Here is a 56,467-nt window from a genome sequence, read left to right on the forward strand (position 1 = left end):
CTGCGCGCAGCGGCTCATGACGTAGTTTTCCTTCGGCCCAGGTTTGAACTTTGCTTGCCCTTCCAATGCAACGGGCTAAAGTCACGCCCAGCAAAGCTGACACGAAGCCCAATCGGGTTCCCGTGCCCGGCTCCGGGAACGGGGCCAGCCTGCCGACATGCGCGTCACCAAATTCTATCGCGGCACGGAAGAGGTGAAGACGTATGACCGCGCGGAGATTCTCATCGGCCGGCTCAGTCCGCTGAGCGCTCCCGACCTGGACTTGGGCGTCGATTCCACGATCTCGCGCAAGCACGCGCGCATCAAGCTCGAGAACGGCCAGTTCTGGGTTGAGGACCTCAAGAGCACCAACGGCACACTCGTCAACGGCGAGCCGATTCAAAAGGCCCTGCTCGCGCCCGGCTCCGTCATTCTACTCGGCGAAACCACCCTCAAACTCGAACTGGCCGGAGCGCCCACGCCCGCGCCCGCGCCCGCAAAACCCGTCGCGGCTTCACCACCCGCCCCCGCCGTCCCGTTACCGGCGAAGCCCGTTGCCGCGATGCCGAAGGCGCCGGAACTTCCGAAGCCCCTCGCGAAAGGCGGCACAGCGGCACCCGTTCCGGTTCCCGCGCCCGCGCCCGCGCCCGCGCCCGCCCCGATGCCCGCGCCTGCTCCGTCAACCATTCCGCCGCCGCCCGCGGTTTCACGAGTCGTTGCTCCACCACCCGCGCCCCCGGTTGCCCCGCCGCCCGCGCCCCTGGCCCCGGTGGTTGCGCCGGCCCCGGCCCCGATTCCTGCGGCTGCGCCATCGGTTCCAGTGCCGCCCGCGCCCGTTGCCCCGCCCGCGCCTTCGGCCGTCGCGCCCGCGGATCCCGCGGCCGCCGACTTTCGAAAGCGCCTCGCGTCCTTGTTCGAGCTCGCGCTTCAGTTCACGCCCGAGATGCGCATCGATGCGATTCTCCAAGACGTCCTGCAACGGCTTGTGCAACTCATGCCGGGCGGCCGCCGAGGCGCGCTCCTGATCCACGACCATGTGAAGGACAAGCTCGTGTTGCGCGCCACGGTGCCGGCCGCCGATGTGATCGTCAGCGAGAGCCTCGCGCGCCGCGTGATGAGCGAAGGCCACGGCTTCATCCTCCAGCGCAAGCTCGAGGGCGACGCGGGGCTCGACGCCGCGCTCGTGAAGGTCGAGACCGGCATGTATGCGCCGTTGCTGCTCCGCGAGCGCCCCATCGGCGCAGTGTATGTTGAGAACCCCGTCACCAAGCAGGCGTTTACCGAGGAGGACATGCAACTGCTCTTGATGGCCGCGCACTATGCCGCAGTCGTGATCCACAACCACCAGTTGCAGGAGCAACTCCACCACAACGCCACGCTCCTCGAACACATCGCGCCCAAGTTCCCGAAGCGCATCCAAGAGCGCCTGCTCGACCTGATGCGACTCGACAAGCTCCGGCCCTCGGGCCGCAGGAGCGAGGTCACCGTGCTCTACGCCGAGTTGCGGGGCTTCGCTTCGGACTCTGTGCAGATGGACCCGAAGGACGTGGTGGGGATGCTCAACGAATACTACCCGGCGATCCTCGATGCCGTGTTCCGCTACGAAGGGACGGTCGACCGGTTCTCAGGTGAGAAAATCATCGCCGTTTACGGCAGTCCCGAATCAGACGCGCAGCACTCGGAGAAGGCCGTGCTCGGCGCGCTCGCCATCGCGGGGGCCGTGAAGGAAGTCAATGCGCACCGCGGCACCCGGGGCGTTCAGACGTGGGAACTCACCATCGGGCTGCACACCGGCGACATGCTCTGCGGATTCACCGGAGTGCCGGGCCGGATGGTCTACACCCTCATTGGGGACGTGACGGACCGCGCGTTCAGCAACTGCCGCGGTGCGGGCCACGGCGAAGTCGTCATCTCCCCGGAGCTCTTCCAGAAGGTCTTCAAATACATCGAGGCCGAACGCATCAACGTCCCGAGCGGCAAGGCCGACGGCAACGAAGTCCCCGCCTACCGCGTCAAGGGCGAGAAGCTCTGATCGAGCCCGAAGCGCGGAGCCCCGAACCCGAATCTCCGGCCGCCGTTACTTCTTCTTCTTCACCGGCGGCGGAATTGTCGCCGCGACCTTTCCAATCTTGATGCTCACCGCGAGGAGCTTGTCCGCCTGCGTGAACGTGCTCACCGCCGCCTGCTCGCCGTTCTTGAGCGTGTCGAAGGTGGCCGGATTGCCGTCGCGTGTGATGATCGTCGTTGAGTCCACGCCCACCGTCTTGCCCGCGATGCTGAACGTCTTGTCAGCCTTGTTGACCGCGGTGATGGCACCGTTGAGCCCGCCTTCGCCCTTCTCGCCCTTCTTCTTCTGCGCGAGAGCGTCGGGTGGCGTGGAGAGCGCGAACCCAAGGAACAGCGCGAGGGCGGACGAGGAGGCGAGGAGTTTTTTCATGGGATGATTTCGAGTGGTTGATCGGAGAACCCGCGCAACCTCTGGCTGGTGCCACGTCGCGCCAACGCAGGCAGACGTGGACGACGACCCAGCGGTTACGAACCCCCACGGCGGTTTCGGAGTCCCGCGTCACCGCTCAAATTCGTTGCGCGCGACGGGGCGCTCCCTATCCTCGCGGCCCATGCAAGCGCCCGAAGCCTTTCAGCCACCCCCCCGGCTCCTCATGGGCCCCGGTCCAAGCCTGTGCGCCCCGTCCGTCCTGCGCGCGATGGCCGCGCCGCTCGTCGGCCACCTCGACCCCGCCTTCGTCAAGCTCATGGACGAGATCAAGGCGATGCTCCGCGCCGTGATGCTCACGTCCAACGAAACAACCATCCCCGTCAGCGGCACCGGCAGCGCGGGCATGGAGTTCTGCTTCGCGAACCTCATCGAACCCGGCGACGAAGTCCTCATCGGCGTCAACGGCGTCTTTGGCACGCGGATGTGCGATGTCGCCGCCCGCTGCGGCGCGAAAGTCTCCAAGGTCGAGGCCGAATGGGGCCGCATCATCGAGCCGTCGCAAGTCGCCGCCGCGCTCAGGCAGATGCCCCGGCCCAAGCTCGTCGCCATCGTCCACGCCGAGACCAGCACCGGCGCGCTCACGCCGGTCGAGGAAATCTCGAAGCTCGCGCACGGCGCGGGCGCGCTCTTCCTGCTCGACACGGTCACGTCGCTCGGTGGCTGCCCCGTGCGCGCGGACGACTGGCAGGTGGACGCGCTCTACAGCGGCACGCAAAAGTGCCTGAGCTGTCCGCCGGGCCTCTCGCCTGTGTCCTTCAGCCCGCGCGCGATGCAGGCCGCCGCGCAGCGCAAGACCAAGGCGCAAAGCTGGTATCTCGACGTGAACCTGCTCGCCAGCTACTGGGGGCAGGAGCGCGCGTATCACCATACGGCCCCCATCTCCATGAACTTTGCGCTGCACGAGGCGTTGCGGCTTGTGCTCATCGAGGGGATCGAAAACCGCTGGCGCCGGCACGAGCAGAATCACTTCCTGCTCAAACGCGGCCTCGCCTCGCTCGGGCTCGACCTCGCCTCGCAGCAAGGCCACCAACTCTGGCAGCTCAACGCCGTCCGCGTGCCCGAGGGCGTGGATGAACCCGACGTCCGCAGGCGCCTGCTCACCGAGTTCAACATCGAAGTCGGCGCGGGCCTCGGACCGCTCAAGGGAAAAATCTGGCGCGTGGGACTGATGGGCGAGACGAGCTCGCCGGAAAACGTGGGGACATTCCTCGCCGCGCTGGCGAAGTGCCTCGGCCGGTAGGCGGCCTACTTCGCGAATTCCACCACGCGGGTCTCGCGGATGACCGTGACTCGAATCTGGCCGGGATACTGAAGCTCGTCCTCGATCTTGCGGGTGATGTTGCGCGCGAGCGCCGCGGCTTGCAGGTCGTTCACGGTGTCGGGTTGCACCATCACGCGCAACTCGCGGCCCGCTTGAACGGCGAAGCACTTCTCCACGCCGGCGAACGAAAGCCCGATTTTCTCCAGGTTTTCCAGCCGCTTGAGATACGTCGTCATCGTCTCCGACCGCGCGCCGGGACGCGATGCGCTGATGGCGTCGGCCGCGCTCACGAGGATGCCCCACAGGCACGTGTGTGGAATCTCGTCGTGGTGCGACGCGACGCCGTTGACGACGTCCTCGCTCTCGCCGTGGCGGCGCACGAAGTCCGCGCCAATGATCGCGTGCGAGCCTTCAACCTCGTGGTTCATCGCCTTGCCGATGTCGTGCAGCAGGCCCGCGCGCCTGCCCGCAGTCGCGTCGAGGCCGAGTTCCGCGGCCATGAGCCCGACGAGGTGCGCGACTTCGACGGAGTGGTCGAGGATGTTCTGCGCGTAACTTTGGCGGAATCGCAGCCGGCCAAGCACTTTCACGATCTCCGGATGCATCGGCGGCAGCCCTGCGCGGAAGACGGCGTTCTCGCCGGCCTTCACGATCGTTTCGTCCATCTCGACGTTGACGCGCATGACGACTTCCTCGATGCGCGTGGGATGAATGCGGCCGTCAAGGATGAGCCTTTGCATTGCTTCGCGTGCGACCTCCCGGCGCACCGGGTCGAAGCTGGAAAGCACCACGGCGTTGGGCGTGTCGTCAATCAGCACGGTCACGCCCGTGGCGGCCTCGAACGCGCGGATGTTGCGGCCCTCGCGGCCGATGATGCGGCCTTTGATCTCGTCGCCCTCGAGCGCGATGGTCGCCGTGGTCGCCTCGAACGTGCTGTCCGCCGCGTAACGCTGGATGGCGATCGTGATGATGCGCGTGGCTTCGGCCTCGGCGCGCGACTGGGCGTCCTCGACGATGTGGCGCGTGAGATCGTTGGCATCCTGCAATGCCTCGAGCTCGACCTCCTTCATGAACTGCGCGCGCGCCTCGGCCGCGCTCAGGTGCGCGATGCGCTGGAGCTGTTCCTTGCGCTGGAGCGAGAGTTGCTCGGCCTCGATGCGCGCGCCCTCGAGCGCGGCTTCTTGCTTGCGGAAGATTTCACCCTGCTGCTCGACGGCCTTGGCTCGCTGGGTGAGCGCGAAGGATTCCTGGCTCAACTGCGATTCGCGCAGGGAGAGCCGCTGTTCGTCGGCGGTAACTTTCGAGAGCCGATCGGCAAAGCTGGCCTCGGCCTGGCGGCGGAAGCGCTGCATTTCCTCCTCGGCATCGAGGCGGGCCTTGCGGACGTGCGAGTCGGCTTCGCTGCGGGCCCTTTCGAGGAGGGCTTGTTCCTGAAGCTGGAGCGCCGCGCGGCGGTGGCTCTCCTTCCAGCGGAAGAACGCGTAGCCGAGGGCCAGCCCGGCCGCGAGCGCAACGCCGTGTTCCCAGGTGATTTGAGCCAGCAAAATCATGATCAAGCCCCGCGTCTGCCTGTCACCTCGTGCCAGCGCGTCGGCGTCAGCACGAAATCCACGCGCGCATCGTGTGGTTCCACGGGCACGGCCTCGACAATCTGGCAGTCGAACGCCACGCCCACGCGCACTCCCGAGGCCGCCGCCAGCAACCGGTCGAACACACCCTTGCCCCGGCCCAGCCGGTGGCCTCGAAGGTCGAAAGCTAGCCCGGGAACGAGCAGCAAGTCCAGTTGGTTCAACGCCACGGGCGGACACTCCGCGCGCGGCTCCCGGATGCCGTGCAAGCCGGCCACGAGGTCGCGCTCAAGATCGCGCACGAACCGCGGCGAGTAGTGAACGCCGTCGCACTCGTGACGGAGCAGGGCGAGCTGCTTGCCGGCGTCGAGCGCTGCGCCAGCGAGCGGCCAGATGTCCGGCTCCGACCGGAGCGGGGCGAAGAGCAGAAGCGACGTGGTGGATCGCCAGACGGCTTGTTGTTGAAGGCGCAATACGAGCGCGGTCGAAGCCCGCGCCCGTTCCCGTTGAGGAACTGCCGCCAGCGCTTCGCGGAGGCTCTCGCGCAACCCGCGCTTGTCCGATGAGACTTTCGCCTTCACACGGATCCGTCAGACGGGGCTTCCATCGGCGCGGATCCCGGCCTGCCTGCGAACGGGGCTGCGGTCATCGCGCGCCACTTTTCGACGCGCTCCTTGATCTTCTTCTCAACGCCCTGCTCGGTCGGCTCGTAGAAGCGGCGCGCTTCGCCGAGGTAATCCTGCGGCGCGAAGTGCTCCGGGTTGTCGTGCGAGTAGTCGTAGCCTTCGCCGTGGCCGAGGCGTTTCGCGCCTTTGTAGCTCGCATCGCGCAAGGGCGCGGGCACCGCGAGCGTGCGGCCGCTGCGAACGTCCTCGAGCGCGGCGTCGATCGCCTTCACGACGGAGTTGCTCTTGCTCGCCGTCGCAATGTAGAGCGTGGCCTCGGCGATCGGGATGCGCGCCTCGGGCCAGCCGACGAATTCCGCCGCGTGATGCGCCGCGTCCGCAAGCACCAGTGCCATCGGGTCGGCGAGGCCGACATCCTCCGCGGCGTGGATGAGGAGGCGGCGCGTGATGAAGCGCGGGTCTTCGCCGGCGTGAATCATCTTCGCCAGCCAGTAGAGCGCGGCGTCCGGGTCGCTGCCGCGCATGGACTTGATGAATGCGCTGATGGTGTCGTAGTGCGCGTCGCCGTCGCCGTCGTAGACGATGGCCTTCTTCTGGATGCACTGCTCGGCGACGGCGAGCGTGACGTGGATGAAGCCATCCGCCTGCGGCGCCGTGGTGAGCGCGGCGATCTCGAGGGAGTTGAGCGCCTTGCGCGCGTCGCCGTCGGAGACCTTCGCAAGGTGCTTCAACGCGTCGTCGTCCGCGCGAATCTTCACATGGCCCAGGCCGCGCTCAGGGTCCCCGAGCGCGCGACGCAGCAGCGCGAGGAGGTCGTCGCCGGTGAGCGGTTGCAGCTCGAAGATTTGCGAGCGCGAGACGAGCGGGGAGTTGACGAAGAAGAAGGGGTTGTGCGTGGTCGCCCCGATGAGCCGCACGACGCCGCTCTCGACATCGGGCAGCAGCACGTCCTGCTGCGCCTTGTTGAAGCGGTGGATTTCGTCGATGAAGAGGATGGTGGACTGGCCGGTGTTTTCGAGGCGGTTGCCCGCGCCGGCGAGCACGCGCCGCATGTCGGCGACGTTGGACTCGACGCCGCTGAGGCGCTCGAACTTGGAGCGCGTCTGCCGCGCGATGATTTGCGCGAGGGAGGTTTTGCCCGTGCCGGGCGGCCCGTAGAAGATGACCGACTGGATGCGGTCCGCCTCGATGGCCCGGCGAAGGAGCTGGCCCGGGGCGAGGATGTGCGACTGGCCGGCGAATTCGTCGAGCGAGCGCGGACGCATCCGCGCCGCGAGCGGCGCCTGGCCGGAGCTGCGCGGCGCTTCGGGCGCGGCGGACGGAGGTTCCGCAACAGGCCGGGCGCCCGAGAAGAGGTCGTCATTCCGCACGAGTGGAACGTATCAGCGGACTCGAACGCTCAAAACAAAAAAGCCCGCGAAAGCGCGGGCCATGAACGAAAAACCTGTCGATGGGAAAAGAAACCCCGCCATTGCCGTGGCTGAACAGTTCCTTTGAACTGCAGGTTGAAACAGTGGGACCGGCCGGTGGCTTGCGACGTCCAGCGAAGGCCTGTCGGCCACCATCGCGCCTATGCCCCGCTTCTTTGTTTATTACGGTTCAAGGACTTTGTTTCATCACACGAGCATGGCAGGGTCAAATCCATGTCGAGTCCGTTGCCAAGGAACGCCGCGGAACCGCCCACCGGTTCGCGCGCTTGCTGGGACGAGCGTCCTCCTCGATCCACGCGCCAGCGAGGAAAAAAGTTCCCGGGCGCGGAAATAAACTCTTGCCTCGACCGGGGTGCGACGATAGTTTGCCCGCTCTTTTTGGGAACCAACACGAGCCTATGAGACGCCCCCGAGGAAGCAAGACCCGCAAAGCGGTCGCCAAGCGATTCAAAGTCACGGGCACCGGCAAAGTGCTGCGCCGCCATGCGGGCATGCGTCACTTGCTCCAGCACAAGAGCTCCAAACGCCGCCGCCAGTTGGGCAAGGTGGCGCTGGTGAGCAAGTCGGACATGCGCCGAATCATCCGGAACCTCCCGTTCAGTCACTGACGAGCACCCTTTCCACCTCAACCTCACGCCCCACCCATGCGAGTTACCAATGCTGTTGCTTCCCGCGCGCGCCGGAAGCGTGTTCTCAAGGCCGCGAAGGGCTATCGCCTGAAGCGGAGCAAACTTTACCGCTACGCCTCGGACGCCGTTGATCACGCGCGGCAATACTCCTATCGCGACCGCCGCACCAAGAAGCGCACGTTCCGGTATCTTTGGCAGGTCCGCATCAATGCCGCGGCGCGCGCCGCCGGGATGACTTACAGCCGTTTCATCGAAGGCCTCAAGGCGGCCCAAGTCGAACTCGACCGCAAGGCGCTCGCCAACCTGGCAGCGACCGACAATGCGGCGTTTGCGGCGATCCTCAAAGTCGCCCAAGACGCGCTTCAAGCCAAACGTGCCGCCGGCCCGGCCGCTGCCACGCAGGCTGCGCCGGCTCAGGCCTGAGCACGTCACACGCTTTCGACCGCGAGCGGGCGCCCTGACCGGCCGCCCGTTTTTCTTTTCGTTCTGGATTCCAGATTCCCACTCCGGAATCCTCCCGCACATGTCCCTGCTGAACGACATCGAGCCGCTCAAGTCCGCCGCGCTCGCCGACCTCGCCGCGGCCGCGGACCTGCCCGCGCTTGAGCATGCCAAGGGCGCGTGGATCGGTCCCAACGGCAAGTTCACGGGATTGATGAAGCAACTCGGCTCGCTCCCGAAAGAGGAGAAGCCCGCCGCAGGCAAGGCCATCAACGCCGCAAAGATCGCACTGGAATCCGCGCTCGCAGCGCGCCGCGAGGCGCTCGAACTCAAGGCCGCGCTGCCGAAGGAGCCGACCGACTTCACCGCGCCGGGACGCCGCCGCACTGCCGGCAAGCTCCACCCGCTGACACAAACCACCGAGGACATCGTCCGCAGCTTCCGCAAGATCGGCTTCGTCGTCGCCGACGGACCGGAACTCGAGGACGAGCATCACTGTTTCGACGCGCTCAACACGCCTGCCGACCACCCCGCGCGCGACACGCAGGACACCTTTTACGTCGGCGCGGAGTCCAAGTCGAAGCTGCTGTTGCGAACTCACACAAGCTCCGTGCAAATCCGCGTGATGAAATCGCAGCCGCCGCCCGTGCGCATCATCGTGCCCGGCCGCGTTTATCGCCGCGACAACGCCGACGCCACGCACAACCCGACCTTCCAGCAAGTCGAGGGCCTTTACGTGGACCGCGGCGTCACCGCCGCCGACCTCAAGGGCACCGTCGAGTTTGTCTTCAAGGAACTGATGGGCCCGCAGACAAAGATTCGCTTCCGCCCGCACTACTTCAGCTACACCGAGCCGAGCTTCGAAATTGACTTCAGCAGCCCTCTCGTGAAAAAGCTCGGCAAGGACTGGCTCGAGATCGCCGGCTGCGGGATGGTCCACCCGCAAGTCTTCGAGAACGTCGGCTACGACCCCGAAGTCTGGACCGGCTGGGCCTTCGGCTTCGGCATCGAACGCATCGCCATGCTCCGCTACGGCATCACCGACATCCGCCTCTTCTACGAGAACGATGTGCGGTTCCTGCGGCAATTCTGAAAACTACATTTCCGTGCGACATGAAAGTCACCCTCAACTGGCTCAAGCAATACGTTGATTTCCACTGGTCGCCCGAGGAACTCGCGGAGCGGCTCACCATGCTCGGCCTCGAAGTCGAGGGCGTGCAGCGGTTCGACGGCGAGTTTGCGGGCGTCGTCGTCGCGCAGGTGCTCGCCAAGGACAAGGTCGCCGGCTCGGACAAGCTCTCCGTCAACCGAGTCCACGATGGCACCGGCGAGCGCACCATCATCTGCGGGGCACCAAACCACCAGCCGGGTGACAAGGTCGCGCTCATCCTGCCAAACTTTGCGTTGCCCTTGAAACCGGGCGAAAAGGAGCCGTTCGTCATCAAGGAGCGCAAGGTCTTCGGCGTCGTCAGTCAGGGCATGATGTGCTCGAAGAAGGAACTCGGCCTCGGTGAAGACGGCGACGGCATCATCATCTTGCCTTCGGATGCGAAGGTCGGTCAGCCCTTCGCCGAGCACCTCGGTCGCGCGGGCAGCGATGTGGCCTATGACCTCGAAGTCACGCCAAACCGGCCTGACCTGAACAGCGTCATCGGCATCGCGCGGGAGATTGCGGCGCTGACGGGGAATGCGCTGCGGCTGCCCGAAGTGGCCAGTGGTCAGTATCCATCGTCCAGCGGGAAGGCCGCCGAACAGATCACCGTGCGGCTTGAGGACGCCGAGCTTTGCCCGCGCTACGTCGCGCGGGTGATTCGCGGCGTAAAGGTGGGCCCGAGCCCGGACTGGCTTCGCGCCACACTCGAAAAAGTCGGCATCCGCAGCATCAGCAACGTCGTGGACGTGACCAACTACGTGATGCTGGAAACCGGCCAACCGCTGCACGCGTTTGACTGCCACCTCATCGCCAAGGGCGCGGCCGGCAAGCCCACCATCGTCGTGCGGCGCGCCGCGGCGGAGGAAAAGTTCAAGACGCTCGACAACCAGGAGCGCACGCTGACCCGCGACATGCTGCTCATCGCCGACGAGAAGAAGGGCATCGCGCTCGCCGGTATCATGGGTGGCGCGAACACGGAGATTCGCGACGACACGCGCGACGTGCTCATCGAGAGCGCCTACTTCTCGCCCACGAACATCCGGCGCACGAGCAAGGCGCTTGGCTTGCGCAGCGAGTCCAGCTACCGCTTCGAGCGCGGCTGTGACGTAGGCATCGCCGACTATGCGAGCCAGCGCGCGTGCCAGCTCATCCTGCAAACCGCCGGCGGCCAGCCCGCCGAGGGCTGCGTGGATGCGTATCCCGCGCCGGCTTCTCCGCGTGAAATCACCCTCCGCCACTCCAAGGTCAATGAGTTGCTCGGTCTCGCGCTCAAGCCGGAGGAGATCGAATACTACCTCGGCCAGCTCGGGCTCAAGTCCGCGCCGCGCAAGGCGCGTCCGATCGACGACCCGCGTCCGCCCGGGCCGCTCACCGTCCGCGTCCCGGCGTTTCGCGTTGATCTCAAGCGCGAGGCCGACCTCGTCGAGGAAGTCGCGCGGCTCCACGGGGTGGACAAGATTCCCTCCACGCCACCACGCGGCGCGGTCGGCGCGAATGCGTTCGACGCCGTGCACGACCAAATCGCCGAGGCGCGGCGAATCCTCTGCGCGCTCGGCCTCGACGAAGCGCAGGGGCAGACGCTCGTCGGAAATGCGGCAAGCGGAGTGCGGAGCGCGGAGTGCGTCGCCCTCACGAATCCATTGAGTTCTGACATGGACGTTCTGCGGCCGAGTCTGTTGCCGGGCTTGCTTGCAATCCTGCGGCACAATCTCTCCCGCAAGAACAACGACGTGGCGGTGTTCGAAGCAGGCCGCGTGTTCAAGCGGACGGATGGGAAACCGACGGAAGAACGCCGCGTCGCCATCGCGCTCACGGGCGCGCGGGCCGCGGCTTTTTGGAGCGGGGCGGAGCGCGACGCGAAGTTCGACATCCACGATCTCAAAGGCATCGTGGAGGAATTCCTCGATCAGTTTGGAGTTCGTCCGGTGCTGTTCATGAAGCGCGACGAGCCGACGGACCCGTTCCTCGAATCCGCCACGCTTGCGCTCGGCGACAAGCTGCCGCTCGGCGAACTCGGCCAGCTCTCGCCCGCGGTCGCCAGGCACCTCGACCTGCGCGACGCCGTGCTGCTCGCTGAGTTGAATCTCGACCAGTTGCTGGCGCGCCGGAACGCGGCGAAGTCATTCAAGCCGCTGCCGCTGCATCCGAGCGTCGAGCGCGACGTGGCGATGGTCGTGGCTGACGGCACGACACACGACGCCGTGCTCGCCGCGGTGCGGCAGGCGAAACCCGCCAACCTCGAGCGCGTCGAGTTGTTCGACGTGTTCCGAGGCAGGAACGTGCCCGACGGTCACAAGAGCGTGGCGTATGCCTTCACCTACCGTCACGGCGAGCGCACCCTGACTGACGCCGAGGTGAACGCCGCGCACGAGAAGGTTGTCGCGCAACTCAAGCAGTCGCTCGCGGCAACGGTGCGCGATGCGTAGCGCCGGTCAGGGTTCCAGCGGGAAATCCTTCGATTGAACCCCCGGCCACGCGGTTCCGCCGCGGGCAGGCGGAAGGACGAACCGCATTGCAAAGCGCGCCCCGAATTTCCGCACCGATTTCTCCGGTCCAAGCACAAACAGCGCGGTCGCCCACGCGTCGCTTTCCGTGCACGTTGGCGCGAGCACGGTGCACGAGGCGACACCCTCGACCGGCAGGCCCGTGCGCGGATTGACGATGTGCGAGTAGCGGCGGCCGTCCACCTCGAAGTAATTCTCGTAGTTCCCCGAGGTGGACAGGGCGCCCGAACGGAGGCGGATGAACGAGCGCTGGCCGTTCTTCGCCGGGTCTTCGATCTGGATTTCCCAATGATCCGCGCCAGGGGGAAGACCGGTCACTCTCAAATCACCGCCGGCCTTCACCATCGCGTTCGTGACGCCGGAAGCGCGCAGGCGACCGATGGCGCAATCCACGGCAAATCCCTTGGCGATGCCGCCGAGGTCGAGCGACATGCCCGCCCGGCTGAATCGCACGGCTCGGGAGGCGGGATCGAGTCGGAGGTGCGAGTGGCCGACGAGCGGCAGTGTGCGCGCGAGTTCGTTCGTCGTCGGAAGCCGGTATTCCTTCCAGATGAATCCCCACAATTGCGTGAGCGGGCGGACGGTGATGTCAAAGGCGCCGCCGGTTTCGCCGGCGATTTGTTGCGCGGTATTGAGCACGCGGAAGAGCGCGGGAGACACGGTCACGGTGGTTTGCGCAGCCCGCGCGTTGAGTTGCGATAGTTCGCTGTCCGCACGATGAACGCTCATCAGCGCGTCCACACGCGTGAACTCATCGAACGCTGCCGTGATCGCATCGCCGACCTGCGCGCGGTCTGCGCCAAAGGCCGTGATGGTGACGAAAGTGCCGAGCAGCGGCTGGCTTCGGCGGATGGGCGTCGTGGGCAGGTGAGGAGGTGGTGAGTCACTGGCGATGGCGGGCGATTGAGCCGCGCAAGAAAGTAGCGCGAAGACTTCAAAGAGCTGGGCGATGCGGGTGGTCACGGCTTCGACGGCGTTTCAGCGCGGGTGCGAGTCCCGGGCTCATTCAGCTTCGGCTTGAGCACGACCTCGAAAGTCGCCAGCACGCGGCGCACCCCTTCGGTCACGTTTCGGCACGAGATGGTCGCACCGCTGATGTTGTAGATGTCCTTGTAGAGCCGAAGCTGCGACTCGGCGGACTTGTGCTTGAACTGGCCACGCCACTTTGCGCTGCGGATCTCGCGTCCATGGCTCTCGCGATATTCGAGCAGTTCGACCTGCAGGACTTTGCCGTCGGGCGCGATGGCGACGGCGTAGTCAATCATCTCGTGCTTGCCGAGAACTTGATCGAGGAAGAGCACGCCGAGCAAATTGGTTCCGCTTCGAGCCACCAGACAGCGGTTGCCGGCGTTGCGCGGCTTCGCCCCGCACTTCTTCTCGATGGCCGCGGACTCCCCGGGGGTGAAGCGCACCGTGAGTTCTTCGAAACGGTCAGCGGCCGGGAACGCGAGCTTTCGAGCCTCGTCCACGGTCAGGTAGCGCTCGGCTTGGACACTCGCAGCGCTCACAAGGAACATGAACGACGCGGCGAGAAGCCGAACCGTTGGAGTGGTCTTCACGTTGGGCATGATCACCCGGTATTAGAACGAAAGCCCCGCGCCGATCTGGAAATAATCCTGCGCGTTGGCATCGGTCTTCGATGCGGTCGAGCCATTGAGGTTGTGGCGCCAGTCGAACTTGAGCACAAAGTTTGAATTCAAGAACCACGCGACGCCCGTGGTGACGAAGTCCTTGTTCGCGCGGCCGTTGTCCTCCTCGACGCCGGGCGTGGCGAGTCCGGTCTGCGTGACGATCGAGCTGTAGCGGACGAAGGGCACGATGTCGGCGTCTTGCAAACGGCCGTTGCGCCACGCTTCGGGCGAGAGGTGATACGCGGCTTCGAGATACCAGCCGAAGATTGCGTCGCCGACGTTGTCGGTTGTCGAGGTGTTGTTGTTCACCACGAGATTCTGCGGGCTGCCAATGTGCCAGTAGGCGAAGTCGCCGCGGAGTTCGAGGCCGGTCTTCGGCACGCGATACACAGCCTCGACGTCGAACAGGGCGAGCGTGGCGTTGGCCGCGGGTCCCTTGACTTGTGTGACGTAAAACGACGTGCTCGCGTCGAGTCCCGGCGGGCCGTGGTAACTCAGGCGGCCGGCGTAGGCGAGGCTGTTGACGTCCGCCCGGCGCGCGCGCGGCCGCGAATCGCGGACGCCGCCACGACCCGTGATGCCGGGCTCTGCAAAGCCCGCGGGGCGCGTCGCCGTCGCGGCCGAACTCGGTGTCGCGATCGAATCCTCAAGCCCCGCCGAGAGCGTGAGTTTGTAATCCAGCGAGTCGGTGAGCTTGCCGAACACGCTTACCGCCGGTTCGAACCACGTGCTCGGGATGATCTCGCGATACAGTTCCGGTCGCTCGGTCGAGTAGAATGTTGTCGGTTCGTGATGGAGGTTGATGCGACCGACGGGCACGAGGTCGATGCCGAGCGAGCGGATGTTGAAGCGTTCGTGAAGCAGCAGGTCCACGTAGAACTGCTCGATTTCGAATGCGCCGTCGAAGCGGTTGCGCCCGCCGTTCACGGTTTCGTCCACGCCGCCGTGCTCAAACTCGATCTCGGAGTGAAACGAGAGCCAGTCATTGATCCGGTAGCTCGGCGCGAGCACATATCGGTGCGCGTCGAATGCGTTCGCACCGGACTCGGGAAACCGATACTTCGACTCGCCGTAGAAGCCGATCTTAAGCCCGGTGGCAGATGGTTCCCGGTCGCCCGCGTGCCCTCCGGCTTTGTTCGTCGTGCGCGCCGACTTCAGGCGATCAACTTCTTCGCGCAACGCGGCCACTTGCTTCTGCAACTCGGCGATGATGCTGGCTGTGTCATTCGTCTGCGCCTGCGAACACTGACCGCCGAGGCCATCAAGCATCAGGGCCGTGCCGAGGGGGCCGAGGAATCGCGAAACAAGGTTCGTGTTCATTGTTCGGAAGAATTGTTGTTGAGAATCAATCTCAGGCGCGCGTTGAATTAGATGAGACTGAGTCTCAGTGCAAGGATAATTTGCAAAACCACTTGCCCGGCGGAATCGGTTCAGATTTCGAAGTCCGAACGGCGTGGGGCGGCGGCGCCCTTGGCGCGCCCCTTTTTGTTGAGGACGCGGACTTTCACTTCTTCGCTCAACACGAGCGAGTGCGGTGGAACGGACGACGTGAGGAACACGTTCGCGGCGATCGTGCTGCCCTCGCCGACGATGGTGTCACCACCCATGATCGTCGCCCCCGCGTAAATCGTGACATGGTCCTCCAGAGTCGGATGGCGCTTCTGCCCTCGCAGCGCCTGCCCGCCTGAGAGAGAGCGCGCCACAAGACCGACACCTTGATACATCTTCACATGGTTTCCGATCACGCTGGTTTCGCCCACGACGGTTCCAGTGCAGTGATCCACAAAGAAGTGAGTTCCGATGCGCGCGCCGGGGTGAAGGTCCATGCCCGTGCGCCCGTGAGCCCACTCGGTCATGATGCGCGGGATGAGCGGGACATGGCTGAGGAACAGTTGGTGGGCGAGCCTTTGCACGGCAATCGCCTCCACGAACGGATACGCCACGATCACCTCGTCCTTGCTCAGGGCCGCGGGGTCACCGTTGTATGCGGCTTCTGCGTCTGTCTGAAGGAGTTCACGCAAGGCCGGCAACTTGGCCAGGAACTCCACCGTCAGGCCGCGCGCCTCGGGCCGGAAGTCTCTTTTCTTCGACCCGGCGGGCGCGGCGTATTCGAGACTCTTGTAAATCTCGTCCTCGAGCCTGCCCAGCACGGAGTCCATCAACGCGGCCGTCTCGACTTTCAGCTCGTAACTGTGGAGCGGCTTCTCATCGAAGAATCCCGGGAAAAGCAACCGCACCAAATCCACCGTGATGCCGGTGATGGCCGTCTTGCTCGGCAAGTTTTTGCCGTCGAGATGGTTGATGCCCCCGATGCGCGCGTAAGACGCGAGCAACTGGTTCGTGAGTTGCGTGACGTTCACGGGCGCAGTATCAGGCACGGGTGGGTTCAACGCAAGGCACGCCGAGTCGAGTCGGAACAGCCGCGGGTTCGGCCGTCGCACCGCCTGTTTGATTTTGCCGGCACCGACATTCCGCTTGGCTTCGGTGCTCGCCTCGATTACCACGGACCCAGTTCATTGAATCACGGGCCTCGTGCCCGTTCCCACAGCCGGATGACAGGGAACCCCGTGAGAATCGGGGACGGTTTCGCCACTGTGAGGGGCTACAGATTCCCAAAGCCACCGCGTCAGCGCGGGAAGGCGGGAGCGAGGTCAAGCCCCGGAGTCAGGATACCGGTCCGGTCGTGCTCGTCCGTCCCGCTCGCGCGGGACACTTCTCCGACAAGAGAAGGATGAGGCCAGCCGGTCCGCGAGTGCGGTCCGGATTCGCAGAGTGATTTGCGCACGCCTTCATTCGCCTTTGCCGGGGTCTGGAGGCGTCTTCGTTTTCAGCCCCGCCTGGTCTCGCAACAACCCCCCGTCCGCTTCGCGCGGACTTTCAGGAGACCAGTCATGAAGAAACTGTATCGCGTTTCGAGTTCAACGTTCAGAGTTCCAGGTTCGGAGTTCGGGGTTCAAGGTCTGGCGCGACATGGCGCGCGGCTCGCGCTCGCGCTCGCAGCGACAAGTGCCTTCGCGCAAGAGCCCACCAATCCGCCGGCCCGCCTGCAGGAAGTCGTCGTCACCGCCACGCGCACGGCCGAGCCGGCGGACCGCGTCGCAGCATCGGTCTCCGTCGTGACGCGCGCGGAGGCCGACGCGCGAGGCATCACGACACTCGCGGACGCGCTCGACCTCATCAACGGCCTCGCCGTCGTGCGCACAGGCACGCCGGGCCAGACGACGACCGTGTTTTCGCGCGGCACGCAGGGCAAGCACACGTTGCTCACGATCGATGGCCGCCGCCAGACGCCGAACATCCTCGGCGGCTACGATTGGGCCAGCCTCACCCTCGACAACGTGGACCGCGTCGAAGTGATGCGCTCGCCCGTGTCGTCGCTTTACGGCGGCGAAGCAATCGGCGGTGTCGTGAATGCGCTCACGCGCAGCGGGCGCGGCCTTCGCGCACCCGAGCACGAAGTCGCGTTCGAGGCCGGAAGCTTCCGCACGTTCCGCGAAAGCCTCGCGACACGCGGCGCGACGGGGCCATGGGATTATGCGCTCAGCGCGTCGCGACAGGACTCGGATTACGACCGCGCGAACGATCGCTACCGACTCACCACGTTGCGCGGCTCGACCGGCTGGGAAGCGAACGACGCGGCGTATCTCGATTTGAAAGGCGCATTCCACCAGAGCGACGCGGGCAGCCCGGGCTCGACGACCTTCCCCGATCCCGGCGCGTTCCTCCGGCGTGAAGTCGTGAATCTCTCGCCCGGCATCGAGTGGAATCCGTCCGATTCCATCGAGGCGCGCCTCTACTACGGCTTCGAGCACCAGTATCAACGCTCGGTGTTCACGCTATTCGGCGGCTCCGACGACCAGCAACGAAACGTCTCACAACTCGTCGAAGGACAGTTGAACTGGACCGTCACCGACCGGTGGAAGCTCACGTTTGGCGCCGCGCTGCAAGACCTCACGTTCTCGCAAATCAACAACACGGGCGAGGAGGACATCCATCTCAACACGACGAGCTTCGGCCTTTACGCGCAGAGCCAGTGGAGTCCGCTGCCACGGGTCACGCTCGTGAATTCCGTGCGGCACGATCACTACTCCGATTATCCGGGCGCGACCACGTGGCGGCAGGCGATGTCCGCGCGTGTCCCCGGAACCGAGACGCGCGTGTTCGCCGCGGTGGCGCGCGCGTTCAGCCCGCCGGCGCAGGGCGACCTCTTTTTCCCCGGCGTCTTCGGCTACAACGTCACGTTGCAACCCGAGAGCAGCTTCGGATGGGAGGCGGGATTCGAGCAACCGCTCGCCGGCGGCCGACTCAAGCTCGGCGCGACATGGTTCCGGAATGAAATCGACAACCTCATCTCGTTCGACCCGACGCCGCGGCCGGGCGCGCCGTTCGGCGCGCCCGCGAACGTAGCCGGCGCTCTGACCGAAGGCGTCGAGGCGGGCGCATCGCTCAAGCCGTTCGACGGACTCGAAGCCCGCGCCAGCTACACGTATCTGACCGCCCGTGACCTCGCGACGACCTTGCGGCTTGTCCGGCGCCCGCGTCACACGGCCACGCTCGACGTGGCGGCTCGACCGATGAAGACACTCACCTTGAGCGCGGGCGCGCAACTCGTGAGCGGCCGCACCGACTTTTACACCGACCCATTTTTCACGACGACGCGCGAGCACGGGCAGGACTACGTCGTGGTTCGCGCCGCGGCGCGATACCAGTTTACGGAACAGGCGCAGCTTTGGATTCGGGCGGAAAACCTCACCGACGTGAAATACGAGCAGGCCGCGCAGTTCCCCGCTCCGCGACTCGGGATCTTCGGCGGGTTCAAGCTCAGCTTCTAAACCAGCGCCCCAACACTGCTGCGTCGCCTCGGTGCGGGTCACAGGCGTGCGAAGCTGGTCGCGCGAGAGGTCCACGCGGAAACGCGTGTCGCCCTCGCGCAGCGCCTTCACGTCAACGCGCCACGTCGCGACTTCTTTGCCCGCGAGGGACGGCAGCGCTGTCATGCGGATGAACTGGTCCTTCGAAGTCACGGGCGTCGCGCCTTCGCCTGGCATGAAGCCCTGATTCGCGGGCATCGCCGCGCCATCTGCCGAAGGCGGACGAACGGCGATTCAAGGCCGACAAAACTGCGTGGGAATTCTTCCGACGCCAGCCGCCCGCGCGTCTCCGGTTTCTTTGCGCTCACCACGAACCACGTCGCCACGCGCTGGCCGGGTGGCGGCTTGATCGCTTGATCTCCGACGCCCGCGACGGGCGCAGGCTCGGCCCGGCCGGGCGAAGTGATCGGGTCAGGTGCGGCCGTCAACCCAGCTTCCACCCCTTGCGATACTCTCGTTGGATGAAGCGCTGTGCCTCGGGCGCGTTCTTCGCGCGGAGGTTTGCGGCGTCCCACTCGATTTTCTTGCCCGCGCGGAAGGCGACGTTGCCGAGGTGGTTCGCCTCGGTGAGCCAGCCGGAATACTCGAAGTTCGCGTGCGGTTGCGTGCCGTTGCGGATGGCGGTGAGCCAGTCGTCGTAGTGGCTTTTCACGCGCGGGATGGTCGGCTCGGGCGGCTTGAAGCCCGCGAAATCCGCCTCCGGCAGCAGCAGATACTTGCCGTAATCGGATAGCAGCATTCCCTTGTCGCCGATGAACAGGTGGCCGCTGCCCCATTGCGGAATCTTCTTCTGCGTCCAGAGGTCGGGCTTGTTTTCGCCCTGATGCCACGTGAGCTTTACGGCGGGCATCTCGCCACGCGGGCCGTATTCGTAGGTGGCGGACATGGACGCCGGTGCGATCTCCACGTGCGGCGTCGGGCCGATCGCCTCGATGGTGAGCGGCGCCTTCAACTTGAGCGCCCAAAACGGCAGGTCGTTGAAGTGCGAGCCGAGGTCGCTCATCGTGCCGTTGCCAAAATCCCACCAGCGATACCACTTCGGCCCGGGAAAATAGACCTCGTGGAACGGCCGCTCGGGCGCGGGGCCGAGCCACAAATCCCAGTCGAGATGCGCGGGAACGGGCATCGCCTCCTTCGGCCGGTCGGTGACGAACACGATATCCTTGTTGCGGTCCGAGGCTTCCTTGCTCTGCAAACCCCACGCGCGCGACACCCACACGTGCGCCTCGCGGACCTTCCCGATGACGCCGGCCTGGATGATCTCAACCACGCGCCGGTAGTTCTCGCTCGAATGAATCTGGATTCCCATCTGCGTCGCCAGCTTCGGGCGCGCGGCGGCGGCCTCGCGGATTTTGCGCGCCTCCCAGATGTTGTAAGTGAGCGGTTTCTCGCAATAGACGTGTTTGTTCGCCTGCAAGGCCATCATCGCCGCGAAGGCGTGCGTGTGCTCGCACGTGCTGACCGTGACGGCGTCGAAGTCCTTCGCATGGTCGAAGACCTTGCGGAAGTCGGTGAACGCCGCGGCCTGCGGGTGCTTCATCTTCGCGGCGTCGATCGCGCGCTGGTTCACGTCGCAGACCGCGGCGATGTATTCGGATTTTTCGACGCCGCCCATGTTCGCGGCGCCGCGCCCGCCGCACGCGATGATGGCCATGGCGATCTTGCTGTTGGGATTCTGCATCCGCGCGATGGCGGGGAAGCCGAGCACCGCGCCGGTCGCGGCGAGCGCGGACTGCGCGAACCTGCGGCGGGAAACGGGACGCAACGGATGAGCGTATCGGGCTTTCATGCCCGCAGCATGGTCACGCGGCGCCGGGCGGTCAATGGCTGAGGACCGTGCGGCCGGTCACCAGTATCCGATGATGGTGGTCAGCGGCGCGGGGGGCGTGCCGCTCCACCGCACGTTGCGCGCGGCCATGACTTCCATCTTGCGCCAATGCGCGGAGCCGTCGGGGAGCGCGACGTTGCCGCCGGCAGTCTTGATCTGCTCGGGCTCGGGCGTGGACCCGGTGTTGCTGTTCACCGCACCGGTCGGACCGTGCGACGCTGAGCTGGAAACCGGTGTGGCCGTGCCTCTCTCGATGACATCGGCGGCGAGGACGTGGTGCTTGCCTTGATCCTGCGTGAACTTCGGGCTGTCCCACGGCGTGGTCGTGGGGCGGGCGTAAGTCGCGTCACGCGCCCGCGTATCGTTCTCGGTCGGATAACCCCACAGCACGTAATAGCCGATGCGCATGCCGGTGCCGGCCTGGAAGCGCATCCAGTCGCGCTTGTTCGGGCAAGCCATCGTGTTCGTGTCGAAGCCGCCGCGCAGGAACGCATTCGTGTAGATCGTCAGGTGCACGAACGTGGCGTGGAACGAATTGTCGTTGCGCGCACCGCTTGGGTAACGGTCGTTGTTGTCCCCGGCGTAAATATTGATGGCCAGCCCGATCTGCCGGAGGTTGTTGAGGCACGAGGCGCGCTTGGATTTTTCCTTCGCGCCCGCCATGGCGGGCAGCAACAAGCCAGCAAGGATCGCGATGATGGCGATGACGACGAGCAGTTCGATCAGGGTGAAGCCGGTGCGTGGCTGCGGTGCTGAACGTGTGTTCATTCCAGCGGATGTGGGTTCGACGGGAAGCTATCACGGCGCGACACGCGGGCAAGCTGTATTCTGCATTCCGGCGCGCCAATGCGCGGATGGCGGCGCGCTTGATTCCATCCGCGCGCGTGGCCCAAGCTGCGCGCATGACGATTGATTCCCACCAGCATTTCTGGATTCACCGCGCCGCGGAGTATCCGTGGATGACCGGGCCGCTCGCGGCATTGCGGCGCGATTATCTGCCCGCCGACCTCGCGCGCGAGCGGGCGCCCGCGGGGGTTGGCGCCTCGGTCGTGGTGCAAGCACGGCAATCTCCCGAGGAATCGCGCTGGCTGCTTGAACTCGCAGACCGCGATGCGTCGATCGCGGGAGTCGTGGGCTGGGTGGACTTGCAGGATGATCGCGTCGAAGAGCAACTCGCGCCGCTCGCGAAACATCCGAAGTTTGTCGGCGTCCGTCACGTGGTGCAGGACGAGCCGGACGACAACTTCATGCTGCGTCCGGCGTTCCTGCGCGGGCTGGGCAGGCTGCGGCAGTTCGACCTCACCTACGACCTGCTCACATTTCCGGGGCAACTCCCGGCGGCCATCGAAGTCGCGCGGCAATTCCCGGATCAGCCCTTCGTGCTCGACCATTTGAGCAAGCCGTTCATCAAGCGGGGCGAACTCTCGCCGTGGCGCGAGCAGTTCCGCGAACTGGCGAGATTCCCGAACGTGATGTGCAAGCTCAGCGGGATGGTCACCGAGGCGGACTGGCGCGCGTGGCAGCCTGCGGACTTCCGCCCGTATCTCGACGTTGCGTGGGAGGCGTTCGGCGGGGACAGGCTGATGTTCGGCTCCGACTGGCCCGTGTGCACGCTCGCCGGCAGCTACGCGCAGGTCCACGCTCTCGTCGCGGACTTCCTCGCGCCGTTCCCCGTGGCAACGCGGCGCAAGGTGATGGGTTCGAACGCGGCGGAGTTTTACAAACTCGGGAAGTAAAGCGGCTGGCGCACGTGGCGCCGGACTGCGCCGGTCACGGTTCCTCGACGCCAAGCCGGTGCACCTCGGGTCTCAACCGTGGTCACCTTGTAACCGAGCGCCTCGATCGTCGAAGTCAACACACGGCGGGGCGGGGCGTTGTCTTCGACGACGAGCACATTCATGGCGTGAGGTGTTGCCCGGCCTGTGCGCGATCGCCAGCCGCAGTCCATCCCCGCCATCGAGCGGCGATTCTCGAAGGCCACGGCCCGGACGAACCAAACCACGTTGCGTTTGACGCGCTGCCGACACTCCCGCACCCTCGCCGCATGAGCCAGCCGTTGCGTGTCGCGTTCGTCGGCGTGGACCATCCCCACGGCGCGGGATGGCGCGAGTCCATCGCCCAAGCGCCGCGCGACCTGGAGATCACGGCGCTCGCGACCGAATTCCCGGGGACGGTCGAAAGCCTCGAGGAGCGTCTCGCGCACCTGCCGCGGTTTGCGTCGCTCGACGAACTCCTCGCGAAGGGCGCGCACCACTTCGACGCCGCCGTGGTCGCGCTGCCGAACGACCGTGCGCCGGGGGCCATCGCGCGGCTTGCCGCCGCCGGCAAGCACGTCCTGGTCGAGAAACCCGCCGCGGGCTCTGCGTCCGCCGTGCGCGAGGCGATGCAAGCCGTCGCGCGCGCGGGCGTGGCGTTCCAATCGGGCTACTTGTGGCGCTATGACGACCTCGCCAACCGATTGCGCGCGATGATCGTCGACGGGCGCTTTGGCAAGCTCATCAGCATCGAGATGACCTGCGTGACGAGCGACATCGCGCGGCGCGGCGCGGACCACTACCTCTTCGACGCGGAGGTGAGCGGCGGCGGTTTTTTTAACTGGCTCGGCTGCCATTATCTCGACCTGCTGCCTTACGTGACCGGGCAGGACGTCACGGGAGTGACCGCGCGCGTGGGCGTGTTCGGCGCGACGCCGACGGCGATGGAGGACGGTGGCACCGCGCTGCTCGACTTGAGCGGCGGCGGGCTGGCGACGTTCACCGGCGGCTACTGGCTTCCGCGCTGGACGGGCGAATGGGGCTGGACCTTGCGCGGCTCGGAGCGCTGGGTGCGTTGGGAGCCGAACCGTCCCGGCACCGGCGGCGTGCTCGAGATTCACGGTCCGCAGCCGCAGTTTCACGCGATGGAGGAAGTCTTCGCGCTGCCGCCGAACAAAGTCCCCGGCTACGGCGGCGCCCGAACGGTCGCGCTCCTGCAAGACTGGGCTGCCGCCGCGCGCGGCGACACGAAAGCCTGCCGCAACACGCCGCGCACCGTGCTCACGACGCTGGAGTTGATCGATGCAGTGTATGCCGCGAGCGCGCAGGGGAGGCGGCTCGTGTTTCCCCCACCCGCAGCATGAGACCGGCGGACTCATGAGACCCATCGGTCACACGAGTCCCTTCCGTCCCATCGAATTCCCCCGATGAAACGCCCCGCCATCAACGCTCTCCTCGAAGTCATGCGCCGCCTGCGCGCGCCGGACGGTTGCCCGTGGGATCGCGAGCAGGACCACATGACGCTGCGCTTTCACGCCGTCGAGGAGGTTTACGAGCTCATGGACGCGATTGAAGCCCACGACGACCACGAGATGGCCGAGGAACTCGGCGACCTGCTGCTGCAGGTGGTCTTCCACTGCCAGCTCGCGCGCGAGCGGGGCGCGTTCGACTTCGAGGCGGTTGCGCGCCGCATCACCGACAAGCTCATCCGCCGCCACCCGCACGTCTTCGGCGATGTAAAGGTCAAGGACGTGAATGAAGTCTGGGCGAACTGGGACAGGATCAAGCGCGCCGAGAAGCACGGCACGCGGCACGCGCGCCCGAGCGCGCTCGACGGCATCCCGAAGCACCTGCCCGCGCTGCTCCGCGCCGAGAAGCTCGTGAAAAAGTCGCGCAAGGCGAAGCTCGCAACCGTGACCACCGCCGGCGCGAAGTGGACCAGGGCGCAGATCGCGAAGAGCCTGTTCGACCTCGCTGCATCCGCCCAGGCGAAGGGCTGGTCTGCGGAGGAACTGCTTCGCGCAGAACTCAGCAAACGCGAGCGAAGCCTTCGCCGGCGCGAGCGCTCGCTGCTGGCCGCCCGATGAACTTCTCTCGTAAACCCAATCGTAATCGTAGTCCTAATCTTCCCCGCGCCGCCGGTTCGGCACGAGGATTAGGATTAGGATCAGGAACGAGCGGTCCGGACGCGACGGATCGGCGAGGCCGGAAATTCGCGGCCCACGTCTTCCTCATGACGTTGATGCTTTCGACCCTCGCTGCGACGAAGGGGCCGCCGCCCGAGCGCATCGTTATCAACGAAATCCACTTCGAACCGGCGGAGAAACGCGCGACGGAGTTCGTCGAGCTTCACAACCCCGGCCCGCGCGAGGTCAGCCTCGCGGGATGGACGCTCGACAAGTATAGGTTCACCGGCACGTCCGCCATTCCGGCGGGCGGCTTCATAGTCGTTGCTGGGGACCCGGCCGCGTTCGGGCGTCAGTTCGGCTTCGCGCCCGCGGGGCCGTTTGGCGCGGCGCTGGGCAACAACGGCGAGCGCCTCACGTTGCGCGATTCGCAAGGCCGCGTTGCGGACGAGGTGCGCTACAAGACGGGCTTCCCGTGGCCCACGGCCTCGGCGGGCGCGGGTTCGTCGCTCGAGCGGGTGCATCCGGCGCTCGCGGGAAACCTTCCGAACTCGTGGCGCGCATCGGGTTTTCGCATCGGTGGTGGAAAAGTCGCGCCGCCCACTCCGGGCAGGACCAATTCCGTGTTCACCGAGTTGCCCCCGCCTGCGGTGGAATCCGTGGCGCACTCACCGCCGCAGCCGCGTTCCGGGCAGGATGTCGTGGTCACGTTGAGGCTCACCGAGCCGCGCGCGGTCACGAACGCGGTGCTTCAGGTCCAGGGGGTCGAACCGGGCCGCTACATCCGCAAGACTGACGCCGAGTTCGCGAAGTCGTGGCGCGAATTCCCGATGCGCGGCGATGGCCGCGGCAATTTCACGGCGACTGTGCCGGGCGAAGTCCAACGCCATCGCCGGCTGGTGCGCTACCGGATTCGCGTCGAGCAGCCGGAGGCCGCCACGGTGGTTCCGTTCGAGGACGATCCATCGCCCAACTTCGCGTGGTTCTGTTACGACGGCATTCCCGCGTGGACCGGCGCGAGCCAGCCGGGCAAGACCGCGCCGTGGACGTTCACGCCGGAGTTTCTCGGCACGTTGCCCGCGTATCACTTGATCGCGAATCACAGCGACGTCGAGCGGAGCCAGTGGGACGGCGCCTACAACAAACGGCGGTTGTCCGGCACGTTTGTGAGCGACGGGCGCGTGTTGGATCACGTCCAATTCCAGAACCGCGGCCAGGCCAGCACGCACGTCAGCGGCAAGAACAAGTGGGGCATCCACTTCAACGACACACACGAATTCCTCCCGCGCAACCACTGGAACCAGCCCTACGCGCGGCCGTGGAACCACCTGAATCTGAGCGGATGCTCGAGCCCGTGGGTGCAGATCAACCGCGGCATGGCCGGGCTCGATGAGGCGGTGTCCTTCCGCGCGTATCACCTCGCGGGCGTGCCAAGCCCCGGGACGCACTGGATTCAGTGGCGCGTCATCTCCCGCGCCGACGAGGCGAATTTGATGAACCAGTTCGAAGGCGACTTGTGGGGCCTGTATCTTGTCGTGCAGGACGCCGACGGGGCATGGCTGAAGGAACGCGGATTGCCCGACGGCAGCACTTACAGCCCCGAGACCGGCCGCAAGCATCTCGGCGGTGGCATGCCCGCGAACGGCGGCGACTTCAACGACTTCATGCACGGCTCGCGCTCGACGACACAGGAGAAGTGGTGGCGCGACAACCTCGACCTGCCGCGCTACTTCAGCTTTCACGCCATCAATCGCGTCGTGTCCAACGTGGACCTGCGCCACGGCGCGAACCACTTCCTCTATCACCCGCGCGGCGGCCCGTGGTCGCCCGTGCCGTGGGACCTCGACATGATGTTCATCGCGCGCACGCACTGGCCGGGGATCATTGACCAGGCGCGGTGCCTCGATCATCCGGCCATCCGGCTGGAATACAAAAACCGCGCGCGCGAAATCCTCGACCTCTTTTGCGCCGACGCCTCGCCCGCGGGCGGGCAGATCGGGCAACTCGTCGAGGAACTTGCGCGCGTGTTGCGCCCGGCCGGCCAAGAGCGCACGTGGGCCGAACTCGACATGGCCATGTGGAACTGGCACCCGCGCACGGGCGACAAGGGCGCCTTCTACCGCAACCCCGCGCGGCAGGGCATGATGGGCGGCGAGTTCGGCCGGACACTCGCAACACCCGACCTTGCGGGCTTCTGCAAATTCATCAGCGAGTTCTGCACCGACATGCGCCCGCAACGAAACTACGCGCCCAATGACGGCAACGTGCTCGGCTACGGCTGGGGCCACTTGTGGTGGGAGTCGCGCGACGACGCGATCCCCGCGCGACCGACCGTGCGCGCGCTGCGCGAAGACGTGAAGAAAGGCGACCGCGCGTTCGAGGTGAGCCCGTTCGAGTCGCCGGTGAAGGCGAGCACGTTCGCCGCCGTGCAGTGGCGCGTCGGCCGGATCAGTTCGCCGGGCATCGAAGGCTTCGCGGCGGGCAAGCCGTGGCGCTACGAGATCGAGCCGCATTGGGAGAGCCTGCCGATCACGACGCCGGACCGTCAGATTCGCCCCGGCAAGTCCGCGCTCGCGCCTGGCGGTGTGTATCGCGTCCGCGCGCGCTACAAGGACACCACGGGCCGCTGGAGCCACTGGTCCGAGCCGGTGCAGTTGGCGGTGGGGAAAAAGTAACGGCAGCCGGCGGCGGGTCGGTGGGGATGCCGCGACGGTGATGTGCCGGGCTACGACGCGGCCGCGGGCGGTGCCGGCGGCTCGGCTGGGGACGCGGGTCCGTCCGGTGGCGCCGCGAATGGGTTCACGCCTTTCGCCGGCGCCGATTTCACGGTGGAGATCTTCGCAAGGCGGAACGGCGCGCCGCACAGATAGACCGCACCGATGAATCCGTGCGAGACGACGGCGAAGGCGAGCCCCGGCAGCGCGAGCGCCTCGAGTCCGTAGAGCAGGATGGCGAGCGACATGACCAGCGAACCGGGAAGCCAGGCCGCGCCGGCGAGACGCATGCAACCCGGCCACGTCGCGGCGCGGTCGCCGAAGAATGCGAGCGCCCGCGCCACGGGCGCGACGACCATCGCGAGCAGCCACCACGCGGCGAACAGCTTGGCGACCAACGCCGCGCCCGCGAGCGCCACGAACCACGGTTGCCGCGCTCCCCACCACGGCACGGCGTCCGCGCGACCGAGCGAAACGCGCCACCCGGCGGAATACGGCCACTCGACATAGCCGAGTTCGGACCGGAGCCGCAGGCGCGTCGAGCAGAGTTCGAGTTGCAAGTCGGCGGCGCGGCCGGCCGTGGCCGCGTCGCCCGGGTCGGCGACGATGGCAAGCCTGGAGCCTTCGGAAAGCAGCACGGGTTGGTCGCCGGGCCATTGAAGCTTCGCGCCGGAGATTGCTGCGGCTTCGGGCAGTGCGTGCGATGCCTCGCGAATCACCGGCACCCAGGCCAGCGCAAGGAACGCCATGAAGCACCCGGCGGCGACGAGGGAGAAAATGAGCTGCGCGACAAGGAGCCGCCCGGTCGAGGCGTCTGCGAAAGCAGCCACGCCGCCGAAGCTGAACGGCTGCCAGGCCGGCCGAGGCTCGTCTCGTTCGGCGACTTGATCGGGCTCAACACTCACGCGTGGGGATTCAACGGCAACGCGGCCGTCTTGAAAACGCGAATCCCGCACGCCAAACGAAACCGCCGCGGGCTTCAGACGAGCTTCTTGTGCTTTGCGTCGTCGGCGAGTTTCTTCACGAGCTCGCGAACTTTCTGCGACTGGCTCTTGTGCGCGAGCAGCACGGCATCGTCGGTCGCGACGAAAACGGCGTCGCGCAAGCCGACGACGGCGATGGGCGTGCGGTTCGTGGTGCGGGCGTCGTAGATGATGTTGCGCGCGGCGTCGACGTGGATGAAGTCGCCCACGGCGCAGTTGCCCTCGGGGTCGGCCTTGAGGTGGCGGGCGAGGGCGTTCCACGAACCGAAGTCGTCCCAGTCGAAGCTGCCATCGGCGACGACGACATTCTGCGCCTTCTCCATCAGCGCGTAGTCAATGGAGATGCGCTTGATGCCAGGGTATTCCTTCGCGAGCGCCTTGTGGAGCTTGGCAGGCGACTTCGCCGCCTCGAACCATCGCTGGCACGCCGCAAACATCTCGGGCTGGTGCATCATGAGGCCGTTGGTGACGGTGACAAACGACCACACGAACATGCCGGCGTTCCAGCGATACTGGCCGCTGTTCACGTAGTCGAGCGCTCTCGCGTAGTCGGGCTTCTCGACGAACTGCTCGGCCTTGAAGAACGTGGTCTTGTATTTCTTCACGCCCGCGGGCGGCGGCAATTCGATGCCGGTGCGGATGTAGCCGTAGCCCGTCGCCGGCTCGGTGGGCTTGATGCCGATGGTCACGATAGCCTGCCCGCGACCCGCGAGGTCGAAGGCGTCCGCGAGCACCTGCTGGAACTTCTTTTCCCCCGGGATGACGTGATCCGCGGGCAGCACCGCCATCACGGCTGTCGTGGCGCGCGCGCCGACGATGGCCGCGCCGAGCGTGACCGCGGCGCACGTGTCGCGCCCGCATGGTTCGGCGATGACGTTTTCCTTCGGCAGCTTGGGCAACTGCCGCCGCACCTCGGCGGCCTGCGCCTCATTGGTGATCACGAGGATGTTCCTCGCCGGCACGAGCGGCGCGCAGCGGTCCACGGCCTGTTGCAGGAACGAGCGGTCACCGAGCAGCTTGATGAGCTGCTTGGGGGCCTTCTCCCGGCTCACGGGCCAGAAGCGCTCGCCGCGCCCGCCGGCCATGATGATGACGAACCGGTCCTTGCTTGCAGTGTTCGCTTTCATTTGTTCCCGCCAAGGCTTCACCACCGACGCCAACCAATCAAGCCCGGTGACGAAGCCGGGTGAATCCGTGAAATCCGCGATCAGTTCGACTTCACCGCGTCGGCGAGCGATTTCACGAACGCCGCGACCCGCGGCACAAGCTCGGGCGATTTCCCTTGCTCGGCGATCTGGTTCACGACCGCGCTGCCCACGACGATCGCCTCGGCGTGCGACGCGACGAGGCGCGCCTGTTCAGGGTTCGAAATGCCGAAGCCGACCGCGACGGGCAGCGGCGTGTGCCTGCGAATCTTGGCCGTCATGTCGCCGAGGGTGGTGGAGACTTGCGCCTGCATGCCCGTCACGCCCTCGCGCGAGATGCAGTAGATGAAGCCCGTGGCGCGCCGCACGATCTTCTCAATGCGCCCTTCAGGTGTCGTTGGCGCGACGAGCCAGATGGCGCAAAGGCCGGCGGTCTTCATGAGGCGCTCGTAGTCGTCGGCTTCCTCGGGCGGCAGGTCGAGCACAAGCAAGCCATCCACACCCGCGGCCGCGCAGTCCGCGATGAACGCCCCGGCGCCGCGCCGGTGGAGGATGTTGAAGTAGACGTAGAGGACGATGGGAATCTCCGACTCGCGCCGGATGGCGGCAATCGTCGCCAGCAACTTCGGTGGCGTGGTGCCGGACTCGAGCCCGCGCTGTGCGGCGAGCTGGTTCACGAGCCCGTCCGCGAGCGGGTCGCTGAACGGCACGCCCAGTTCGAGCACGTCCACGCCGGCCTTGTCGAAGGCGAGCGCGAGATTGCGCGTGGCTTCGAGATCTGGGTCGCCGGCGCCGATGTAAATGACGAGACCCTTGCGGCCTCCGGTCTTCAGCCGGGCGAAACGCGCTTCGATGCGGTTCATGCGGCGCGGAGTTTCGAGCTTCAGGATTCAGGATTCAAGCGGGTTCCCGGGCCACGCCAGACGCAGTCCTTCGAGCGTCAGCGACGGGTCCACCGCCGTGATCTCGCGCAAGCGAGCCGCGATGAGCTTCGCGCAGCCGCCCGTCGCGACCACCGGCAGGCGCGGGCTCTTGAGCTCGCGCTTGAGTTCGCCGATGAGTTCGCGCACCAGGCCGCGGTAGCCGCGCACCGCGCCGATGAGCATCGCCTGTTCGGTGTTCTTGCCGACCACGGCGCGTTCCTCGCGAATCTGGATTCGCGGCAGCAGGGCGGTCTTCTCATGCAGGTAGTCCGTCATCGCCGCGAGCCCGGGGGCGATGATTCCGCCGACGTAATCGCCGCGGCGGTCCACCACGTCGAACGTGACCGCCGTGCCGAAGTCCACCACGACCACCGGCGCGCCGAAGCGCCGAAGCGCGGCAAGCGCGTTGGCGAGGCGGTCCTGCCCGATGGTGTGCGGTTGCGGATACCTCACGCCAATGCCGCGCACGGTCTCGTGCGTGAGCTGGAACGGCGTGACCCCGAACAATTTCCTCGAGAGCGTTCGGACCGCAGCGTTCGCCCCTGGCACGACGCTGCAGAAACTCACACCTTCGATCCCGCGCTGCCGGACGAAATGCCACACGCGTCCTGATGCCGAGCCGTCGCGCCAGCCCACGGTGGGGATGTCTTCCCTCCGCACGACGCGCCGGGCATCCGCGATGCCGAGGTGCGTGTGCGTGTTGCCGATGTCAAGGAGGAGGATCATTGGTCATGAGAACCCGAGTGTCATCGTTCCACGGTCACGTCGCCGCCGATGATTCTTTCCAGCCGGCCGTGCTGCGTGCGGACCAACAGCGCGCCGTCCGCGTCGAGCGACTCGGCGCGGCCGGTCACCGTGCGGTCACCGATGTGGATGCTCACGTTCCGGCCGAGCGTGGTGCAGCGCTCCTCCCACTCGTCCGCCAGCGTTTCAAACCCGCCCGCGCGGATGCGCGCGTAGTCCGCGTCGAGTTCGCGAAGGACCGCCACCGCGAGGTCCGCGCGCGGCACGGGCTGTCCGGCTTCGATGCGCAACGACGTGGCGAGTTTGCGCAATTCCGGCGGGAAGTCGCTCGCGGTCACGTTCACGTCCACCCCGATGCCAATGATGACGTATCGAATGTGGTCCAGTTCGGCGCTCAACTCGGTCAGGATGCCCGCCGTCTTGCGGCTGCGAAGGAGGATGTCGTTCGGCCACTTGATTTCGGGCGCGAGTCCGGTCTGCGACCGGATGGCGCGGGCGAGCGCGGTCGCGGCCGCCACGGTGAGTTGGGTGGCCGCCTGCGGCCGCAAGTCCGGCCGGAGGAGCACGGAAAACCAAAGGCCCTTCTTCGCGGGAGAAAGCCACTGTCGCCCGAGCCGGCCGCGGCCTTCCGACTGGGATTCCGCGAAAACCACGACGCCTTCCGCCGCGCCGTCGCGCGCGAGCTTCTCGGCCACGTCGTTCGTCGAGCTGGTTTCATGGAACACGCGGACGTCGCGGCCGACAACGTGCGTCTGGCCGAGTCGCGCAACGAGGTCATCCGCGTGGAGCACGTCGGGCGTGCTGACCAGCCGGTAGCCATGATGCGGGCTGGCGGCGATGTCGTAGCCGAGGGCGCGCAATTCCTCGATGTGCGCCCAGATGGCGGCGCGTGTGATGCCGAGGCGCTGCGAGAGGTCCGCGCCCGACACCGCACCCGCGCCCGCGCCGCGCAGGGCGGTGAGGATTTGAGCGTCCACGGTCATGCCGGCGACGAATGAACACGAACCGCCGCGGATTGGAAGAGCGCAGTTGGCGGACCGAACCTGCCGTTGCGAACCCGTCCCGGTGAGTCCATGCTCGCGCCGCATGAGTTCGAACCCCGGCATCGGCCCGCACAGTGCGATGCGCGACGTGCTCGATGTGTTTCCCGGCGCCCGGCGCGCGCTTTTCCGCAGGCACCACATCGGCGGCTGCTCAAGCTGCGGATTTCAGCCGACGGAAACGCTCGCCGAAGTCTGCGCGCGCAACGGCGGCTTGAACGTGGACGAAGTGATCGCCCACATCGCGGCGAGCCACGAGCAGGACCGCCAGCTCGAATTCACGCCGCGCGAAGTCCTCGACCGTCGCGCGCGCGGCGAACCGGTGCGGTTGCTCGACATTCGAACGCGGGAAGAGTGGGACGCCGTGCGCATTGACGGCGCGGAGTTCGTGAACCAGGAACTGGTGCAGTCGCTCATGGGCAAGTCGCCGCGTGACGCGCTGCTGGTCTTCTACGACCACGACGGCACGTCGAGCCTTGATGCCGCCGCCTACTTCGCCGGGCACGGCTTCACGAATGCGAAGCATCTGCGCGGCGGCATTGACGCGTGGGCGCGCGACGTGGATGCGAAGATGCCGCGCTACAAGCTGGAGAACACTTGAGCTCAACCCCCAAGGAACAAAGGCGCGGAGATTGAGTGATAGAATCTCCTCCGTGCCTCCGTGGCTCCGTGGTAAATTTCGTCAGCTATGTCAGATGATTTTCAAAGGCGCGTCGCCGACGCGATGGCCAACCCGCAGCACATGGGCGAACTGCCGAATGCCGACTCGGTCGGCACCGTGGGCAACGCCGAGTGCGGCGACATGCTGCGCGTGTGGGTGAAGTTCAAGGACGAGGGAGGCCGCAAGGTGATTGACCGCGCGAGCTTCCAGTCCTTCGGCTGCGAGACGGCCATCGCCGCCGCGAGCCTCGCGATGGAACTCATCAAGGGGAAGACGCCCGGGGAGGCGCTCGCGATGCGCGGCGAGGAGTTTGCGAAAGACCTCGGTCCGCTGCCGCCGACGAAGGTGCATTGCACGTCGCTCGTCGAGGGCGCGCTGCGCGAGGCGCTCGCGCCCGTGGCGGACGCGAAGCCCGCCGGTGCTGCGGAGAAGCCAACCCCGGCAGCTCAACCGCCGCCGAGCCTGATGGACACCTTCAACAAGCCGGAGCAGAAGAAGGGCGGCGTGAAGGTGGTGTTCCTGCCGCCGGACGAAGCGGCAAAGTGAGCCTGAGTTTGCGCCGGCCGGCTGACATCGTCCTCCCAGTCGGGCAGCTTGAGGTTCACGGAACCGAACGGCAGCAGCAGACCGCGGCCGTGCCGCGCGTATTCGTCGGCGAGGCGGGCGTTGGCTGCGGCGATGTCCTTGTGCAGCAGGCCGTCGAACGTGCCGGCCCACGCCTGGCAAGCCGCGCCGGGGTTTGGCGATTGAAGTTGTGCGCGCCGGTTACTTCGCGCCCTGGTCAATCCACGCGCGGATGAGGCCGACCTCGGCGGCCGTGAGGGGCTTGCCCTTGTCGGCGGGCGGCATGGCGTCGTCTTCGTTGAGACGGGCGACGGCCTTGACCAAGGAGCTGTCGGCGCTCTTCCCGGGAACGATGCACTTGCCGCTTTCGCCGCCCTTGAGGGCCGCGGCAAGGGTGTCGAGGCGGAGCTTGCCCTTCTGCTTCTCGGCGCCGTGGCACTTGAAGCACGCGGACTCGAACAGCGGCTTGATGTCCTTGGCGAAGGTGACGCCGGTCTTGGTCGAGGCGGGCGGGAGCTTCTTGTCGGCCGCCGTCGCGGTGAGCGCGAGCACGGCGCCGGCGGTCAGGACGGATGCGATGGAGATGGTTTTCAGTGACATATGGGTTGTGGGTCTTCGGTTTTCAGTTTGTTGGTTTGCCAGACGTATCGGGCACGGAAAGATTCACTTTACCTGCCTGACCTTGGTCCACTTCCGGGTCTTGCCGGAGTTGAGCACGGCGTCCACGACGTAGTCGGTGGCGAGGCCGTCCTTGAAGTCGGGCTTGCAGCCCTTGCCGCTTTCGAGGCCTTGAATGAACTCGACCATCGCATGCACGAAGCTGTGTTCGTAGCCGAGTTGGAGGCCGGGCACCCACCACTTGCCGCAGTAGGGATGGTCGCCGTCGCTGACGTGGACGCTCTTCCAGCCGCGCTCGGCGCCGGTGTCCTCGTGGTCGTAAATCTGAAGGCGGTGGAGGTCGTGGAGGTCCCACTTGAGGCTCATGTGCTCGCCGTTGATCTCGAAGGTGTAGAGCGCCTTGTGGCCGCGGGCGTAGCGGGTGGACTCGAAGAGGCCGAGCGAGCCGTTGTTGAAGTGGCACATGAAGGAGCAGGCATCGTCGATGCCGACCTTCTCGACTTTGCCGGTGAGGTTGTGCTTGCGCTCCTTGACGAAGGTCTCGGTCATCGCGGTCACGTCCTTGATGCCGCCGTTGAGCCACATGGCAGTGTCGACGCAGTGCGCGAGCAGGTCACCGGTCACGCCGGAGCCTGCGACCTTCACGTCAAGGCGCCAGAGGCCCATGCCGCCCTGCGGGAGGTCGGGGTTGATGGTCCAGTCCTGGAGGAAGTTCGCGCGGTAGTGGAACACACGCCCGAGGCGGCCAGCGTCCACGAGATTCTTGGCAAGGACGACGGCGGGGCAGCGGCGGTAGTTATACCAGACCATGTTGGGCACGCGGGCTTTCTCGATGGCCTTGACCATCGTCTCGGCCTGCCTGCCGTTGAGGGCGAGCGGCTTCTCGCAGAGGATCATCTTGCCGGCCTTGGCGGCGGCGATGGCCTGCTCGGCGTGGAGGTTGTTCGGCGTGGCGATGTCGATGACGTCAATGTCCGCGCGCTCGATGAGCTTGCGCCAGTCGGTCTCGATGGACTTGTAGCCCCACTTGTCGGCGAAAGCCTTTGTGGCTGCGGCGTCGCGGCCGCAGACGGCCTGCGGCACGACCTCGTAGCTGGAGGGGAAGAAGTGGTTGACCTGATGGAAGGCGTTGCTATGGGCGCGGCCCATGAAGCTGTAGCCGATGAGTCCGATGCGGAGGGGTTTTCTAGCCATGATTCGAGGTTCGATGAATGATGTGTTTGAGATTACGCCGCGCTCCACCCGTGCTTCTCGCGCACGGCGAGCATCGAGGCGAGGATGTTGTTCCACGTGTCCTGCTTCATCATCACCTCGTTGGGGAACATGCAGCCGTCCCAGCAGATGTGCATGCAGGCCTTGGTGAGCTTGCGGTCCGCGTCGCGCAGCCAGTAGCCCGCGTGGTGCGGGATGTCGAGCTTGCCGTTCGGGTCGTTGACCTGGCAGTGCTTGCCGGTCTTGTCGTGCGAGCCGGAGCCCTTCACCGTTGCGTCATTCTGCGCGACGTGGAAGTCAATCGTCCACGGACGCAGCGCCTTCGTCAGCTTCGCGAGCGCCTTGTCGAGCACGCGTCTGTCCTTCCAATCGTAACCCGGCGGGAGAATGGCGTCGCTCTCGGCGTTGTAGCCGAGCGTGTAAAGGAGCGTGTGGGCCATGTCCGCCTGGAATCCCACGATCCCCGGCCGGTTGGTCTCCTCGAGCAAGTTCACCATGGCGCGCCACGAGTGCATGCCGCCCCAGCAAATCTCTCCTTCTGCCGCGAGCCGTTCGCCGTGGTCGGCCGCGACGGCCGCGCCGTCGCGGAATGTCTGCGCGATGAGCTTGGTGTTGCCTTTGGGGTCCTTGTCCCAGTCGGCGACGCCCGCGGCGGAATCAATCCGCACGATGCCGTAGGGCCGGATGCCGAGCTCGCGCAGCTTCCTGCCGATGCGGCAGGCCTTCGTGACCGCAGCAACCCAGCCAGCGCGCTTGGTTTCGTCGCCCATGGCGCTGCCGTCGAACCACACCGGCGCGACGACTGAGCCGACCACGAAGCCCTTCGCCGCAATCTTGTCGGCGAGCGCCTTGATGGCGTCGTCGGAACTGTCGATGTCCGTGTGGGGGTTGTAGAGGAAGAGGTCCACGCCGTCGAATTTTGCGCCGTTGACCTCAGCCTTGGCGGTGAGGTCGAGCATCGTGTCCAGGTCGATGAACGGCTCGGCGCCGGGACTGCCCTTGCCGACAAGGCCCGGCCACATGGCGTTGTGGAGTTTGGGAAAGAGATTGGCGGAGGCGCTCATAATGGTGGGTGCTGTGACGTCGGAAATGCGCGGCGAGAGTAGCCACGGCACTTTTGGCGAGGCAACTTCAAATTGCCGCACGCGGCGCGCGGCTACTTCCGCGGCGCATCAGGAGCGGCACCCGGTGCGGCGGGCATCGAGGCGGTCCGCGCGGGAGCCGCGGCGGCGATGGGGTCCTTGAACTTCGCCACGAGGTAACCGCCGACGGCGGCGAACACGATGCCCGCGAAGAACTGCCAGCGCATCGCCTTGAGGCCGCCCTCGGGCGGGTGCAGGACGAGCGCGGTGATGGCGTTCACGATGGGCGCGCCCGCGAAGATGATGGACATGACCTCCGGCGGCTTGCCCTTCGCGCCGAACGCGAGCAACACACCGAGCGCGCCGACGGCACCGACGATGCCCGCGATGAGCGACCACCAGAGCCCCTTCGAGGGGTAGTTCCAGAAGTCGATCGCGCCGCCCTGCGACTTGAGGATCACCAGCGGCGCGAGCACGGCCGTGAGGAAGTAGGCGATGCCGACGAAGAGGAACGCCTTCATGCGGAAGTGCGGATCCTTCATCCCCAGCGCCGGGTCCTGCATGCCGACCGTGCCGATGTGGAGGAACACGCCGTAGACGCCCCACGTCAGGACGGTCAGCAGCGCGAAGAGCAGCCACGTCTGAGTGGCGGTGGGTGAAGGTGCATCAGGCATCGTGCGCGCAGGTTAAGGGCGCGGCGCGGCCGCGCACAAATCTTTTCGAACGAATGACCGCGGGGCCGTGGCGGCGGGCCAGGGGGGCCTGCCCCTACGACCTGGGCGATCGAGAACATGCCCCGAACCGGGAAAGGTTTGACCCCTCCCTCCGCACAGGATAAACCATGCGTGTTCGTCCGGGTGTTCGCATGGGATTGTTTCGATGAGCGTTTCCTTCCTCTTTCTCGCCGCCGCGGCTCCGCCACCGCCGGGCGAACTCACCTACATTTGGACCCACGCCACCATCGAGGCGAAGGTCATCATCGTCATCCTGATTCTCTTCAGCATTTTCGCGTGGTCGGTGATGGCGAGCAAGGCCATCCAGATGCGGCGCGCGACGCGGCTCAACGGCTACTTCGAGCTGGAGTTTCGTCCGCAGAAGAACGTGATTTCGATCCACGACCGCCGTGTGCAGGTGGAGGGTTGCCCGCTCTTCGCCGTCTATCAGTCGGGCTGCGTGGAGCTGGAAACGCGCCTGCGGACATCCGAGGGCCGGCGCAAGTTCATCTCGTTGAAATCCATCGAGCACATCAAACGCACGATCGAGAGCGAGGTCGCGCGGCAGTCGCTCAAGCTCGAGTCCGGGCTCATCCTGCTGGCGATCGCGGTGAGCGGCGGGCCGTTCCTCGGGTTGCTCGGGACGGTGTGGGGCGTGATGCAGACCTTCAGCGCCGTGGGCATGAAGGGCCAGGCGGACCTGCCGACGATGGCGCCCGGCGTCGCCGCGGCGCTCGTGACGACGGTCGCCGGACTCCTCGTCGCCATCCCGTCGATGTTCGGCTACAACTGGCTCGTGCACACCCTGCGCGTGCTCACGGTGGAACTGGACAACTTCGCGCAGGACTTGGTGTCGCGGATGGAGACGGAGTATCTGAAGGAAGATGAATGAGCGCGACGATCGCAACTTCCGAAACCCGGATGCAAGCCCTGCGCCCGCCCGCGGCGCACGTTGACCGCGCCTGAAATCATGCGCCGCTTCAGCCAACGCAATTCACTGGTCACGCTGAGTGAGATCAACATCACTCCGCTGCTCGACCTCGCGTTCGTGCTCCTCATCATCTTCGTGATCACCCGCCCGCTGCTGGAGAACAGCATCCAGCTCAACCTCCCCGAGGGCGGCACCGAGACCGGCAAAGTGGACCCGCGCGACGTGCGGCGCGTCGAAATCTCGACCCGCGGCGACTACCGGCTCGACGGGCGCGGCGTGTCGCTCGCGCAACTGGAGCAGATGCTCGTGGCGGCATTCCATGCAAACGCGAAGAGCGTCGTCTACATCCGCGCCGACGAGCAGGGCGTCAACAAACACACCTACGCCGTGTTCGACATCTGCCAGCGGCGCGGCATCACGCGGTTTGCCTTCGCGACGGAGGCGCCGAGGTAACATGGACCGCACCCAGCACAAGTGCTTCCTCGCCTCCGCGCTTCTGCACGGCGCGCTGCTCGCCGCGGTGGTCGTCGTGTCCGCGTTCTCCAAGGCGCCGCCCGACCTGCCGAAGACCGCGCTCACCTACGTGCCCATCAACGCGAAGGACCTTGCCGGCGCGCCACCTGCCGCGCCGGACCCGACCGACGTCGCGCCCCCGCCCACACCTCCGCCGCCCACCCCGCCTTCCCCACCGCCACCGGCACCCGCGCCGAAGGTGGAAACCAAGTTGCCGACACCGGTGAAAGACGAAGGGGTCCCGGCCAAGAAACCCACGCCTCCGAAGGACAAGGGACTTCTCCCGACGAAGGAGAAAAGCAAACCCAAGGACGAGGCCAAGAAACCCGCGCCGCCCAAGGTCGAGAAAGTGGAGCCCAAGAAAGCCGCGCAGCCGAAGAAGGACGAACCCAAGATCAAGCTCGCCTCCACGGACCATCTCGTCCCTCGGAGCAACCCCATGAAGGAGACTGACTCGAAGTCCAAGGCCACGGAAAGCGACGCGAAGAAGCGCGCCGACCAATATGCCAAGATGCGCACCGAGTGGGAGAAGAACCTGCAGGGCGCGATCGGCGGGTTGAAATCGGGGCTCTCCTCGCCCATCACCATCGACACGCCGGGCGCGGGTGCTTCGGCCTTCTTGAGCTACGGCGCGGAGATCGTCAGCCGCTACGAGCGCAACTGGCTCGTGCCCGCCGACGCCATCGAGGACAACTCCGTGGTGCAAATCGTCGTGACCATCGCGCGGGACGGCCACGTGATCGACGCGCGCGTCGTCCGCCCGTGCGGCCGCGCGGTGGTGGACAAATCGGTGCGCGAGACGCTCCAGCGCGTGCGCGTGTTCCCGCCGTTCCCCGCGGGCTCGACCGACGAGCAGCGCACCTTCAACGTGGACTTCAACCTCAAGGCCAAACGCTCCGCCGGATGAAAACCCCCGCTCCCATCGCCGCCGCGCTCGTGTTGCTCTTCACCGTCTCCGGCCGTTGCGGCACACAGGAGCCGGACCGGTTGATCGTCACCGGCGCCGCGCAGAACAAGCTGATTCCCATCTCGCTCGGCGGGTTCAACGGCGTGGCTTACGACGTGTTGAAGTTCGACCTCGAGGTTGCGGGTTGCAAGGTCGTGAGCTCGAACAACGCCGCGTATCACGTCTTCGGCAGCAACGACACCACGCTCAAGGGTTACTTGACGGTGGCGGGCGGAACGAACGCAGCGGCGGCCGGAGCCGCGCCCTTGCTTGCGATGCATGTCACCGGCGCCCCGATGCGGGCGCTTGCGCATGCGTTCTCCGATGGCGTCGTGGCCAAGTTCGGCCGGCGCGGTGTCGCGCAGACGCGCATCGCGTTCAAGGCCACCTTTCGCGGCTACTCCGAGGCCTTCATCAGCGACTACGACGGCGCGAACGCGGTGCAAGTCACGCGCTACGGGAAGATCCTCGCCGTGCCGGCTTGGAGCCCTGACCACTCCACGCTTTATTACATGTCCCACCTCAAACACGATTTCCCCTTCCTTTACGGGCATCGGCTTGCCACCGGGAATCGCTTCACCATCGCGGAGTATCCCGGCTCCTGCATGTCTCCCGCCGTGGCGCGCGACGGCCGCGTCGCGATGGTCCTGAGCAAGGGAGGCAGCCCGGAAGTTTACGTCGCCGACGCCACAGGCCGGAGCCCGCGGCAGATTACGTTCACCCGCGAAGGCGCGTCGGCGCCCTGCTGGTCGCCCGATGGCCAGTGGATTTGCTACGCCTCGCGCGAGGCCGGGCCGGCGCGCCTTTACAAAGTTCCTGCCAGCGGCGGCCCGGCCCAGCCCATCGCCACGATCGACGCGCCGAATTCCACCGAGCCCGACTGGTCTCCCGACGGCAAGACCATCGTGTTCACTTCGCAGAACCGCGGATTCAAGATCTTCACCGTGCCCGCGACGGGAGGTCAGGCCGAGTATCTTTGCGAAGGCGAAGATCCGAGCTGGGCGCCCAATTCCCGCACTGTGATGTTCGTGAAGCGCCGCGACTCAGATCAATCCTACTCGCTTGCCCTCATCGACGTGCCGACGAAACAGGTGAAGGACATCCCCGTGAATCTCGGGAATGCCTCGCAACCCGCTTGGGCACGCTGATTCCGACCTGCTCAACTCATGAAAACTGGATCGCTCCGCTTCGTTCTGCTCGCCGGTCTTGCCGCGACTTCGGTTGCCGGACTGACGGGCTGCGCGTCCTCGCGTCCCAGGCAACCCGGCGGTCCCATCACCATCCTCCGCGGTGGTGGACGTGGCACGGGTCGATGCCCGTTCCAGGCACTGCACCGCGTCGGGGCGCGCGTTGCCGCCCGCCGCGCCCGCGCCCGCAACGCTGCCGGTCGTGACCGCGCCGGCGCCCACGGGCGGCTTGCAGCGGCTTGTCGAATCGCGTCCCGGCGGTGACCGGGCCACGGCGAGGAATCGTGGTGGCAGAATCGCCGCGGGCAGTTCGTGTTGCTGCGGCCGGGGAATTGAACGGGGCAGACTATGGCTGGGAACGCCGCCGAGCCGACACCGCCGGCTCAGATCACCGTGCCGCTCGGGATGACGCCGTCCTTCGGGATGATGACAATGCCGTCGCGGATGAAGTAGCGGGGCATGTCCACGTTCTCGGGCTTGCCTTCGGGGGTGATGATGACGTTGTCGCCGATGCGCGCGTTCTTGTCGATGATGGCGTTCTCGATGCGGCAGTTCTGGCCGATGCCGATGCGGGGCTGGCCGCGCGCCTCGTGCTCGGCGATGCTCGCCGCGCTCTCGTAGTAGTCGTTGCCGAGGAGGAAGACCCGGTGCAGCCGGCTGCCGGGGCCCACAAGGCTGCGGATTCCAACCACGCAGTGCGACATCTGCGCGCGCGTCAGGATGCAGCCGTCGCTGATGAGCGCGTGGTCGATGGCGGCGCCGTTGATCTTCGAGCCCGGGAGGAAACGCGGCCTCGTGTAAACCGGCGCGGACATGTCGAAGAAGTTGAAGCGCGGCAGCTCCGCGACAAGGTCGAGGTTCGCCTCGAAGAACGCGCGGATGGTGCCGATGTCCTCCCAGTAGCCCTGGAAGACGTGGCTGAACACGCGGTGCGTCTCGATGGCGCCGGGGATGATGTGCTTGCCAAAGTCGGTGTGGTTGTTGTCCAGCAGGCTCGCGAGCACGTCGCGGTTGAAGAGGTAAATGCCCATCGAGGCGAGGAACAGCTCGTCGTTGCCCTGGATGCCGAGGCCGGCGTAGCTCGTGGGGTCGAGCCTGAGCGTGTCCTGCACGGCGGGGTCCTTCGGCTTTTCCACGAAGCGCACGATGCGCCGCTCCTTGTTGATCTGCATGATGCCGAGCGCCTGCGCGGATTCGCGGAGCACCGGGATGGTCGCGATGCTCAAGTCCGCCGCCACCTCGACGTGCTGGTGCATGATCTTGCGAAAGTCCATCCGGTAAAGCTGGTCGCCGCTCAGGATCAGCACGTAGTCCCAATCGTGGTTGAACAGGTGGATGAGATTCTTGCGCACCGCGTCGGCCGTTCCCTGATACCAGGTGGTGTCGGTGGAGGTCTGCTCCGCGGCGAGGATTTCCACGAAGCCGCCGGAGAAGTGGTCGAACTTGTAGCTCTGCGAGATGTGCCGGTGCAGCGACGCGGAGTTGAACTGCGTGAGCAGGTAAACGCGCTTGATGCCCGAGTTGATGCAGTTGGAAATCGGGATGTCCACAAGGCGATACTTGCCGCCGAGCGGCACGGCGGGCTTGGACCGGCTCTTGGTGAGCGGGAACAAACGCGTGCCCTGTCCGCCGCCCATGACCACGGCGAGGATGTTTGCGGGATTGGGAGTTTGTCTGCGGACGAGGGTGGTCATGATCGACTGTGGGCCTGCGAACCGACGCGCGATTCTTAACCTCACGGGCGCTGGCAGCGCAAGCAGCTTCAGGCCGGCGCGTTTCGATCCCTCGGGTTCTGCAACCTCATCCTATGTGCGCCATCATCGGCTACATCGGCAAACGGCAGGTGGCGCCCATCATCGTCAAGGGGGTGCGCCGCCTCGAATACCGCGGTTACGACAGCGCCGGCATGGCGCGGCTGCGACGTGGACAAGCCGCGCAACCCCGCCAAGAGCGTCACCGTCGAGACACCTCCGCGCCCCCGACCGGCTTCCAGTGCGCGATCACGTTGGCCGCGAAGATCAGCCCGCCGCCGGCGAGCAGGTGCGCCGTGAGGGTCTCGTTCGGATACGGAATCCCCGCCCATGCGCCAAGCCATGCCGGCGCGACGCGCGCGAGCGCGCTCGCGAACACCGGCTCGCAACTGTAGATCAATCCCGCCAGCGTCGCCCCGACATGGCGCTGCCAGTGGTTCATCAGCACGCCGGCGCCGAGCGTGCACACCGCCACCAGGATCACAAGCATCCCGAGCAGCGGCGCGGTGCGATACGCGGCGAGCCAGTCGTCGCCACGCTGTGTTGTGACGAGCGCGACGGGCAGCCCCACGAGCGCCATCACCGCGAACTGCACCGTGGTCGAGTGGTTGATGCGGCACGCGGCGAACCTCGCGCGTTCAAGCCACAGGATTTGCGCCGTGAAGAACAGCGAGGCGATGAGCGTTTCGAGTTCGCCGCGTCCGAGGCGGAAGCTCCGGAAGTCCACGCGCGCCAGCACCGCCACCCCCGCGGTGACGAGCGCGCACCCGAGGATGACGTTCCACACGGGCATGCGCCGGTCCCTCCACGCGACCCACAGCGGGATGAGGAAGCAGTAGCACTGCGAGAGAAACGCCGACGTGCTGGCGTCCGTGTGCGCGAGCCCGTCCATCTGAAGCAGCAGCCCGATGCCGGCGAAGAAGCCGAGCCCGAGTCCATGCTGCCATTCAAGGCGCGTCATCGTGCGGAGGGTCGGCGCCGTCCACACCGCCAGCACCATCGCCGCGAGGCCGAACCGGTAGACCGTGCAGAGCCCGGCGAAGAAAAACGTGCTCCGACCGGGCAGCAGTCCCTCCTGCGCAAGCGAGACGGCGCGCATCGTCGGGAAGCTGACCGCCCACAGCACCGTGACGAACACGAGCACCTGCCTGGCCCGGCGTTGAAGCGGATCGTGCGGCATGACGCGGGCGTGTTTAGCCGAACGCGCCGGCGGGACGAAGCGGAATCACAAGGCCGCGCCGGTCCTCACATCCGCAGAAAGATCTTGTTCCGCTCCAGCGCGCGCACGAAGAGCCAGCAGAGGAACAGGAACAACGCAACCGCGCCGAGCACATACCACAGGGGTGCGTCGCGCGGGGCGAAGGGCTTGAGCGCGCCGGACACGAGGTCGTGCAAAATGTAGCCCGCGAGCGCGTTGGTGCCGAACGTGGTGAACACCGCGAGGCGCCAGCCGCGCACATCGCAAGCCCACACAAATGCGGCGAACACCGTGAGTGAGAAACCCGCGCCAAACACGAGATACGACACGCTTCCCGCGCGCTGGCTCATCGTCCAGATGTTGACCGGGCGCGTCGGCGGCACGAACGGCGGTTCGACGCACAAGCCGGTCACGGTCTCGCCGGCGGCGAGTTTCGGGCCGAGGTTCACCCCGGCCGGCGGCGCATGCAAATTCAGGCAGGAGATCGCGTAGCCGAGCAGCATCAAGCCCGCGCCCCAGCGCAACAGCCGCGCGATGGGCTTCGGGCCGGCCGGCGCCTTCATGGCATCGCACGCGAGCGTGCCGGCGATCAGCGGCACCGTCCACGTGAGAAACCCCAGCGGACCGCCGTCGATCACCGGGCGGCGCATGGCGAACTCGTAGTAGAACGATTCCGACAAGACATGAAACAGCACCGCCGAACCGGCCGCGAACGCGATGCGCGCGCCCGCGCCCTTCGCGATCACCGGCAGCACCCAGAGGCTTGTGGCGCCGATGTGCACGAGCGCCTGGAACAGCGTCCGTTGAAACGCGCTCTTCAAGAACCCGCCGACGCCGAGCGCCTGCAAGTCCGCCCAGGACTTCGCCACAACGTCGAGGTGGTAGATCACGAAGCCGAGAAGAATGAGGCCGAGGTTGCGCTTGATCGCGCGAAGATACGCGCCGCGCGAGTCGCCGGTGCCGAGGCGTTTGAGAAACGTCAGCCGATACGCGAAGCCCACGGCAAACAGAAACTGCGGCATGATGGTGTCCGCGTAGCTGCAGTAAGTGTTGTGGTGCTTGAGGATCGCGGGGACGGCGTGGAACGGGCCGATAAAGTTGACGAGGAACATCCCCGCCACGGTGTAGCCGCGAAACTGGTCCAGCGACGGGATGCGTTCTGTGGCGCTCTCGGAGGGCATGAGTCGTCCGGTGGTCGTCGGCGGGTCAGGATTCAAAATCGAGCGCAAGGTCCACGGCGCGCGCCGAGTGCGTGAGCGCGCCCACGGAGATGAAATCCACGCCGGTCTGTGCGATGGCGCGAACGGTCCGGAGGTTTGCGCCGCCGCTGGCTTCCGTGCGCGCGCGCCCGGCGACAAACCGCACCGCGGCCCGGAGCTGCGCGAGCGTCATGTTGTCGAGAAGGATAATGTGGGGGTTCGCTGCGACTGCCTGCCGGACTTGGGCGAGCGTGTCCGCCTCGACCTCGATCACCATGCCGGGCCATTTCGCGCGCGCGCGCGCAACCGCCGCGGCGATGGCGTTGGGCTTCGCGTCCCTCAGCGCGGCGAGGTGATTGTCCTTGATGAGCACGCGATCGTGCAGGCCGAGGCGGTGGTTGCGCCCGCCGCCACACTTCACGGCGTGCTTTTCGAGCCGGCGAAGCCCGGGCGTCGTCTTGCGCGTGTCGAGAATGGCCGCGCCCGTTCCGCGGACGGCTTCGACGAATTGCGCGGTGAGCGTGGCGATGCCGCTGAGCCGCTGGACGAAATTCAACGCGACGCGCTCGGCGGTGAGGATCGCCCGCGTTCGTCCGCGCACGGTCAACAACCGCGCGCCTGCGTTCGCGCGCTCGCCGTCGGAGACATGGCGCTTCAACTCAACGGCCGGCGAGAGCGCGCGAAAGCACTCCACGGCGCAATCCAGTCCCGCGACGACCAGCGGTTCGCGGGCGACCATGTGAGCAATCGCGGTGGCGCGGGCGGGAACGGTCGCGAGCGTCGTCGCGTCGCCGGGGCCGATGTCCTCCGCGAGCGCGGCGCGCACGAGCGCGCGCACCTCATGGGCCGGGATCGACTTCACGGGTCGAGGATGAAATCCCGCGCCGCAAAGCGCAACGCGCCTTTTGGCGCGGGACAGTTTTCAGGCCGGCCCGCGGCGGCCTTGACGAGCGCGCAGAAACCCGTCGCGCCCGCGGCCGGCCTGTGAAAGAGTCCGGCCGATGAAGCCAATGCCCCACGTCGCCACGCTCTCGCTTCGCCTCGTCTTCGCGACGGCCTTGCTCTGCTCGCTGCTCGCCGCAAGCCGCGCGGCCGCGCCGGCGCCGGCGCGGTTTGAGAAGGACATCCTCGCCTTTGAGGCCGCGGACAAGACAAACCCGCCGCCGAAGGACGCCGTGCTGTTCGTGGGCGCGTCAAACACGCGCCTGTGGACCTCGATGGCGCTGGACTTCCGCGGCTGGAAAGTCATCAACCGCGGCTTCGGCGGCTCGCAGCTTGCCGATGCGCTTCACTTCGCGGACCGCATCGTGATTCCCGCGGCGCCCAAGACGATTTACGTGCAGTCGGGCGGGAACGACATCCACGCCGGCCGCACGCCGGAACAGGTGCTCGCGGATTTCAAGGCGTTCGTCGCGAAGGTCCGCGCCGCGCTGCCCGAGACGAAGATCCATTTCATCGCGCTGCCGCCGAGTCCGTTGCGATGGTCGCAGCGCGAGAAACAGCGCGAGGCCAACCGGCTCGTCGAGGAATTCGTGCGCGAGGACGGCGCGCTGAACTTCGTGGACATCTTCCCGCACATGCTCGGCGACGATGGCCGGCCGCGGCCGGAACTTTACGTGGGCGACAACCTCCACCTGAGCGCGAAGGGCTACGCGCTTTGGACGTCGCTGATCCGCTGGGACACGGCGCTCAAGAACTTCGCGAAGGAGGCGCGCACCAACCCGCCCCCCGCAGACCCCGTGCTGTTCATCGGCAGCTCAAGCGTCGTCCGGTGGAAGTCGCTGCGGCAGGATTTCCCCGGGCTGCCCGTGGTGAACCGCGGCTTCGGCGGCTCGCTGCTCGCGGACTCGGCGACCCTCGCGCACCACCTCGTGCTGCCCCTGCGGCCCGGCCGCATCGTGGTCTACGCGGGCGGCAACGACATCAACGCGGGCCGCACGCCCGAGCACGTGCTGTCTGCGTTCCAGTCGTTCGTGGAGAAAGTCCACGCAAAGCAGCCGGAGACGCGGATCACGTTCATTTCGATCACGCCCGCGCCGTCCCGGTGGAAGCAGGTCGAGCAAATCAAACAGGCGAACAAACTCGTGGAGGATTTCTGCCGCAACAACGCGAAGCTGCAGTTCGTGGACGCGTTTGCGAGTTTCCTCGGCGGAGACGGCGAGCCGCGCGCGGAATTGTTCGTCGAGGACCGGCTGCATTTGTCCCCGGCCGGCTACGCTCTCTGGCAGCCGCTGGTGGCGAAGGCGCTCGACAAGTAGCCCCGTCAGACTTCCACACACGCCGCGCGCCGGAGTCCAAGGCGGAGCGGCAGCACGCCGAGCAGCACCGAGAGTGCTCCGAACCCGCCCCACCCGAGCAGCATCTGGTCCGGAGGCATCCGCCCCGACGGCAGCCACGGCGAGTTGAACGCAAGCAGCAGCACGGCGGCGACGATGTAGAGGAAGCTCAGCACGAGGCAGAACGTCCCGCCGAATCCGCTCACGATTTTGCTGGGGTTGTCTTCCTTGAAATTCGGATACAGCGCGCCCAACCCGATGGCGAGGCCGTTGAGCGTGACGGTCATGATCGTGATCGCGGCGCCGAAATAGAGCGTGCGCTCCCACGGCATCATGAGCATGGAGCACGAGAGCCAGATGAGCCCGAGCGTGATGGCAAGCGATGCGAACGTGGCCAGGAGAAACTTCGCCTGCACGATGCGGACCATGCCGAGCGGCGCCATGCCGACGATCCAGAGGCGCTTGCCCTCGAGCGAGAACTGCGGGAACACGAACCGCGTGGTGAGTGTGGCGAGGTTGAGCGAGCACGCGCCGAGGTTGAGGTAGGCGACAACGTGAATCCAGAAGCTGCTCCCGATCTGCGAGGTGAAGTGGCGGAGGTTGATCACGTAAACCGTGAGGAGGCCGAACAGCATCAGCGATTGGCCCCACTGCGTCGTGTCGCGCCAGAACATGCGGACGTCCTTGACGAGGATCGCCCGCACATCAGCGCGCACCCAGAAGAGCAGCGAGAACAACGCCTCGACCGCGCCGCGCCGGTAGTGAAACACGCGCCGCCGCTCGGACCAGTTGCGGAACCATTCCCAGTGCCCGAACAGGCTCGCCCGGCTGTGCACCGCGCTCGCCGCGTCGTAGAAGAGGTTGCCCATGCGCGTGAACGCCAGCAGGCCGAAGAACATCACGTGGCTCACGAGCACGAGCACGAAGAAGCCCGCGGCGGCGCGCGCGCCCTCGGCCCAGTGTTGCACGCTCGACGAGAGCCAGTAGCTCGGCAGCAGCGGGAACTGCGCGAACTTGGTCCGCATCAGCAGCCGGTCCAGCACCGCGAGCACGCGGGTCTCGAGCGATTCCTCGTCCACGGGCTCGGGCTTGAGCCAGAATTTCGCGGCAAGAATCACGCCGAGCGCGATGCCCACGGCGGCGAGCTGGAACGTGCGCCGGTCCATGAAGCGCGCGAGGTTCACCGCGCACCACGAGCCGCCGACGGCGGGCAGCACGATGAAGACCGCGACGAGCACCGTCGTCACGACGTAGAAGTGCCACGGGACCTTGTGCACGAGCCCGTAGGCCGCGAGGAGCGGCGCAATCAGAAACACGAACGCCCACGACGCGAGCAGCGAGGACTCGATGAACTTCCAGCGGAAGACCGTCTGCGGGCTCACGGGCATCGTGAGCAGGAACGCGGTCTCGCGGTTGCGGAACAGGTTGGTGTAGCTGATGACAAGGTTGCTGAACAGCAGGAGCACGAACAGAAACGCGAAGAGCAGGAACAGCAGGCGCTCGATGAGCAGGTCACCGAGGCCGGGAAAGATGCCGATGAACTTGAGTCCCTTGTAGAAGAGGAGGAACGCGAGGTAGATGTAGCCCGTGATGAAGACGGCGATGAGCCCGGTGAGCAGCGGCGACTGCCCGCGCACCGCGAGCAGGCGGCGCCACATCTGAAGCAAGTTGACCCGCAGCAGCACCGCGAGCGGGCCGCGGTGCGATGCGGCTGCCGGGCGGCCGCTCATTGGACCGCCGCCTTTTCCTCGTTGTGATTCGCCTCCTGCGCGGTGAGCGCGAGAAAGGAGTTTTCGAGCGCGCCGTCGGAGCCGCTCTGCCGGCGCAACTCTTCCTTCGTCCCGACCGCGACAAACCGGCCCTGATGAATGATGCCGATGCGGTCAGCCATTTCCTCGGCGACGCTCAGTTGATGCGTCGAGAAAAACACGGTCATCCCGGCGCCGGACCGTTCCTTCAAGATGTCCTTCACCACGCGCGAGTGGTGCGGGTCGAGGCCGACCATGGGCTCGTCGATCACGAAAACCTCAGGCGCATGCAACAGCGCGCTGGCGATGGCGACGCGCTGCTTGGTGCCATGCGAGAGGCCCTCGATGGGCTTGCGCAGATAGTCCTCGAGGTTGAAGCGCGCGATCAGTTCCTTCGCGTCGCGCATCACGCGCTCCTCCTCCATTCGGAAAAGCTGGCCGGTGAAGCGCATGAACTCCCATGGCGTGAGTTTGTCGTAGAGGAACGGAAAGTCCGGCACGTAGGCGAGCCGCTGGCGGACTTCGAGCGGTTGCGTCTGCACGTCGAACCCCGCCACGCGCGCCGCGCCGCCCGTGGGCTTGATGAGGCCCGTGAGCATTTTGATGGTCGTCGTCTTGCCGGCGGCGTTCGGGCCGAGCACGGCGAAGAACTCGCCGCGCGGGATCGTCAGCGAGACGTTGTTCACGGCGACGAGGTCGCCGAATGTCTTGGTGAGGTTGACGAGCTCGATCATGCGGGGGCGGTTCAACCTCGCGGCTGCTTCACAGCACGAGGCGCTTGTTGACCATGACCACGTCGTCCGGCAGCTCGATCTTGAGAATCTCCCCGACGCGGCTCACGTGGACGATGATCTGGTGTTTGTCGAACAGCCTCGCGCGCAGGCGGAAGACGCGCAGCCGCGAGTGGCCGATCTTCATCCAGTCGTTGCGGGCCTCCCACGGCAGGTTCGCGCCGACCTGCCGGATGTGCTGCAAGCCAAGGCTGCCCAGCAGGCTGCTCGTGAGCATGGCGACCGGAAGCGAGCTGCCGCCACTCAGTTCGCCGACGACGGGCGAGGGATCCTTGAGCTGGTCGAAGTTCCACGCGCGCGTGAAGCTGCCCTCGCCCGAGTTGACCGAGATCGAAAGCGAGTTCGAGAGCGCCGAGGCGCGCAGGTCGAGGCTGTTCGGGCGTTGCATGATGCTGATCGAGAAGTCGCGCCACGTGTGGTTCGTTGTGAACGTCGTGCTTGCGTTGAAGCGAAGCGCCCGCTGGCCGCGGCCGATATCGAGAAAGCCGTCCGTGATGTCAATCGAGTAACCGGTGAGTTGCTTCACCATGCCCTCCAGGTCCGGTTCCTCGGTTGCCGTGCGACCTGTCGCGATGTTTTCCTGGATGTTGGCGCCCCAGCGGAACGAGCCGAGCCGCTTCTTTTTGTGGAAGATCTCGAGATCCGAATCGTCCGGCGCTCGCAGCATTTTCTGCCACACCATCGCCAGGGGAACGGGGGACCCGCCCTCGCCCTCGGCGCGGAATTCCGAGCGCCACAGCAGCACGTTCATCGTCACCCAAAACACCGTGACGCCGGTCAAAACGAGTCGCTGGGGCATGGGCTTGTCCGCGGCAGGCGCCGCGCAAGGCGTCAAGGCGCCGGGATGATGAGCGTCTGCCCGATCTTGAGCCGTTTCGGGTCGATGCCAGGATTGGCTGCGAGCAACGTGTCGAGCTTCAGCTTGTATTGCTTCGCGATCGTCGCCGGGTATTCACCCTGCCGGATCGTGTGCGTCCGCGCAGAAGAGGTGTGGGTAGCACCCTTTGTCTCGTGCGGTTCCGCGGCGGGCGCGGCGGCCTTCGGTGGGGGCGACGCGGCGGCCACGGTGTCCGCGCGGGTCGGCGAGACCGGCGTGGGCCCGGTCTTGGACGCCGGCGGCGGCGTGGGCTGTCCGGATTGCTCGAGACGCGATCGAAGCTGCGCATTCTCGGCCGCGAGCCGTTCGATCTCGGCCTTGTAGCGGTCGAAGTGCTGCTGCTGCGCGGGTGTCGCGTGGACGAGATTCTCGGAGCGGGCGAGTTCCACTTTGCCGTCGCGGATGTGCTGCTTGACGATGTCCGCGTGCGGGGAGTTGGGCCGGAGCCGCAGGAACCGCTCGAAGTGGTAAATCGCGGCCGCGGCGTCGCCGCCCTTTTTCTCGTCGCGATACAGAATGCCCAGCTCGAAGTGCGCGGAGGCCGAGCGCGGGTTCGTCTCGAGTGCGCGTTCAAACGACTCAATGGCGCCTTTGGGATCGAGCTGGCGCGCCAGTTCCTGACCGCGCAGGAAGTGCGGGTCCTTGATCTCATTCGCGCCCGCCTCCCGGGTTGGCGAACACGCCGCGCCTGCCATGACAGCCGCTGCCATCATCAGGTGACCCGCCGCCTTCCAAAATCTCATGACGCGAAGTTAGTCGAACGATTCGCGGCGTGCAATCCCTCGTTGACACCTTGCGAAAAAATCCGGCGCCTGACTCATCACATCCGGCAAACGGAGTTGCATCCGCTCGACGCCTATCCCGTGCTGCCCGGGCACGCCGCGACGAACCCGGCGCCGGACAAGGAGAATCTGTTTCGTTTCAAGTGGAGCGGCCTTTTCCATCTCACGCCGAACAAGGAAGCCTGCCGGGCGCGGCGGCGGATTCCCGGCGGGCAGTTCACGACAAAGCAGATGCTGCGGCTGGCGGAACTCGCGGACAGTTACGGTTCCGGCGCGGTGCGGCTCACGGTCTGGCAGAACCTGATCATCCCGACCGTGCCGGACGGCTTCGTCGAGCCATTGAAAGAGGCGCTGGCGAAGATGGGCCTCGGCTGGCAGCCGTCGAACCTGCGCAGCGGCTTCGTGGCCTGCACGGGCAACAGTTGTTGCAAGTCCGCCGGCTCGGACACGAAGGGCCACGCGCTGGAGCTGATGGATTCCCTCGACAAGAAGTTCCCGCTCGACCAGCCCATCACCGTCCGCCGGACCGGCTGCCCGAACTCCTGCGCGCAGCATTACATGGGCGACACCGGCCTGCCGGGTGCGACGGTGAAGGTGGCGGGCGAGTCCGTGGAGGGCTACCACGTCTTCGTCGTCGGTTTCGGGAAGAATCAGGCCGTGGGCCGGCAAGTGTTCACGGGCGTGTCGTTCGAGAGCCTCAAGCCGACGCTCGAACCGATGCTCGCGGGCTACCTGCGTCACCGCGCTCCGGGCGAGGCCTTCCAGTCCTTCGCGAACCGCCACGGCCGGAATGCGCTCCAGCGGGTGTTCAGCAATGAAGAGTAGGCGCCGCCGCTACGGCGAGCGCAGCCGGTAGAACCGCTGCGGCTGCGTCGCGTCGTCATTGAACCGGCGCGTGATCACGGAACCGTTCGTCACCTGCGTCACGCCAGCGGAGACGTCCACCCACACGACATTCGAGGAGGCCAGCGCGGCCGCGGCTTCGAGCGCGAAATTCACGACCGAAAACGGCCACGACACCTGTGCCTGCTGCGCGCTGAACAACTGAATCGAGAGCGTCCGCTGCGCCACGGTGATGACCGGGATGAGCACGGTGTTGAAGTTGTTGAACGTGTTCGGGTCGGACTCCGCGAGCGTGAGGTTCATCTGGTTGTTCACGAAGCCGTCGGTGGCGGGCAGCACCAGCAGCGTGATCGTGGCGGCCGAGCCGTTTGTGATCACGCCGAGGTTCGCGGTGAACACGCTGTTCGCGAACGAGTGCGAGCCTTGCGACGTGAACGCGGACACGAAGCCGACGCCCGCCGGCAGCGTGTCGGTGAACACCACGCCCGTGGCGATGGACGGACCCGCGTTGCTCACGGTGATGTTGAACTGGATGTTCTGCCCGAGCTGCACGATGGACAGCGCATTGGTGTAGGAGAGCACGAGGTCGGCCGTGGTCGTGACGGTGAAGGTCGTCGCGTTCGCGCTCGAGCCCGACGGCGTGACGACGGTAATCGGTCCGGACGACGAACCCGCGGGCACCGTGGCCGTGATGTTCGTCGCGGAATGCACGGTGAACGACGCATTCACTCCGTTGAACCGCACCGCGGTCGCGCCCGTGAACGTGCGGCCGAGAATGCTCACGCTCGTGGTCGCGGGCCCGAGCGTGGGTGTGAAGCTGTCCACGCGCGGGGTCACCGCCACGGTTCCCGGCGTCAGGAAAACACCCGCGGGCGTGACGAGCCGGAGCTGGCCCGTCGTGGCATTCGTCGGCACCGTGAGCGTGATCTGCGAATTCGAGTTCACCGTGAAGGGCGCGGCGGCGCCATTGATCTCGACCGCGGTCGCGCCGGTGAAGTTCGCGCCCGTGAGCACGATCGTGCCGCCGACATTCGTGCCGAATGGCGCGACGGCCGCGAGTTGCGGCGGGACAAAGAACGTCGCCGGGTTCGTGTGCGAGCCGAGCGGCGTCGTCACGCTGATCGGTCCCGTCAGCGCGCCGGGCGGGACGTCTGCGCTGATCTGCGACGCGGCGGATGAGAAGAAGTTCGTCGAGGCCACGCCGCCGAATCGCACCGCCGTGGCGCCGGTGAAGTTCGCGCCCGTGAGCAGCACCGTCGAGCCGCGCGGACCGTTGGTGGTGGAGTAGCCCGTGATGAAGGGCCCGGTGCCGGTGACGGTGAAGTTCGCCGGGTTCGTGTGTGTCCCCGCGGAAGTGGTGATCGAGATTGGGCCGGTGGTCGCGCCCACGGGCACGGTGGCCTGGATCTGCGTCGCAGCCGTCGCGCTGAACGATGCGGCGACGCCGTTGAACCGCACGGCGCTCGTGCCGGTGAAGTTGATGCCGTTGATCGTCACGATCGTGTCTGGCGCGCCGATGGCAGGCGTGAAGTCTGTTGCGAACGGCGCGGTGCCGGTGATGAAGTTCGTCGCGGTAGCACCCGTGCCGCCCGCGGTGGTGACGGTGATGGGGCCTGTCGTGGCCGTCGCAGGCACGACGGCTTGGACGCGATTCGCGGTGACGGAAGTGATCGCGCTCGCGGCGACGCCGTTGAATCTCACGGAGGTCGTGCCGAGAAAATTGAAGCCATCGAGGGTCACGGTCGCGCCGGGTGAGCCGACGGGCGTGCCGGTCGCGGAGTTGAAGACGTTGGTGATGAGCGGCTGTGTGCCAGTGAGGAACACGGTTGCGTTCGTGGTCGAGCCGCTTGAGGTCGTGACGCTGACGGGGCCATTGGTCGCGCCCGCGGGCACGATGGCGCGGAGTTGCGTCGGCGCGGTGACGGTGACGGAGCCGGATGCGACGCCGTTGAACCGGATGGCCGTGGCGCCGGCGATGAAGTTCGCGCCGTTCATCAGCACCTCGGTGCCCGCGGGGCCGATGAGGGGCGTGATGTCCGTGATGAGCGGCTCGGCGCTCACGACGAAGTGGGCCGCATGGGTCGCGCTGCCGGCGGCGTTGACGATGACGATGGGCCCGGTGGTCGCACCCGCGGGAACTTGCACGGAGATTTGCGTCGGCGCGGTGACGGCGCCGCTTGTGGCCGCGACGCCGTTGAATGTGACCGCAGTCGCGCCGTTCACGAAGTTCGCGCCGTCGATCACGATGGTCGCGCCCACGACGCCGCGCAACGGCGTGATGTTGGTGATGGCCGGCGGCGGGAGGAAGTCGGCGGCGCCCGGCAATCCGCCGGAGCTTGAGATCACGGTGATTTTGCCGAGCGTGGCCCCGTTGGGGACGGTCGCGACGATTTGGTTCGCGTTGGCAACGAGGAAGTCCGCGAGCCCGGTGCCGAACTGCACGCGCGTGGCGTTGCCGAAGTTGGCGCCGGTGATGGCGACCTGCGTGCCGGGCGCGCCGAGCGCGGGCGTGAAGCTTGAAACCGACGGAGTCTGGCCCATCGCGACACCGCCCGCGCAGGCGAGCAGGACGGAGAGCCAGTGGAAGCTGAGGTTCGGCCGGCGGGCCATTCTCACGGCAGCACTGAAACAGACATTCCCGCGCGCGCCAATACGGGAAAACCCCACTTTTGACCGGCTTGGGGATGGGGAGGCGTGGTGCGTGAAGCGCCGACGTCGCGATCAGGCATCTTCACGCACCCCGCGCCACGAACGCACTCACTTCCCCGGCTCAAGCTGCTTCACCACAAACTCCCTGATCACCGCGAGTTCCGTCTCGCCCATGATCGTGTGCGCCTTCGGGAACTGATGCCATTCGATGTGCAAGCCCTCGGCCTTCAACTCGTTCACCTGCTCGCGGACGAGCGCGAACGGGATGAGCGGGTCCGAAAGCCCGTGCGTGATGAGCAGCCGCTGGTCGCGCGCGACCGCGGACATTTCCGCCAGCAGCGCCGCGGGTTCGTGCACGTAGCCGCTGATGCCAACGAGCCCGGCGAAGCGGTGCGGATAACGAAGCCCGACCTCGACCGTCATCAAGCTGCCTTGCGAGAAGCCGAAGAGCATCGTGTGCTCCGTCGGAAAACCGCGCGCGCGCCGGGCGTCGAGCAACTCGAACAGCATCGCCGTGCTGCGCTCGATGCCCGCGCTCGCGTCGCCGGGGAATTCATACCACGCGAACCCGCCGAAGTAGTCGTCCGGCGCGTTCACGAGCAGGTAGTTCAGCCATGGGAGGTTCAGCTCGTGCGGCAGCCAGCGATAGCCCTCCATGCTGTCGCCGAGCCCGTGCAGCACCACCATGAGCCGGCGTGAATTCCCGTCGCGCGCGGGGATCAACTCGGTCGTCAGCACGCGCGGATGTTATCCGCGATGTTGATGCGGTGAAACGGCGATTTCCACTGCCAACGGTTTGTCACTGGCCACCGCCCTGGTCCGCTCGTATCTTCCCGTGTTGCCATGGCTGACAACGCCGCCGAATTCCCGCCCGCGCACTTCCTCAACCGCGAGTTGAGCTGGCTCGAATTCAACCAGCGCGTCCTCGACGAGGCGCTCGATGACACGGTGCCGCTGCTCGAGCGCGTGAAGTTCTTCTGCATCGCCAGCTCGAACCTCGACGAGTTTTTCGAGGTGCGCGTCGCCGGGCTCAAGCAGCAGATCGAGAGCGAGGCCGTCGGGCGCAGCGTGGACGGTTTGACCGCGAGCGAGACGTTCCGTGCCGTGAACCGCCGCGTGCGCCGGATGGTCGCGCGCCAGTTCAACTGCTGGCGCGATGAACTGCGCCCCGCGCTTGCGGAAAAGGGCATCCGTTTCCTCACCTTCGAGGAACTCGGCAAGGCCGACCTCGGGTGGATCGAGGAGCATTACCGCACGCAGGTGCGGCCCGTGCTCACGCCGCTGGGCATTGACCCGGCGCATCCGTTCCCGCAACTCCTCAACAAGTCGCTCAACCTGATCGTTCGCGTCGAGATCGAGCTGCCCGACAGGCGCGAGACACGCCTCGCCGTGGTGCAGGTGCCGCGATCGCTGCCTCGACTGGTGAAGCTCCCCCATCCGGGCGGGCGCATGAACTTTGTCTTCCTCAGCCACATCATCGGTCGCAATCTGCCCGACCTCTTCCCCGGCACACGCGTGCTTGGGCACTGGCAGTTCCGCGTCACGCGCAACAGCGAGCTCTACATTGACGAGGGCGATTCGCCGAACCTGCTCAAGGCCGTCGAAACCGAGCTGCACAACCGCCGGAAGGGCGAAGCCGTCCGCCTCGAAGTCGAGCTCGATTGTCCGCCGGACATTCGCGCGAAGCTGCTCGAATACCTGCGCCTCGCCGAGGACGACCTGCACGTGATTGACGGGCCGGTAAATCCGACGCGGCTCGTTGCGGTGTGCGAGGGCGATCACTCGCCGGAGCTGCGGGACCCGCCGTTCGTTGCGCCGGTCACGCCCGCGCTGCGCGAGCCCGGCTCAATGTTCGCCGCCGTGCGCGAGCGCGATGTGCTGCTGCATCATCCCTACGACAACTTCGACAGCGTGGTGACGTTCCTCGAGCAGGCCGCGGCGGATCCGCGCGTGCTCGCGATCAAGCAGACGCTTTACCGCACCGGCGGTGACCCACGCATCATCGGCGCGCTCAAGGAGGCGGTCCATAACGGCAAGCAGGTCACGGCCGTCGTCGAGTTGAAGGCGCGCTTCGACGAG

Annotated in this window: 50 protein-coding genes, 1 other RNA gene and 1 riboswitch (1 of these 52 running past the window's edge); of the genes, 20 read left to right on the forward strand and 31 right to left on the reverse strand. The window is 66.3% G+C overall.

What is annotated here, in order from left to right; all coding sequences use genetic code 11:
• The first annotated feature begins 157 nt into the window (after window positions 1-157).
• A complete protein-coding gene (locus FJ386_00245) occupies window positions 158-2,011 on the forward strand; it encodes an FHA domain-containing protein (protein MBM3875139.1) in 1,854 nt (617 codons plus the stop codon).
• 45 nt (window positions 2,012-2,056) lie between these two features.
• Here FJ386_00245 and FJ386_00250 read toward each other — a convergent pair whose 3' ends face one another.
• Window positions 2,057-2,416 (reverse strand): hypothetical protein, encoded by a 360-nt coding sequence (locus tag FJ386_00250; protein ID MBM3875140.1) that lies wholly within the window; start codon window positions 2,414-2,416, stop codon window positions 2,057-2,059.
• Between the two features lie 181 nt (window positions 2,417-2,597).
• Between FJ386_00250 and FJ386_00255 the strand changes: the two genes are divergently transcribed.
• Window positions 2,598-3,716: an alanine--glyoxylate aminotransferase family protein gene (locus FJ386_00255; GenBank protein ID MBM3875141.1), complete on the forward strand. Its 1,119-nt coding sequence runs from the start codon at window positions 2,598-2,600 to the stop codon at window positions 3,714-3,716.
• Window positions 3,717-3,721: 5 nt separating this feature from the next.
• Here the strand turns inward: FJ386_00255 and rny are convergent, their stop codons facing one another.
• From rny to ssrS, 4 genes are all read right to left on the reverse strand, one after another.
• Window positions 3,722-5,287 carry a ribonuclease Y gene (rny, locus tag FJ386_00260; protein MBM3875142.1) on the reverse strand — a complete coding sequence of 522 codons (1,566 nt, stop codon included), beginning with the start codon at window positions 5,285-5,287 and terminating at the stop codon, window positions 3,722-3,724.
• 2 nt (window positions 5,288-5,289) lie between these two features.
• Window positions 5,290-5,892 carry a 5-formyltetrahydrofolate cyclo-ligase gene (locus tag FJ386_00265; protein MBM3875143.1) on the reverse strand — a complete coding sequence of 201 codons (603 nt, stop codon included), beginning with the start codon at window positions 5,890-5,892 and terminating at the stop codon, window positions 5,290-5,292.
• Window positions 5,883-7,301 carry a replication-associated recombination protein A gene (locus FJ386_00270; GenBank protein MBM3875144.1) on the reverse strand — a complete coding sequence of 473 codons (1,419 nt, stop codon included), beginning with the start codon at window positions 7,299-7,301 and terminating at the stop codon, window positions 5,883-5,885. Before FJ386_00270 ends, FJ386_00265 begins: the two co-directional genes overlap by 10 nt.
• A gap of 88 nt (window positions 7,302-7,389) precedes the next feature.
• A non-coding RNA gene (gene ssrS / locus FJ386_00275) (6S RNA) lies at window positions 7,390-7,570 on the reverse strand.
• A gap of 189 nt (window positions 7,571-7,759) precedes the next feature.
• Here ssrS and rpmI point away from each other — a divergent pair.
• From rpmI to FJ386_00295, 4 genes are all read left to right on the forward strand, one after another.
• Entirely contained in the window at window positions 7,760-7,969 is a 210-nt protein-coding gene (rpmI, locus tag FJ386_00280) for a 50S ribosomal protein L35 (GenBank protein MBM3875145.1), read from the forward strand.
• Between the two features lie 36 nt (window positions 7,970-8,005).
• The gene (gene rplT, locus FJ386_00285) at window positions 8,006-8,413 is read left to right on the forward strand and encodes a 50S ribosomal protein L20 (GenBank protein ID MBM3875146.1); all 408 of its coding nucleotides are present in this window, start codon (window positions 8,006-8,008) and stop codon (window positions 8,411-8,413) included.
• Between the two features lie 100 nt (window positions 8,414-8,513).
• Window positions 8,514-9,524, forward strand: a complete 1,011-nt coding sequence (gene pheS / locus FJ386_00290; GenBank protein ID MBM3875147.1) for a phenylalanine--tRNA ligase subunit alpha — start codon at window positions 8,514-8,516, stop codon at window positions 9,522-9,524.
• Between the two features lie 20 nt (window positions 9,525-9,544).
• Window positions 9,545-12,010 (forward strand): phenylalanine--tRNA ligase subunit beta, encoded by a 2,466-nt coding sequence (locus tag FJ386_00295; GenBank protein MBM3875148.1) that lies wholly within the window; start codon window positions 9,545-9,547, stop codon window positions 12,008-12,010.
• 6 nt (window positions 12,011-12,016) lie between these two features.
• On the opposite strand, the gene FJ386_00300 is transcribed toward FJ386_00295, so the two are convergent.
• The 4 genes from FJ386_00300 to FJ386_00315 form a co-directional block, all read right to left on the reverse strand.
• Window positions 12,017-13,051, reverse strand: a complete 1,035-nt coding sequence (locus FJ386_00300) for an FAD:protein FMN transferase (GenBank protein MBM3875149.1) — start codon at window positions 13,049-13,051, stop codon at window positions 12,017-12,019.
• Window positions 13,048-13,656 carry an FMN-binding protein gene (locus FJ386_00305; protein MBM3875150.1) on the reverse strand — a complete coding sequence of 203 codons (609 nt, stop codon included), beginning with the start codon at window positions 13,654-13,656 and terminating at the stop codon, window positions 13,048-13,050. The genes FJ386_00300 and FJ386_00305 overlap by 4 nt, the downstream gene beginning before the upstream one ends.
• 12 nt (window positions 13,657-13,668) lie before the next feature.
• Window positions 13,669-15,039 (reverse strand): hypothetical protein, encoded by a 1,371-nt coding sequence (locus tag FJ386_00310; protein ID MBM3875151.1) that lies wholly within the window; start codon window positions 15,037-15,039, stop codon window positions 13,669-13,671.
• Between the two features lie 110 nt (window positions 15,040-15,149).
• The gene (locus FJ386_00315; GenBank protein MBM3875152.1) at window positions 15,150-16,079 is read right to left on the reverse strand and encodes a serine acetyltransferase; all 930 of its coding nucleotides are present in this window, start codon (window positions 16,077-16,079) and stop codon (window positions 15,150-15,152) included.
• Window positions 16,080-16,234: 155 nt separating this feature from the next.
• A riboswitch (cobalamin riboswitch) is annotated at window positions 16,235-16,415 on the forward strand.
• Window positions 16,416-16,610: 195 nt separating this feature from the next.
• Between FJ386_00315 and FJ386_00320 the strand changes: the two genes are divergently transcribed.
• Window positions 16,611-18,551, forward strand: coding sequence for a TonB-dependent receptor (locus FJ386_00320; GenBank protein MBM3875153.1), 1,941 nt, complete (start codon window positions 16,611-16,613; stop codon window positions 18,549-18,551).
• Between the two features lie 463 nt (window positions 18,552-19,014).
• Here FJ386_00320 and FJ386_00325 read toward each other — a convergent pair whose 3' ends face one another.
• On the reverse strand, window positions 19,015-20,379 hold the full coding sequence (locus FJ386_00325; protein ID MBM3875154.1) for a Gfo/Idh/MocA family oxidoreductase: 1,365 nt from the start codon (window positions 20,377-20,379) through the stop codon (window positions 19,015-19,017).
• 57 nt (window positions 20,380-20,436) lie between these two features.
• Window positions 20,437-21,186, reverse strand: a complete 750-nt coding sequence (locus FJ386_00330) for a type II secretion system protein (protein ID MBM3875155.1) — start codon at window positions 21,184-21,186, stop codon at window positions 20,437-20,439.
• A gap of 134 nt (window positions 21,187-21,320) precedes the next feature.
• Here FJ386_00330 and FJ386_00335 point away from each other — a divergent pair, with 134 nt between their 5' ends.
• The 4 genes from FJ386_00335 to FJ386_00350 all read left to right on the forward strand — a co-directional run bounded on the left by FJ386_00335 (window position 21,321) and on the right by FJ386_00350 (window position 26,973).
• Window positions 21,321-22,154, forward strand: a complete 834-nt coding sequence (locus tag FJ386_00335; protein MBM3875156.1) for an amidohydrolase — start codon at window positions 21,321-21,323, stop codon at window positions 22,152-22,154.
• A 308-nt stretch (window positions 22,155-22,462) separates the two neighbouring features.
• Window positions 22,463-23,536 (forward strand): Gfo/Idh/MocA family oxidoreductase, encoded by a 1,074-nt coding sequence (locus tag FJ386_00340; GenBank protein ID MBM3875157.1) that lies wholly within the window; start codon window positions 22,463-22,465, stop codon window positions 23,534-23,536.
• Between the two features lie 63 nt (window positions 23,537-23,599).
• Complete coding sequence (locus tag FJ386_00345; GenBank protein ID MBM3875158.1) at window positions 23,600-24,259, forward strand: MazG family protein; 660 nt, start codon at window positions 23,600-23,602, stop codon at window positions 24,257-24,259.
• Window positions 24,256-26,973, forward strand: coding sequence for a hypothetical protein (locus FJ386_00350; GenBank protein MBM3875159.1), 2,718 nt, complete (start codon window positions 24,256-24,258; stop codon window positions 26,971-26,973). The genes FJ386_00345 and FJ386_00350 overlap by 4 nt, the downstream gene beginning before the upstream one ends.
• A 50-nt stretch (window positions 26,974-27,023) precedes the next feature.
• Here the strand turns inward: FJ386_00350 and FJ386_00355 are convergent, their stop codons facing one another.
• The 5 genes from FJ386_00355 to FJ386_00375 form a co-directional block, all read right to left on the reverse strand.
• The gene (locus tag FJ386_00355) at window positions 27,024-27,842 is read right to left on the reverse strand and encodes a hypothetical protein (GenBank protein MBM3875160.1); all 819 of its coding nucleotides are present in this window, start codon (window positions 27,840-27,842) and stop codon (window positions 27,024-27,026) included.
• 149 nt (window positions 27,843-27,991) lie between these two features.
• Window positions 27,992-29,122 (reverse strand): mannose-1-phosphate guanyltransferase, encoded by a 1,131-nt coding sequence (locus FJ386_00360; GenBank protein ID MBM3875161.1) that lies wholly within the window; start codon window positions 29,120-29,122, stop codon window positions 27,992-27,994.
• Between the two features lie 80 nt (window positions 29,123-29,202).
• On the reverse strand, window positions 29,203-30,003 hold the full coding sequence (locus tag FJ386_00365) for a tryptophan synthase subunit alpha (GenBank protein ID MBM3875162.1): 801 nt from the start codon (window positions 30,001-30,003) through the stop codon (window positions 29,203-29,205).
• A 27-nt stretch (window positions 30,004-30,030) separates the two neighbouring features.
• Window positions 30,031-30,789: a type III pantothenate kinase gene (locus tag FJ386_00370; protein MBM3875163.1), complete on the reverse strand. Its 759-nt coding sequence runs from the start codon at window positions 30,787-30,789 to the stop codon at window positions 30,031-30,033.
• 20 nt (window positions 30,790-30,809) lie between these two features.
• Window positions 30,810-31,790 (reverse strand): biotin--[acetyl-CoA-carboxylase] ligase, encoded by a 981-nt coding sequence (locus FJ386_00375; protein MBM3875164.1) that lies wholly within the window; start codon window positions 31,788-31,790, stop codon window positions 30,810-30,812.
• Between the two features lie 139 nt (window positions 31,791-31,929).
• Between FJ386_00375 and FJ386_00380 the strand changes: the two genes are divergently transcribed.
• Both FJ386_00380 and FJ386_00385 read left to right on the forward strand, forming a co-directional pair.
• Window positions 31,930-32,448 (forward strand): rhodanese-like domain-containing protein, encoded by a 519-nt coding sequence (locus FJ386_00380; GenBank protein MBM3875165.1) that lies wholly within the window; start codon window positions 31,930-31,932, stop codon window positions 32,446-32,448.
• Between the two features lie 87 nt (window positions 32,449-32,535).
• Window positions 32,536-33,054 carry a FeS assembly protein gene (locus FJ386_00385; protein MBM3875166.1) on the forward strand — a complete coding sequence of 173 codons (519 nt, stop codon included), beginning with the start codon at window positions 32,536-32,538 and terminating at the stop codon, window positions 33,052-33,054.
• A gap of 219 nt (window positions 33,055-33,273) precedes the next feature.
• On the opposite strand, the gene FJ386_00390 is transcribed toward FJ386_00385, so the two are convergent.
• The 4 genes from FJ386_00390 to FJ386_00405 all read right to left on the reverse strand — a co-directional run bounded on the left by FJ386_00390 (window position 33,274) and on the right by FJ386_00405 (window position 36,658).
• Window positions 33,274-33,639, reverse strand: a complete 366-nt coding sequence (locus tag FJ386_00390; GenBank protein ID MBM3875167.1) for a hypothetical protein — start codon at window positions 33,637-33,639, stop codon at window positions 33,274-33,276.
• Between the two features lie 96 nt (window positions 33,640-33,735).
• Window positions 33,736-34,887 carry a Gfo/Idh/MocA family oxidoreductase gene (locus FJ386_00395; GenBank protein ID MBM3875168.1) on the reverse strand — a complete coding sequence of 384 codons (1,152 nt, stop codon included), beginning with the start codon at window positions 34,885-34,887 and terminating at the stop codon, window positions 33,736-33,738.
• Window positions 34,888-34,916: 29 nt separating this feature from the next.
• Window positions 34,917-35,924 (reverse strand): TIM barrel protein, encoded by a 1,008-nt coding sequence (locus FJ386_00400; protein MBM3875169.1) that lies wholly within the window; start codon window positions 35,922-35,924, stop codon window positions 34,917-34,919.
• Between the two features lie 134 nt (window positions 35,925-36,058).
• A complete protein-coding gene (locus FJ386_00405; protein ID MBM3875170.1) occupies window positions 36,059-36,658 on the reverse strand; it encodes a hypothetical protein in 600 nt (199 codons plus the stop codon).
• A 205-nt stretch (window positions 36,659-36,863) separates the two neighbouring features.
• Between FJ386_00405 and FJ386_00410 the strand changes: the two genes are divergently transcribed.
• From FJ386_00410 to FJ386_00425, 4 genes are all read left to right on the forward strand, one after another.
• Window positions 36,864-37,589 (forward strand): biopolymer transporter ExbB, encoded by a 726-nt coding sequence (locus FJ386_00410; protein ID MBM3875171.1) that lies wholly within the window; start codon window positions 36,864-36,866, stop codon window positions 37,587-37,589.
• Window positions 37,590-37,667: 78 nt separating this feature from the next.
• Window positions 37,668-38,081: a biopolymer transporter ExbD gene (locus tag FJ386_00415; GenBank protein MBM3875172.1), complete on the forward strand. Its 414-nt coding sequence runs from the start codon at window positions 37,668-37,670 to the stop codon at window positions 38,079-38,081.
• 1 nt (window position 38,082) lies between these two features.
• A complete protein-coding gene (locus tag FJ386_00420; protein MBM3875173.1) occupies window positions 38,083-39,048 on the forward strand; it encodes a TonB family protein in 966 nt (321 codons plus the stop codon).
• Window positions 39,045-40,235, forward strand: a complete 1,191-nt coding sequence (locus FJ386_00425; protein ID MBM3875174.1) for a hypothetical protein — start codon at window positions 39,045-39,047, stop codon at window positions 40,233-40,235. The genes FJ386_00420 and FJ386_00425 overlap by 4 nt, the downstream gene beginning before the upstream one ends.
• Before the next feature lie 422 nt (window positions 40,236-40,657).
• Here FJ386_00425 and FJ386_00430 read toward each other — a convergent pair whose 3' ends face one another.
• From FJ386_00430 to nadC, 5 genes are all read right to left on the reverse strand, one after another.
• Window positions 40,658-41,968 (reverse strand): glucose-1-phosphate adenylyltransferase, encoded by a 1,311-nt coding sequence (locus FJ386_00430; protein ID MBM3875175.1) that lies wholly within the window; start codon window positions 41,966-41,968, stop codon window positions 40,658-40,660.
• Between the two features lie 68 nt (window positions 41,969-42,036).
• Window positions 42,037-42,231 carry a hypothetical protein gene (locus FJ386_00435; protein MBM3875176.1) on the reverse strand — a complete coding sequence of 65 codons (195 nt, stop codon included), beginning with the start codon at window positions 42,229-42,231 and terminating at the stop codon, window positions 42,037-42,039.
• Window positions 42,228-43,205 (reverse strand): DMT family transporter, encoded by a 978-nt coding sequence (locus FJ386_00440; GenBank protein MBM3875177.1) that lies wholly within the window; start codon window positions 43,203-43,205, stop codon window positions 42,228-42,230. The genes FJ386_00435 and FJ386_00440 overlap by 4 nt, the downstream gene beginning before the upstream one ends.
• A gap of 65 nt (window positions 43,206-43,270) precedes the next feature.
• Window positions 43,271-44,404, reverse strand: coding sequence for a hypothetical protein (locus tag FJ386_00445; GenBank protein ID MBM3875178.1), 1,134 nt, complete (start codon window positions 44,402-44,404; stop codon window positions 43,271-43,273).
• A 25-nt stretch (window positions 44,405-44,429) separates the two neighbouring features.
• Complete coding sequence (gene nadC, locus FJ386_00450) at window positions 44,430-45,284, reverse strand: carboxylating nicotinate-nucleotide diphosphorylase (protein ID MBM3875179.1); 855 nt, start codon at window positions 45,282-45,284, stop codon at window positions 44,430-44,432.
• Window positions 45,285-45,423: 139 nt separating this feature from the next.
• On the opposite strand from nadC, the gene FJ386_00455 reads away from it, so the two are divergent.
• On the forward strand, window positions 45,424-46,680 hold the full coding sequence (locus FJ386_00455) for a hypothetical protein (protein ID MBM3875180.1): 1,257 nt from the start codon (window positions 45,424-45,426) through the stop codon (window positions 46,678-46,680).
• Between the two features lie 5 nt (window positions 46,681-46,685).
• On the opposite strand, the gene FJ386_00460 is transcribed toward FJ386_00455, so the two are convergent.
• From FJ386_00460 to FJ386_00475, 4 genes are read right to left on the reverse strand one after another with little or no spacing between them, the layout of a single operon-like run.
• A complete protein-coding gene (locus tag FJ386_00460) occupies window positions 46,686-48,428 on the reverse strand; it encodes a hypothetical protein (protein MBM3875181.1) in 1,743 nt (580 codons plus the stop codon).
• Window positions 48,425-49,180, reverse strand: a complete 756-nt coding sequence (locus FJ386_00465) for an ABC transporter ATP-binding protein (GenBank protein ID MBM3875182.1) — start codon at window positions 49,178-49,180, stop codon at window positions 48,425-48,427. Before FJ386_00465 ends, FJ386_00460 begins: the two co-directional genes overlap by 4 nt.
• Window positions 49,181-49,208: 28 nt before the next feature.
• Window positions 49,209-50,036, reverse strand: coding sequence for a hypothetical protein (locus FJ386_00470; protein MBM3875183.1), 828 nt, complete (start codon window positions 50,034-50,036; stop codon window positions 49,209-49,211).
• Window positions 50,037-50,068: 32 nt separating this feature from the next.
• Entirely contained in the window at window positions 50,069-50,857 is a 789-nt protein-coding gene (locus FJ386_00475; protein ID MBM3875184.1) for a LysM peptidoglycan-binding domain-containing protein, read from the reverse strand.
• A gap of 270 nt (window positions 50,858-51,127) precedes the next feature.
• Here FJ386_00475 and FJ386_00480 point away from each other — a divergent pair, with 270 nt between their 5' ends.
• Window positions 51,128-51,721, forward strand: a complete 594-nt coding sequence (locus FJ386_00480; GenBank protein ID MBM3875185.1) for a hypothetical protein — start codon at window positions 51,128-51,130, stop codon at window positions 51,719-51,721.
• 9 nt (window positions 51,722-51,730) lie between these two features.
• On the opposite strand, the gene FJ386_00485 is transcribed toward FJ386_00480, so the two are convergent.
• Window positions 51,731-54,355, reverse strand: a complete 2,625-nt coding sequence (locus tag FJ386_00485; protein ID MBM3875186.1) for a DUF11 domain-containing protein — start codon at window positions 54,353-54,355, stop codon at window positions 51,731-51,733.
• A gap of 141 nt (window positions 54,356-54,496) precedes the next feature.
• Window positions 54,497-55,126 carry a serine esterase gene (locus FJ386_00490; protein MBM3875187.1) on the reverse strand — a complete coding sequence of 210 codons (630 nt, stop codon included), beginning with the start codon at window positions 55,124-55,126 and terminating at the stop codon, window positions 54,497-54,499.
• A 105-nt stretch (window positions 55,127-55,231) separates the two neighbouring features.
• Between FJ386_00490 and ppk1 the strand changes: the two genes are divergently transcribed.
• A protein-coding gene (gene ppk1, locus FJ386_00495) for a polyphosphate kinase 1 (protein ID MBM3875188.1) crosses the window boundary here: on the forward strand, window positions 55,232-56,467 show its 5' portion. Its footprint extends 915 nt past the window's final position; 1,236 of the gene's 2,151 nt are visible here — the first part of the coding sequence; it begins with the start codon at window positions 55,232-55,234; its stop codon lies beyond the right edge, outside the window.

Source organism: Verrucomicrobiota bacterium (assembly GCA_016871675.1).
In the GTDB taxonomy this organism is placed as follows: Bacteria; Verrucomicrobiota; Verrucomicrobiia; order Limisphaerales; family VHCN01; genus VHCN01.

What these genes read in the sequence shown, in the direction of transcription:
- FJ386_00250 (MBM3875140.1), bottom strand. Translation starts at nt 2,416, where the DNA reads ATGAAAAAACTCCTCGCCTCCTCGTCCGCCCTCGCGCTGTTCCTTGGG.
- FJ386_00310 (MBM3875151.1), bottom strand. Translation starts at nt 15,039, where the DNA reads ATGAACACGAACCTTGTTTCGCGATTCCTCGGCCCCCTCGGCACGGCC.
- rplT (MBM3875146.1), top strand. Translation starts at nt 8,006, where the DNA reads ATGCGAGTTACCAATGCTGTTGCTTCCCGCGCGCGCCGGAAGCGTGTT.
- FJ386_00255 (MBM3875141.1), top strand. Translation starts at nt 2,598, where the DNA reads ATGCAAGCGCCCGAAGCCTTTCAGCCACCCCCCCGGCTCCTCATGGGC.
- FJ386_00430 (MBM3875175.1), bottom strand. Translation starts at nt 41,968, where the DNA reads ATGACCACCCTCGTCCGCAGACAAACTCCCAATCCCGCAAACATCCTC.
- FJ386_00305 (MBM3875150.1), bottom strand. Translation starts at nt 13,656, where the DNA reads ATGCCCAACGTGAAGACCACTCCAACGGTTCGGCTTCTCGCCGCGTCG.
- FJ386_00360 (MBM3875161.1), bottom strand. Translation starts at nt 29,122, where the DNA reads ATGAAAGCGAACACTGCAAGCAAGGACCGGTTCGTCATCATCATGGCC.
- FJ386_00420 (MBM3875173.1), top strand. Translation starts at nt 38,083, where the DNA reads ATGGACCGCACCCAGCACAAGTGCTTCCTCGCCTCCGCGCTTCTGCAC.
- FJ386_00335 (MBM3875156.1), top strand. Translation starts at nt 21,321, where the DNA reads ATGACGATTGATTCCCACCAGCATTTCTGGATTCACCGCGCCGCGGAG.
- FJ386_00370 (MBM3875163.1), bottom strand. Translation starts at nt 30,789, where the DNA reads ATGATCCTCCTCCTTGACATCGGCAACACGCACACGCACCTCGGCATC.
- FJ386_00465 (MBM3875182.1), bottom strand. Translation starts at nt 49,180, where the DNA reads ATGATCGAGCTCGTCAACCTCACCAAGACATTCGGCGACCTCGTCGCC.
- FJ386_00445 (MBM3875178.1), bottom strand. Translation starts at nt 44,404, where the DNA reads ATGCCCTCCGAGAGCGCCACAGAACGCATCCCGTCGCTGGACCAGTTT.
- FJ386_00380 (MBM3875165.1), top strand. Translation starts at nt 31,930, where the DNA reads ATGCGCGACGTGCTCGATGTGTTTCCCGGCGCCCGGCGCGCGCTTTTC.
- FJ386_00375 (MBM3875164.1), bottom strand. Translation starts at nt 31,790, where the DNA reads ATGACCGTGGACGCTCAAATCCTCACCGCCCTGCGCGGCGCGGGCGCG.
- FJ386_00330 (MBM3875155.1), bottom strand. Translation starts at nt 21,186, where the DNA reads ATGAACACACGTTCAGCACCGCAGCCACGCACCGGCTTCACCCTGATC.
- FJ386_00405 (MBM3875170.1), bottom strand. Translation starts at nt 36,658, where the DNA reads ATGCCTGATGCACCTTCACCCACCGCCACTCAGACGTGGCTGCTCTTC.
- FJ386_00325 (MBM3875154.1), bottom strand. Translation starts at nt 20,379, where the DNA reads ATGAAAGCCCGATACGCTCATCCGTTGCGTCCCGTTTCCCGCCGCAGG.
- rpmI (MBM3875145.1), top strand. Translation starts at nt 7,760, where the DNA reads ATGAGACGCCCCCGAGGAAGCAAGACCCGCAAAGCGGTCGCCAAGCGA.
- FJ386_00455 (MBM3875180.1), top strand. Translation starts at nt 45,424, where the DNA reads ATGAAGCCAATGCCCCACGTCGCCACGCTCTCGCTTCGCCTCGTCTTC.
- FJ386_00320 (MBM3875153.1), top strand. Translation starts at nt 16,611, where the DNA reads ATGAAGAAACTGTATCGCGTTTCGAGTTCAACGTTCAGAGTTCCAGGT.
- FJ386_00400 (MBM3875169.1), bottom strand. Translation starts at nt 35,924, where the DNA reads ATGTGGCCGGGCCTTGTCGGCAAGGGCAGTCCCGGCGCCGAGCCGTTC.
- FJ386_00295 (MBM3875148.1), top strand. Translation starts at nt 9,545, where the DNA reads ATGAAAGTCACCCTCAACTGGCTCAAGCAATACGTTGATTTCCACTGG.
- FJ386_00480 (MBM3875185.1), top strand. Translation starts at nt 51,128, where the DNA reads ATGCTGCGGCTGGCGGAACTCGCGGACAGTTACGGTTCCGGCGCGGTG.
- FJ386_00245 (MBM3875139.1), top strand. Translation starts at nt 158, where the DNA reads ATGCGCGTCACCAAATTCTATCGCGGCACGGAAGAGGTGAAGACGTAT.
- rny (MBM3875142.1), bottom strand. Translation starts at nt 5,287, where the DNA reads ATGATTTTGCTGGCTCAAATCACCTGGGAACACGGCGTTGCGCTCGCG.
- FJ386_00345 (MBM3875158.1), top strand. Translation starts at nt 23,600, where the DNA reads ATGAAACGCCCCGCCATCAACGCTCTCCTCGAAGTCATGCGCCGCCTG.
- pheS (MBM3875147.1), top strand. Translation starts at nt 8,514, where the DNA reads ATGTCCCTGCTGAACGACATCGAGCCGCTCAAGTCCGCCGCGCTCGCC.
- FJ386_00475 (MBM3875184.1), bottom strand. Translation starts at nt 50,857, where the DNA reads ATGAGATTTTGGAAGGCGGCGGGTCACCTGATGATGGCAGCGGCTGTC.
- FJ386_00425 (MBM3875174.1), top strand. Translation starts at nt 39,045, where the DNA reads ATGAAAACCCCCGCTCCCATCGCCGCCGCGCTCGTGTTGCTCTTCACC.
- FJ386_00350 (MBM3875159.1), top strand. Translation starts at nt 24,256, where the DNA reads ATGAACTTCTCTCGTAAACCCAATCGTAATCGTAGTCCTAATCTTCCC.
- FJ386_00415 (MBM3875172.1), top strand. Translation starts at nt 37,668, where the DNA reads ATGCGCCGCTTCAGCCAACGCAATTCACTGGTCACGCTGAGTGAGATC.
- FJ386_00385 (MBM3875166.1), top strand. Translation starts at nt 32,536, where the DNA reads ATGTCAGATGATTTTCAAAGGCGCGTCGCCGACGCGATGGCCAACCCG.
- FJ386_00365 (MBM3875162.1), bottom strand. Translation starts at nt 30,003, where the DNA reads ATGAACCGCATCGAAGCGCGTTTCGCCCGGCTGAAGACCGGAGGCCGC.
- FJ386_00410 (MBM3875171.1), top strand. Translation starts at nt 36,864, where the DNA reads ATGAGCGTTTCCTTCCTCTTTCTCGCCGCCGCGGCTCCGCCACCGCCG.
- FJ386_00440 (MBM3875177.1), bottom strand. Translation starts at nt 43,205, where the DNA reads ATGCCGCACGATCCGCTTCAACGCCGGGCCAGGCAGGTGCTCGTGTTC.
- FJ386_00460 (MBM3875181.1), bottom strand. Translation starts at nt 48,428, where the DNA reads ATGAGCGGCCGCCCGGCAGCCGCATCGCACCGCGGCCCGCTCGCGGTG.
- FJ386_00470 (MBM3875183.1), bottom strand. Translation starts at nt 50,036, where the DNA reads ATGCCCCAGCGACTCGTTTTGACCGGCGTCACGGTGTTTTGGGTGACG.
- FJ386_00340 (MBM3875157.1), top strand. Translation starts at nt 22,463, where the DNA reads ATGAGCCAGCCGTTGCGTGTCGCGTTCGTCGGCGTGGACCATCCCCAC.